Raw genomic sequence first — 57,671 nt, forward strand, 5'->3', positions numbered from 1 at the left:
GTGCCGACTGCACCGTACATGCCGGCGCAGATGTCTCCGATCGGCAGCCCGGAGCGCACCGACTTGCCGCTTTCCTCACCCGTGAGCGACATGCCGCCGGCGAGCGCCTGGACGACGATGTCGAACGCGGGCAATGCCCGGTAGGGGCCATCCGGTCCGAAGCCGGTGATCGAGCACAGCACCATCCGCGGATTGACCCGCAGAAGCGCGTCGAAGTCGATTCCGAGCTTGGCCAGCGTACCCGGGCGGAAGTTCTCGATGACGACGTCAGCACGCATGGCCAACGCAAGAAGCGCGTCGGCGCCGCCTGGCGCCTTTAGATCGAGGACGACGCTCTCCTTGTTGCGATTCGCGCTGAGGTAGTACGCGCTGTCACCGTCTTCGAAGTACGGACCGATGCGCCGTGTCGGGTCGCCTGTGGGCGGCTCGACCTTGATGACACGTGCGCCGAGATCGCTAAGGATCTGACTCCCGAATGGACCTGAGAGGTGCTGGGTGAGGTCAAGGATGGTGACGTGTTCCAGCGGCCCCTTGCGTGTCGAGCTCACCTGCCTCGCGTGGTCGGTCATGGCTGCTCCTCCAGCTGTACGGCAGCGAGGGCCGATTCTTCCTCGCTTGGAATCCATCGGACGAGAACGACGTCGTCTTCGGTGCGTTCAAACGCTGCTCGCACCTGGTCGCCGATCTTCACCTCGCCATCGGCATCGGCGTCACCGGTCGAGGTCACCACGGCTCCGTACATGCGGATGCCTTCGGGAAGTTCGAGGAGCGCGACCGTATAGGGCACAGCCGTGAATGCCGGGTGCATCGAGCGGTGATAGACGGCATAGCTCCACACCTCGGCGGTGCCCGCGAGCTGCGTCCACGTGGCGGCGGTACTGACGCACTCTGGGCACAACTCACTGGGCGGCCAGCGGAACACACTGCAGGAGCTGCATCGTTGCGCCGTCAGCCGTCTCTCGTGGGTCGCGGCCCAGAACGGGGCGGTGAGCACGTTGTGCGTGTCAGGAAGCAGTCCTTGGTACGTCATGATCTCGTCGTCAGAATTGACGCCGCCCCCTTAAGAAAGTCGTGAGATGAACAATCGAGGGTGACCTCGATCCCCTCTATCTGGCGCTCCCCTGCTTCACCGCGCAGCTGGCGGACGGCCTCACAAAGGTGGAGCCATCCCCACATGTAGCTCTCGGAGAGTTGGCCGCCGTTCGTGTTGACCGGCAGGGAACCGCCCGGTCGGGTGTGACCTTCGGCGAGGAAGCGGCCTCCCTCGCCGACCGGTGCGAAGCCGTACCACTCGAGCATCTGGAGCACCCATACGGATGTCGCATCCTGGATGTAGAGGGCATCGATGTCTTCGGGGCGGTACCCGCTGCTGGCCCAGAGATCACGAGCGAGTTCGCCGAGCCAGGGGCGCATCAGACTGTCGCGATCGTGGTCAGCCCGGAAGGCGGTGCGCTCGGCCATGCCGTCGATCATGACGGGCTGCTTTGGAAGATCCTTCGCGCGCTGCTTCGAGGTCACCACGAGAGCGGCCCCCCCATCCGAGATCATCGTGAGGTCGGCACGGCGCAGCGGCGCTACGAGCGGATCGCTCGAGAGATAGTCGTCAATCGTGAGCGGAGTACGGAAGATGGCCAACGGATTCTTCTGCGCCCACTCACGCTGGCCGACCGCCACCCAGCCCAACTGTTCCTCAGTTGTGCCATACAGCTCCTGGTGGCGCCGGAATGCGAGCGCCGCCGGTCCGGCGACATGCACAACTCCGGCGAGCGCCGCCATTTCGGCACCGCCCCCGACCGAGATGCCGAATCCCGAGCGCATCGAGCGCTGGTTCGTGCCGTATGCAAGCACGATTGTCTCGGCCATACCCGCCTCGATCGCCATCACCGCGAGATGAAGCGAGAAGTTGCCCGTGCCGTAATCGAGGGTCGCGCCAAACCTCGGGTTCACTCCGAGCAGGTGCCCGATTTGTTCGTCGATGCCGAAACGGTCATGCAGATTCCGGCAGGTTATGAGCCCATCGACATCTGCCTTCGTGAGTCCGGCGTCCACGAGCGCGAGTTCGATCGCCTCGATGGCGATTTCGTTCGCTGTCCGACCGGGAAGCTCGCCCTGTTTCGTCGTTCCTACGCCGACGATCGCGACCTGCGCTCGCATGCTAGGCCTCGGTGTGCGGCACGAAGTGCACGTCGGAAGCGCGGATGCCGATGGTGACCGTGTCGCCGACAACGATCGGCGTCGCCGACGGAAGCTCACCACGGACCTTCGAGTCGCCGACCGAGTACAGCACGTCGAGGTGACGACCGAGGTATGAGACTCGCTCGACCTTCGCCGGCCATACGTTCTCTGCCGACTCCGCCGCGCTCCCGGCGAGCAGGCTCTCGGCGCGGAAGACCGCGGAGGCGGACTCGTGAACATCGTTGGCGGCGGTCTCGGCGGCAAGGACGGGCGTGGCGATGCCCGGGACGGTCAACCGCTCACGGGCGCCATCGAGTCGGCCGGGAAGGATGTTCGCATGACCAACGAAGTTCGCGGCGAACTCAGTGCGCGGCCGGGAGTAGATCTCGCGCGGCGCATCGGATTGCTCAACCAGACCGTCGTTGAGCAGCACGACCCGGTCGGACATCGACATAGCTTCGGTCTGGTCGTGCGTGACGTAGACCGCGGTGATCCCGACGGCACGCTGCAGCGCGAGGATCTCGAACCTCATCTGCTCGCGTAGTCCCGCATCGAGGTTCGACAACGGCTCATCAAAGAGGAGGACCTTCGGACGGGTGACGATCGCGCGGGCGAGCGCAACACGCTGCTGCTGACCACCGGAGAGCTCAGTGCCGTACCGTTTCGCGAACTTGCCGAGCCCGATGAGGTCGAGAACCTCGTCGACGCGGGTCTTGATCTCGTCCTTTTGCAGGCCCTTGAGGCCGTAGCCGACATTCTTCTCGACAGTCATGTGCGGCCACACAGCGTACGACTGGAACACCATGTTGATGCCACGTTTCTCGGGCTGCACGTGCTTTCCGGGACCTGCCACAACCGTGTCGTCGATCGTGATCGTGCCTGCGGAGGCGGGTTCGAGGCCTGCGATACAGCGCAGGGTCGTTGACTTGCCGCATCCGGAAGGGCCGAGGAGCGTGAGGAACTCTCCCGGCAGGATGTCGAATGAGATGCCCTTCACCGCCTCGACGTTGCCGTAGTGGATGCGCAGATCTCGGACGCTCAGCGACGCACCGACGCGCTCCTGCGTCGCGGTCGTCGTCCTGTCAATCGTCATAGACATTGGGTTTCCATCTCTGCGTGGGTACTGATTCGGATGTTCACAGTTGGGAGGAGGTGAGTCGGACGCGGAAGACATATCTCGCCAGGATCAATCCGGCAAGCATCACGAGCGACATCAACAGGCCGACTACTGCGGCCTGATTGAGCGAGCCGTTCTCGACGTAGTTCCAGGCGAGCACGGACAGTGGCTGGGAGCGGGGACCGGCTACGATCACCGCCTCGTTCACCTCCCGCGACGAGAAGATGAACAGGAGCACCCATGCCGACATCAGTGACGGGGCAACGAGCGGCATGGTGACCGTGGTAATCGCGCGGAACTTGCTCGCGCCGGACATGCGCGCGGCTTCTTCCAGGGACCCATCGACTTGCATCAAGCCGGTGGCTGCGAATCGAGTCGCCTGCGGCATATACGTGGCGACCAGGGTAATTATCAGCAGCGCCAGCGTCGCATACAGCGGCGTGCGCACATAGAGCCAAATGATGCCTGTTGCGAACACGATTCCCGGAACCGCCATTGGGAAGTTCGAGATGTAGTCGATGATCGTGGCGATGCGTCCGCGTTCGCGCACGGTGATATAGGCGACACCAAGGCCGATCAGCACTGCCACAGTGGGTGCGAGCAGTGCGATCCACACGGTATTGAGCAAGGCGCTGGTCACATCCGGGGAGGTGACGACCGTCCAGAGACTGTCGAGCGAGAACTGCATCTTGCGGAAGTCTGTGATCGTGTAGGGCGACAACGAAATGAGGATGATCGCCGCGTACGGCAGCACCGCCGCCAGGAATCCGTAGAGCGCGACGAGGATCGTGACTGGCCAGCGTGCCCAGCCCAGCTTCACGACGCGCGGACGCGTGGCCTTTCCACCGACCGTGACGAACCGGGCGCTGTTGCGAATAGAGCGGCGATAGAAGTAGATGCCGGCCAGGGTGAACCAGAAGATAAGCGTACCGATCGCGGCTGCCGCGGGCGGATCAGATGGAAAGACCGTCATCTTGCGGTAGACCTGCACGGCGAGCGGTGAGAAGCCCGTGTCAAGGCCGAGGGCGGCGGGGATCGCGAAGATCCCGGTCGCGAAGACAGCGATCATGAAGAACGCGGCCGTCAGTGAGGGGCGGACGATCGGGAGTGTGACCTTCATCGCAGTCGCGACGATGCCGCGGCCGTTCATGTAAGACGCCTCTTCGAGACCCGGATCCATGTTCTTCAGCGACGCCGAGATGAGCATGTAGGTGTAGGGCAGGAAGTACAGCAGCATCACGAAGATCACGCCCGGCACTGTGCCGATGTCGATGAATGTCGCGTCGGTGCCGAAGATCCAGCGCAGGTTCACGTTGATGATGCCCGAGCGCGGCGCGCCGAGCATGTTCCAGGCGACTGCGCCGATGAAGGGCGAGATGAACAACGGAACGATCACGCCGAGTTCGAGAACTGCTCGAAGCCGCACGTCGGTGCGCGCGAGTATCCAGGCCGCCAACGCACCGAAGACCACCGCCAGTACTGCGACGCTGAGCGCCATCAGGAGTGTGCCGATGAGAGAGCCGAGGTACGCCGTGGTCCCGTAGACCTCCATGATCGCCCGAAGCGAGAACGTGGTGCCGGGAAGGCCGGGCGCCGCGCTTTGGAAGGCGCCGAAAAACACCATCGCTACGGGCACGAGGATCAGGCCGCCGAGCAGGATCAGGATGACGACCGCGAACGGGCTCGGCCCGCGCTTAGTCGCTTTCCGACGCGTCACCGCCTCCGCTGTAGTCTTCCTCGTCGGCGGGTCGGGATCCCCGTTTCGTCCGCTGCTGGTGGCCGGGGCGGGGGCATTGATGGTCGTCATCCGGTGTATCCAAACATTTCATTCCAGCGATCGAAGTAGTCGCCATCTGCACTGATCGCCGCGAGGAACTCGGGATCGGTGCCGAAGTCGAACCAGGTGTCGTCGCCCGCCGGCTGGTACCAGTCCAGGTCGGTGAACTCACGTCCGTCAGTCGCCTCGGCATTGATCGGGGCGGTTTGCGACAGCTTCGACCAGAGCGAGTTCGCGTCGGGCTCTGCGGCCCACTCGAGGAACAGCCGCGCGGCGTTCGGGTGCGGGGCGTCTGCGACGATTCCGGTGAGTGCGCTCGATCCGGTCGCTGGCGTCGCGTAGGCGAACTGCAGCGGAGCGCCGTTCTGGACGATCTGAGCTGCCGGGATCGAGTCGACGATCGGGAAGGCGAAGTCGATCTCGCCCTGGATGACGTTCTGCACCAGCGTGAGGTTGTCCGCGATCATCGCTGTGTTGTCGGCGATGTCCTCAAGGCCGTCCCAACCCACATCGGCGGCGGCGGCGCCGTCGCTGTAGAGGTACCAGAACGCCCCGACACCTTGGGACACCTGCGGCTGAACGACGCCAACCCGACCGGCGAACCGTGGGTCAGTCATGGCCTTGACGGGGTCCTTCAAGATCAACTCGACCTCGTCCTCAGTCACGTTGTCGGGATTGTAGGTGACGGTTTGCTGGGTAGAGCTCTGCAGGGCCCAGTAGTAGCCCGGGTCGCCGAGATCTTTCGACAGGAGGTCGCTGTTCTGGGGCGTGTACTGCGCGATCCAACCGTTCTCCCGCGCATCCGCCATCGTGGCTGCGTCAACCACGCCGAACACATCGGCGATCGCCTGCCCGGCCGACTGCTCTTGCGCGAACTGCTGATAGAGCGGTGCAGCGGTGTTACGCAGAATCGTCACCGGGATGCCGTACTCCTTGGTGAAGCCGTCACTCCAACCCCGCAGAACCGACTCGGTCGAGTCCGCGTACAAAGTAAGACTGCCCTCGGCCTGTGCTGCCGCCGTTAGCGCCTCGAGGTTGAAGGCGCTCCCACTCTCGGTAGGTGCTGTGACCGTTGTGGGCACGGCCGACGAACACGCAGCCAGGCCTGTCGCTGCGACTATGAGCAGCGTTGCGTACACGCCTTTCGTGCGCATCACAGCTCCGTTCCGATGTTCATCGCGTGTTCGCCGACCGTCACATTCATCCGGAGTATCCGAAGGTCTCGTTCCACTTCGGGAAGTAGGAGCCGTCGGCCTTCATCGCCGTCAGGAACGCTTCGTCGCTGCCGAAGTCGAACCACGTGTCATCTCCGGCCGGCGCATACCATGCCTCATTCACGATCTTGCGAGAATCAGTCGCTTTCACGTTGGTCGGAGCGGACTGCGAGATCGTCGAGTAGAACGCGTTCGTCTCGGGGAGAGCAGCCCACTCCAAGAACAGACGTGCTGCGTTCGGGTGGGGCGCATTCTGCACGACGGCCACACCATCGGTCTGACCGATGGTCGGTGTCGCATAGACGTACTCGAGCGGGGCACCGTTGTTGGCGATCTGCGACGAGATGAAGGAGTCGACCATCGGCACCGCGATATCGATCTCGCCCTGAATCATGTTCTGGCCCAGGGTCAGGGTGTCGGAGATCATGCCGACGTTCTTGGCGATGCCCTCCATACCATCCCAGCCGAAACCCTTCGCTGCACCGTCCGTGTACAGGTACCAGAACGCCTGGACGCCCGAGGAGATCTGCGGGTTGACGACACCGACGCGGCCCGCGAAGATCGGGTCGGTCAGCGCGTCAAGTCCCTTCTCCTGAATGAGTTCGATCTCATCGTCTGAAAGGCTGTCGGCGTTGTACGCGATCGTCTGGGCGTTGCCGTTCTGGACCGGATAGTAGTACCCCGCCCGGCTCTCGGACTCGGGATACTGATCCGCATACTGAGGTGTGTACTCCGCGATCCAGCCATTCTCGATGCCCTGGTCCAGTGCAACATGGTCGACGATACTGATGACGTCGGCCTGTTGCTGCCCAGCCGATGCTTCCTGGGCGAACTGCTGAAACAGCGGGCCTGGAGTGTTGCGCACGATGAACACCTGGATGCCGTACTCCTCGGTGAACTTGTCGGCCCACCCTCGGAGGCTGGCCTCGGAGGCATCACCGTAGATCGTGAGGCTGCCCTCGGCCTTGGCCGCTGCCGTCAGGGTCGCCAAATCGAACGCGTCGCCCGACGATGAGCTCACCGGTGTTGCAGGCCCCGACGAGCATGCCGCGAGGCCGATCGCGGCCGCGGTGAGGATCGCTGCGCATAGGACCCTACGTGTTCTGGTACTCATCAATGTTCCTTCGCTTCGGTCGTGGTCATGGTGTGGTCGCGTGTGCTCATCCTGAGTAGCCGAACGTCTCGTTCCACTTCGGGAAGTACCAGCCATCGGCTGTCATGGCCTCGAGGAATTCGGGATCCGAACCGAAGTCGCTCCAGACGTCGTCCGTCTTCGGCGAGAACCAGGGCTCGTCGAGGTAGGTACGAGGGTCCTCGACGTCGCTGCGCATCGGGGCGTTGTTCGCACCCACCGCCCACGCGCTGACACCGTCGGCGGAGGCGGCCCATTCAGAGAACAGCCGCGCGGCGTTCGGGTGGGGCGCGTTCTCGACGACCGCAAGAGCGGACATGACCGCGACAGTCGGGTCTGGGTAGACGAAGCCGAGCGGGGCGCCGCTGCCGGTAATCAGCGAGATCACGTAGCTGTCGGCGAGCGGCAGCCCGAAGTCGACTTCACCTTGGATGACGTTCTGCGCGATCGTCACGGTATCCGAGATGGCGCCAGTATTGGCCGCGATGCCGCCCAGACCATCCCAGCCGAAGTCTTCGGCCGCAGGACCATCCGAGTAGAGGTACCAGTACGCCTGCAGCTGCTGGCCAGCCTGAGGGGCGACCACGCCGACACGATCGGTGAGGCCCTTGCTCTCGAGGAAGCCCATCGGGTCGGCCTGGAGCTTTTCGACCTCTTCAGGCGTGACCTTGTCTGTGTTGTATGCGATGACCGGCGAGGTGACGCTCTGGACGGCGTAGTAGTAGCCCGCGCGTGCGTATTCCGCCGGAAGGGCGTCCGCCTCCTGGGGTGTGTACTCGGCGATCCAGCCATTGTCGACCGCCTGGTCGAGAGCCGAGTGATCGAGAATGCTGAGGACGTCAGCCTGGGCTTGCCCAGCCGATTCCTCCTGCGCGAACTGCTGGAAAAGCGGCCCGGTTGCGTTGCGAACGATCGTCACAGGGATGCCGTACTCCTGTGTGAAGGCATCCGTCCAGGCCTTCATACTCGCATCCGACGAATCGCCGTAAAGCATGAGCGAACCTTCAGCCTTCGCCGCCGTAACTAGCGCATCTAGATCGAACGCTCCGTTGGTCGCCGACGGCGTAACCGCTGGCGAGCTCGATGCGCAGCCGGCGAGGCCGAGGGCTGTTACGGCGAGGATCGCTCCGGAGAGGATCCCAAACTGCTTGACTCTCATCAAAGCTCCTTTGCTTGGGTGGCATGTAGTCGAGTAACGGTCGTGTGCATCGGTGCACGACCAAGCCGCTGCCAGGAATTGCGGGCGATTATGCAGATCCCGCAGCGACCATTATGTGTAATCGCATTTTGGCCGGGTCGCTGTTTTCCGCCTGACGGTAAACCTCGTGCGAGAATCGCGTTCGGCATGTGCGGCACGTTCACGCCACTTGATGTAAAACCGCAGGAATTCAGGGCTCGTAGTGATCGATGCTCCGCTCACGCGGCACAAACTCGACCGCTGCGAGCATGGATCGATGTGCGTTGGTGCACATAGAGTGGGATGCCATCAGCCACCACCGCTCCTTCGTTCGTCAGACGCTGTGCGAAATTCGATCGGCGACCACGCACGAAGACGTGTGACAAGGAGTGTCACCACACATGACCCGGAGCAATCCCGATCACACCGCGACCGCGCAACGATCCACCGGTGAGGTATCGACCGACGACCTGCGCATGCTGCTTGCGCTCGCCCGCACCGGGAAACTCGTCACCGCCGCGACGTTGCTTGGCATCGACCACACGACCGTGCGTCGCCGACTCAACCGCTTGGAGGCAGCGCTCGGCGCAACCATGGTCGAGCACGGCGCAGACGGATGGGCTTTAACCGACCTCGGCCGCGTCGTCGTGGAACGCTCGGCCTCGCTGGAGCAGATCGTCCAAAGCGTTCGGGATGCGGTAGCGGGCGAGGAAGGCACCGTCAGAGGGACCGTCCGGGTTTCTGCGCCGGATGGCTTCGGAGTCGTCTTCGCCACTGAAGCGATCACCGAAGTTGTCGCGCGATATCCCGGCATTTCGATCGAGCTGGTCACTTCCACTCGTCCGCTGACCTCGCGAGCGTCCGGCTTCGACCTCGCCGTGAGCATCGGGGAACCCCGCCAAGGTTGGCTCACGTCAGAGTTTCTCACCAGCTACGCGCTCGGACTTTACGCGAGCCGTCGATATCTGGCGCAGGCATCCGCCATTGAATCGATGGAGGATCTCGCCGATCATCGTCTCGTCTTCTATGTGGATTCGCATCTGAACGTCGCTGAGCTCGATCTCGCCCGCGGCTTCGCCGGCATGCGAGTGGGGATGGGTTGCACGAGCGTGTCGGCACAAGTGTCAGCCACACAGCACGGGGCAGGGATCGGCCTTCTCCCCTGCTACATGGCGGAAGGCGAGCCCGACCTCGTCCGCGTCCTGCCCGATCAAGTGCGGTTCCTTCTGGCCTACTCGCTAAGCATGCGCCGAGACAGCCCCGCGCCCGAGGCCGTCAACCTTATCCGGGCGGCGCTGCGGCGAGTGGTCGTCGCTCGTCAGGACTCTCTCGTCCCGTCGACCTGACCCGGTCGCGATACCTTTACGAACGATCGAATCTGCAATTTCGCAGATTCACCATGCATGACTAGTGCTTGACCGCACCTACATGTCTGTCGCAGGCTGACAACGGCTGACCGACAGGAGGGTGCTGACGTGCACATCGACAAGAAAACTGCTCTGCCTGAGACCATGAAGGCCGCGGTTCTGCGAGACGACCACCCGGGGCTCGAGATCATACGGATCGCTGTGCCGACACCCCGGGAAGGCGAGGCCCTCGTCAAGGTGCACGCGTGCGGTGTCTGCCACACGGACCTCCATGTCATCAAGGGCGAAGTCACCTTTCCCCGCCCAGCGGTGCTCGGACATGAGATAAGCGGCACCGTGGTGGCGTTCGGTGATGGAACCGTAGAAACTCACGGCCTACAGGCGGGCGATGACATCGTTGGAGCGTTCATCATGCCGTGCACGGAGTGCGATGCCTGCATTCGCGGTCGTGACGATCTCTGCGCGAACTTCTTCGGCCAGAATCGCCTGCGAGGAACGCTCTACGACGGCACAAGCCGGCTCACGCTACCCGACGGCTCGTTCCTGGCTATGTACTCGATGGGAGGCCTCGCCGAGTACTCGGTGGTACCGATCTCGGCACTGACGAAGCTTCCTGCCGGCCTTGACCCGGTGGCGTCCGCGATTCTCGGTTGCGCCGCCTTCACCTCCTACGGCGCCGTGCACCGCGCCGGACACGTCGAACGTGGCGAGTCCGTCGCTATCACAGCCGTCGGCGGCGTAGGTAGCGCAGTCCTGCAGATCGCCAAGGCCGCCGGCGCCGATCCGATTATCGCCATCGATGTCTCGGACGAGAAACTCCAGGCGGCCCTCCGGCTCGGCGCGACCCATACCGTGAACTCAAGCAGTGTCGATGTGAAGACGGAGGTCCGCGCACTGACCGGTGGACATGGGGTCGACGTCTCATTCGAGGCGCTCGGGCACCCGGCGACCTTCCGTCAGGCCATCGATATCCTCGCCGATGGCGGACGCATGGTCGCGATCGGCATCGCCGCGGGCACCGCTACGGCCGAAATCGAGATCACGCCGCTCGTGCGGCGCGGCTATACGGTGACCGGTTCGTTCGGCGCACGTACCCGGGTAGATCTGCCCGCCGTCGTGCAGCTGGCCGCCGATGGGCACTTCGACGCCGAGGGCGTCGTCACCCGGCATTACGCCCTTGACGACGCGGACGCCGCTTACCGGGCCCTCGCGCTCGGCGAGATCACAGGCCGCGCCGTTGTCGTCATGGACTGATCACAACATCACTCAGAAGAAGAGGTTTCGATGACCAAGCGCATTCCCCACTGGATCGACGGTGCACGCGTCGACCTGCCCGACCGCCGCCTGAGCGCGGTATTCGACCCTGCCACCGGCGCGCAGAGCGGATCGGTGACGCTAGCCGAGACAGCCGACGTCGCCGTCGCCGTCCGCGCCGCAGCATTGGCTTTCCCGGCGTGGCGCGACCTTTCGATCGCGAAGCGGCAGACGATCCTGTTCCGCTTCCGTGAGTTGCTAGATGCACGTAAGGGCGAGCTCGCCGAGATCATCACCGCCGAGCACGGCAAAGTGGTCTCGGATGCCCTCGGCGAGATCACGCGAGGCCAGGAGGTGGTGGAGTTCGCGCTGGGGTTCCCTGAGGTACTCAAGGGCGACTACTCGGTGAACGCCTCGACGGGCGTCGACGTCTACTCGTTCCCCCAGCCCATCGGGGTTGCAGCGATCATCAGCCCCTTCAACTTCCCCGCAATGGTGCCGATGTGGTTCTTCCCCATTGCTCTCGCGGCAGGTAATACCGTCATCCTCAAGCCGAGCGAGAAGGACCCGTCCGCCGCCCTGTGGCTCGCCGCGCTATTGCACGAGGCGGGCCTGCCGGCGGGCGTCTTCAACGTGGTGCAGGGCGACAAGGTGGCCGTAGATGCACTGCTCGAGCATCCTGATGTCGCTTCGATCTCATTCGTCGGCTCCACCCCGATCGCGCGCTATATCTATGAGACTGCAGCCCGCCACGGCAAGCGCGTGCAGGCGCTGGGCGGCGCGAAAAACCATATGCTCGTACTCCCCGACGCCGACCTCGACCTGGTCGCCGACGCGGCGGTCAATGCCGGCTTCGGTTCGGCGGGCGAGCGGTGCATGGCGATCTCGGTCGCCGTCGTCGTCGAGCCGGTCGCGGATGCCCTCATCGAGAAGGTGACCGCGCGGATGCGTGGCCTCCGCATCGGCGACGGTCGTCGCGGTTGTGACATGGGTCCGCTCGTGACACGCGAACATCGTGATCGGGTGGCCTCCTACATCGACATCGCCGCCGCAGACGGCGCCGTTGTGGTCGTGGACGGCCGCGAGGTCGAACCCGACGGAGACCCCGGCGGATTCTGGCTCGGGCCCACACTGCTAGACCGCGTGCCGACAACCTCCCGCGCGTACACGGATGAGATCTTCGGCCCGGTGCTCGCGATCGTTCGCGTCGACAGCTACGAGGCGGGCGTCGAGCTGATCAATGGCGGCGCGTTCGGCAATGGGACGGCCATCTTCACGAACGACGGCGGCGCCGCCCGCCGGTTCCAGTATGAGATAGAGGTCGGCATGATCGGGGTGAACGTACCCATCCCCGTTCCGGTCGCCTATCATTCCTTCGGCGGCTGGAAGGCCTCGGCCTTCGGCGACACGAAGGCGTATGGTCGCCAGGGCTTCCACTTCTTCACCCGCGAGAAGGCGGTTACCGCACGTTGGCTCGATCCGAGTCACGGCGGCATCAACCTTGGTTTCCCGCAGAACGCCTAACGGCCCGAATCGCCCCTGAGCTAGAGAGAACAACGTCATGGATCTGAAACTCGAGGGCCTACGCGTACTCGTGACCGCCGCCAGTCAGGGTCTCGGTCTTGCCTGCGCCCGCACCCTGATCGCAGAGGGCGCCCAGGTGATCGTCTCCTCCAGCAACGTCGAGCGGGCGCGGGCGGCAGCAGCTGAGATCGGTGCCGTCGACGGCATCGCGTGCGACCTCACCGATGCGCAGGAGATCGACGCGGCCATCGCCGGCGCAGTGCAGAAGCTCGGCGGTCTGGACGCCCTGATCGTCAATGCCGGGCCGCCGCCGGCACGAACGTTCATCGACTCGGATGAGGCCGTGTGGGATTCCGCGATCGACCTCGTGCTGCGCAGTGCCGTGCGGCTCATGCGAACGGCCATCCCGCACCTGACCGCTTCGGGACGGGGCCGGATCGTGACGATCACCGGCTACGGCATCCGTGAACCGCAGAGCGGGTTGGTTGCATCAGAGGCCACACGGGCTGGCGTCGCGATCGCTGCGAAGGCGCTCGCGAGTGACCTCGGTCCATCGGGAGTGACAGTGAACAACATCGCTCCCGGCCCAGTCCTCACCGACAGGCTCGTCACCCTTCAACAGCGGATCGCGGATCGCGACGGCCGGAGCCTGGCCGAACAGCTCGAGCTGAACGCGTCCACCGTGCCCGTGCGCCGGAACGGATTGCCCGAGGACGTCGGCGACCTGTGCGCGTTCCTCTGCTCCCCGCGAGCGGGATTCATAACCGGTCAGACGATCGTGATCGACGGCGGATTCAACCGCGCGGTCTAATTTCTGATGCAGATCGGCAGGGGTGCGGCTCTAGTGATGAGTGGCCGAGGGTGCCGCCGAGATCCTAGCGACTGCGAGAAAGACGATCTAGCCAGTCACGTACGAGACGTCTGCGGCGGGACATCTAGACAGAGTCAGACAGGTCGAGCCGTCGACAGATTGCCTCGCCCACTCAGGAGTTCAGCGGTCCATTCGGCGCTTGGTGGTCGAACGGACGGGTCTCCAGAGTTGGTCGCCGAGGTTGACTATCATTTGGCCAATGACGATGGCAGGGATGGCGTCGGTGCCACTCACAGCAAAGCGTGCCCGAGTGCGATGGAGTCCGGCGCCCGAGCCGAATCCGTTGCGGCCGTGGCGATCGTGATTGCGAACCAGCCGGTGCTAGTCGAGGACAAGTTTGGCGAACTGAAGATCGGGGCATGAACGCCAGCGCGCGTGTCCGGTGCTGCAACCGGACTGCTATTCGTCTACGCGAGACGCACTGAGCCGATACGGTCGCTCGCGATTCTGAAAGGGGTACTTGATTCGGAAGTCTTCGGCCATTGCCTCCAGCGTCAGCCATTCGACGCCGTGGTGTCCTGAGATGTAGTCGATGATCCGCTCAAGCATCAGCAACACCTGCGGGCGCCCGCTTACATCGGGGTGGATGGTGAAGGTGAAGGCGGCGTAGTCCATCTCACGGTGCACCCAGTCGAACTGGTCTCGCCACCACTCCTCAACGTCTCGAGGGTTAACCCACCCGTGACTGTTGGGCGACTCCTTGATGAACATGAGTGGTGGTAGATCGTCGGTGTACCAGTTCGCCGCAAATTCGACGATGTCGACCTCTCGACCGTGCTGGTATGGCTTCATCCACTCGTCGGCGGGCTTGCCGTAGTCGACGTTCGTCCACGAATCTCCGACTCGTGCGTAGAAGGGAAGGAAGTCGTGAAATCCCTGACTCTTGTCGTAACTGAACCCGTGCTTCGTCAAGAGCTCCGCCGTCGACGACGACATTTCCCACCACGGGGCGACATAGCCGCGTGGACGACGACCACTGATTTCCTCGATCAGCTCGATCGATTTCACAAGCACAGCCTCCTCCTGCTCCGGCGTCATACGCACAGGGTTCTCGTGCGAGTATCCGTGTGCCCCGATTTCGTGGCCTCGCTCGGCGATCTCACGCATCTGCGCGGGGAACGACTCGATCGTGTGACCAGGGATAAACCAACTCGCCGTGATCTCCTTGCGATCCAGCAGATCGAGAAGTCGGCGGGTGCCCACCTCCGCACTAAACACACCGCGCTGGATGTCCGCCGGCGAATCCTCTCCGCCGTATGAACCGAGCCAACCGGCAACAGCATCGACAGCGATTTCGAATCCGACCATGATGCGTTTCGACACCGGGACTCCATTCTGTTTTCACCGTGAGCAGACGCTCACCACTCGGCATTGTCTGACAACCCTGCCCGCATCACGCTAGTAGTTGAAGAATCGTCTCGTCAACGATGTTCGTGATTTCCGATTCCGGCTGGCTTTGCGCACCCATCCAACGCTCTATCCGCTACGGTAGTGTCTGACAATCCCGGAAGGACGACTAGTGGAAAGCGCCGACGCAGTCATCGACGATCCCAGCACGCCCACACAAGCGGTGATGACCGACAGCATCCGCGAGCGCGTGATCGACACCATTCGCGAACAAATCATGAGCCAACGTCTCGCGCCAGGTGAGCGGCTGATAGAACGCGAACTCTGCGAGCTGACGGGCGCGTCACGTGCGTCGGTCCGAGAAGCGTTGCGCCAGTTAGAATCCGACGGGCTCGTCACGGGCGTTCCTCAGCGCGGCGTCGTCGTGGCCCGCTTGAGCCTGGATGACGCGCTCAGCATCTACGAGGTGCGGAGCGCCCTAGAAGGCGTCGTAGCCTCGAGTTTTGTTCGCCTCGCTACGCTCGACGAGCGGGAGCGGTTGTTTGCCGCCTCAGAGAAATTGAAAGGCGTCACCGAATCGCGCGCCATTCTGCAAGCAAAGGCCGATTTTTACCACATCCTCTTCGAAGGCGCTCGCAATCCGGTCGCCGAGCAGTTCCTCAAGAGCTTGCAGGCTCGCGTGAACCTGATGCGGATCACCTCGTTGTCCGCGCCGGGCCGCATCGCCGACTCAGTGGAGGAGATCGCACAGATAGTCAGGGCCATCCGCGCCCGAGACCCGGAGGCTGCCGCTGCGGCGGCACAATTTCATGTCCGCCAAGCCGCGCGTGCTCTCGAACGGACACTCTTCGAGCGGGCAGCGCCTGAGAGTGACCACGCGCCGCTCACGACGGCTGAGGCGCGCGATGTGCGCTGACGTGCGCGTCACCCTCTTGGGAACCGGCGGCACCATCGCCTCAACCTCGCTCACCGACAAGGCAGTCGGCGTCACTCCGCGCCTTGACGCATTGTCGATAGCGCGATCCATAGGGGCTGTCCTGCCCGGAATCGTGGTAACGGCGCGTGACATCCTCCTCCGGCCATCTCCCAGCCTCACTCTCGAAGACGTCGTGGCCATGCGAGACGCAGCGCGTAGGGAGATCGATGCTGGATCGAACGGGGTCGTACTCACTCACGGCACGAGTTCACTCGAAGAGTCGGCATTCGCCCTCTCGCTGCTGTGGGATCGCGATGCGCCACTCGTGGTAACCGGCGCCATCCGCAATCCATCACTGGCCGGCAGCGATGGTCCGTCCAATGTCCGCTCAGCGATTGTGGCCGCTGCGAGCCCCCACGTGACCGGCGTCGTTGTCGCATTCGACGGTGAGCTCTGGCTCCCGCGTCATCTTAGGAAGATCCACACCAACAGCGCTTCGCCGTTCGACTCACGCCAGACCGGACGAATCGGCTGGATCAGCGAAGATACAGCATCGATCGCACTGCGGCCAGCGGGCGTGCAGCGCATCGCGCTGGACAAGGTCGGAGTCGTCCCGCAGGTCGCCTTGATCAGCGCGCCGATGGGGGATGACGGGTCCATTCCTCGCCTGCTGCTCGACTCCCCCGTGCACGGCGTCGTCGTCGAAGGTATGGGGGGCGGGCACGTCCCGGCGACATGGCTTGAGCCGCTCAGCCTCCTCGCCGCACGGGTTCCTGTTGTGATCGCCAGTCGCGTTGGGGCGGGCGTCGTGTTCCGCTCGTCCTACACCTTCCCCGGATCCGACATCGATCTGGCTGGGCGAGGGCTAGTCGGCAGTGGGTCCCTCGACGGCCGAAAGGCCCGAATTCTTTTGCAGATCCTCCTCGCGGCAGGCGCCGGAGACAATTGGGCCGCAGCGTTTGAGGCCCTGTCGGGTACGAGTGACGCTCAATTCCCTCCTAGAGAACGGAACAACTGATGGCAAAGCTCGTCTTCATTGGACTCGGCACCATGGGTGCCCCCATGACGACACGACTCGTCGCTGCCGGGCATGAGCTGAATGTCAGCGACGCATCGCCCGAGGTGGCCAGGACTGTGGCCGAGACCTCGGGGGCCAGTGTCGCGGATCCGCACGAGGCCGTGGGCGAGGCCGATGCCGTGTTCCTAATGCTGCCGAACAGCGATATCGTCGCCGCCGTCCTCGGGTTTCGGGATGATCCGCAATCACTGGCCTCGAAGATCCGTCGCGGCACCGTTGTGGTCGATATGGGGTCGTCACGACCCGACGCGACGCGGGTCCACGCCGACGATCTAGCGCACGGCGGGGTTGCGTTTGTGGATGCGCCCGTGTCCGGTGGGCCACGACGGGCGGAGACTGGTGAGTTGTCCATCATGGTCGGAATCAACGACGACGAAGTGTGGAACGCCATCGCACCCATCTTGGGCGCTCTTGGCACGAACGTTTCACGGACCGGGCTGGTGGGGAGCGCGCACGCGCTGAAGGCGTTGAACAACCTGCTCTCCGTCATAGGCATCGTCGGGGCACTCGAGGTGTTGACCGTGGGGACGAAGTTCGGGCTCGATCCAGCAGTAATGCTCGAGGTCATCAACCATTCGACAGGACGCAACCATGCCACCGAAGTCAAACTCGGACCGCATGTACTCGACAGGCAGTGGAATGTCGGGTTTTCGCTCGGCCTCACCGTAAAGGACGTGACGACTGCGCTACACCTCGCGGAGTCGCAGAGTGTGGCCACGCCCGTCTCGCATGCGGCGGTCGCCGTCGCCGTCGCCGCGCTCGACTCGTTCGCCGGCACACCCGCGGATCAATCCCAGATCGCTCAATATATCGAAGCTCTCAACGGCGTCACACTCGGGCGCCCCGACTCGGAGGAACACTCTTGAACAACGAACTTTTCGAACGTGGTCTGCGCACTAGACGCGAGGTCCTCGGTGACGCATACGTCGACGCATCACTCTCCAAAGCCGACGACTTCTCCATGGACATGCAGGAACTCGTAACCCAATATTGCTGGGGCGACGTGTGGAATCGTCCTGGACTTCCTCGCGCGACGCGCAGCCTCATCAACCTCTCCATGCTGACCGCGCTGAACCGCAGTCATGAACTCGCCACTCACGTCAGGGGTGCCGTCAACAACGGAGTCAGCAGAGACGAGATCAAGGAGGTCTTCCTCCAGGCTGCCATCTACTGCGGCGTTCCAGCGGCGCTCGAGAGCTTTCGGGTCGCACGCGAAGTCTTCGCACAGATGGATTCTGAAACCCGATCAGGCAATTGAACTGATTTAGGAGCGGGTGGCGTTCGACGCTATGCGGAGAATTCGCCGATCAGCCGTGGAAGGCGCGCAGGATACGCTCGCCGTCCAGGGCTGAGCCTGCGATCTCGTCGACCACGTCACCGTCGCGAACGACGAGAACCCGATCACACAGGTCTGCAAGGTCTTCATGCTCGGTACTTGCCACGATCACGGTCGCGCCATCGCGAGCGGCAGTTCGGATGCGATCGAAGATCGTGCGCTTCGCTCCTACGTCGACGCCTTGGACGGGTTCGATCAACAAGAGGAGCCTCGGTGCGAGCTGTAGCCATTTCGCAAGCAGTGCCTTCTGCTGGTTACCACCGCTGAGCGTACGGAGCGGCACGCCGGTATCGCGTGGTATGACGCCCAGCTCTTCTGCCCACCTCTCCGACCGGCGGCGCTCCCCCGCCAGGTCCAAACGGCCCCTCTTCACGAAGTCCTTCAGCACGGGAAGTGTGATGTTGTCAGAGACGCTGAAATCTATTGCTCCTGAACGACGCGGCCGATCGGCGGGGAGAAAGGCGAATCGAGACTGCACTGCCGCACTAATCTCCGGACTATAGGGGACCTTATCGAAGAAGATCTCGTCGTACTCGCTTCGCACGGATCCGAATAGCGCCTCGACGATATCGTCCTGGCCCATCCCTACCAACCCCGCAAGCCCAAGGATCTCACCTTTGAAGGCGTCGAACGACACCCCGTTGAGACGCTCGGTCCGCAGATTTCGGACCGTGAGGATTGGCGATCCGGCTGTTTGTCGCACCGGCTCGGGTGTCTCGGCCGCATTGACCGGCGAACCTGCGATCAACGCGACCAGTTCATCGCGATCCAGCGAGTCGAGGCTGCCATTGAAAATGATCCTGCCGTCGCGGAGAACGGTCAGCTTCTCAGCGAATCCGTAGAGCTCCTTTAGCCGATGAGTGATGTAGACAACCGCGATGCCCTCTGCCGCAAGCTCTCGCACCTTGGCATGCAGAAGTGCAGTATCTCGATCAGTCAGGTAGACCGTAGGCTCATCCAAGACGAGGACGCCAGTGCCGTATTGCGACTTCATCGTGCGCACAGCTCTGGCGAGGGCGATGAGGGCTCGCTGCCCTGGTGAAACAGTGCCGTCGATGGGACGGCTGGGGCGGATGTTCACTCCGTACGTCTCAAGCTCCTGCGCGGTATCGGAACTGAGACGACGCCAATTGATGACCGGGCCGCGAGTAGGGAACGCGCCGACGGCGAAGTTCTCCGCGATCGAGATGCCCTCGAGCAGGCCGAGGTCCTGATGCATGAAGGCGATCCCGACCGGGCCATGAGGAGGGAGCGGCAGCGTGGCCGGTTCACCGTTCACCTCCACGCGTGCACCGGGATCAGCCGAATGATAGCCCGAGAGGAGCTTGATTACGGTTGATTTCCCCGACCCGTTGTGTCCGAGGATGGCGTGGATCTCGCCAGGCTGGAGGGACAGCTCGAATTGGTGCAGGACCTTCGTCGTGCCGAAAGTCTTCGACAGCTCCGAGACGTGGAGCAGTGGGCTTGACGTCATCTCTTCTTTCCCCTCCAGACAAACCGCGACGCGATGAGGGCGATCAGCAGTGCGAGACCATTGAAGACGTCCTGCACCCAGCCGGTGAAGCCGAGCAGCGCGAGTCCCGTGATGCCGGTGAATAGGAGCAATGAGCCGACCACTGTCCCCCACACGTTGAACCGGCCAACATTGATCGCGGTCGCACCGAGGAACACGGCGGCGAAAGCCGGCAATGTGAACGACGCGCCGGCTGTGGGATCTGCTGAGCCGATTGTGCCCGCCAGGAGTAGGCCCGCAAAGCCGACGATGAGTGAGGAAGAGATGAACGCCATGGACTTCAGCCGCGCAGTCTTGACGCCGGCGAGTCGAGCTACCTCTTCGTTGGACCCGATGAAGTACAGGTGTCGTCCGGCCGGCCGGTAGCGGTAGAAGAACCACAAGGCGACGGCGATGATAAGGGCGTAGCCCACCGTGAGAGGTAGTCCAAGAACACGGGTTGCTGCGAACACCCGCAATTCCTCAGGCACGCGGGAAATGATCGTCGATCCCGCGGCCCACAGTGAAATGCCCGCTAGGAGCGTGCTCATCGCGAGGGTGGCAATGAACGAGTTGATCTTCAGCCGAACGACGAGCACTGCATTGATCACACCCACAAGTCCTGCGCCGAGCATGGCCAATACGACGGCCGCCGCCACAGGCCAACCCAGGTTGGTCGTAAGCGCCGCGACGAGAACGCTTGAGAAGATCAGGTTGGTGCCGACCGTCATGTCGAATTCCCCCACCACGAGGGGCAACGTGAGAGCCAGGGTGGCAATGAGCAGAGGCGCCTGACTAGAGAGAATAATATTCAGCGCACTGGGCGAGAGGAACAAGTCCGGCCTGAATACGGCGAACACCGCGTACTCGGCGATCAGCACGAATATCAGCATGTACGGCGACAGCTTTGCCCATATCGGGGTCGACTCTGCAGTCATTTCTTGGTTTCCTGTTCAACGATCCGATCCGATGCGGGATCTACCCGCGGCTGAGCCGCGAGTAGATCCCGCAGTGTGTTGCTGTCAGAGGCCCCACAGCTCGCGGTACGTGTCGAAGACGTGATCGTCCTCGTACAGGGACTGCTCGTCGCCGATGTCATCGATGTCTGCGAGGACTTCGGGGGTGAATAGGCGTACGGGGAGGTTCTCCGCGTCTGGCGCGACATCCTGCCCTGCGATGTAGCGCGCCAACATGTCGAAAGTCGCCCAACCCCACCAGCGCAGCGGCACGCCAAACACACCCGCCTGCTCGCCGTCCTGCACGAGTTCCATCGCAGCTGGGATTCCATTCCACGTCGAGACCTGAACACGGTCCTCGGCTTGTGCGCTCCGGATGCCTGGCAGAACATACGTTCCCAGCACGTCCCAGGTGGGAAGTACCCAGTTGACTCCGGGGTCGGCAGTGATAGCTGACTGCACGATGCCTGGGAGGGCAGTCTGGAAGGTGTTAAGGTTCACGTCATTCTTCACGAATGCGTCTTCGAGGCCGAGCTCGGCCATGCGCGCTTCTTGGCCCGCAAGCTGCGACACGTCCTGAGGAAGGGTATAACCGCCATACGCGACCACGTCTAGGCTTTCGCCAGACGAGAGGTATGCAAGGTCCACCTGCGCGGCACCGATGTCGGTTGTGTTGACCGTCACCTGGTTCACGATCCCCTCTCCCGGGTCTGAGCCGGCCGAGGTCTGAGCCATGGTGACGATCGGGATCCCGGCAGATGCCGCGTTCTGAATCGCCGAAGGTACTTGCTCGACGCCGATGGACAAAAGCGCGATCCCTGCGGCACCGTCTGCGACCGCTTGGTCGATGTAGCTCGCCGCGACACCGGAGTCGATCCCCGAGCTCAGGAGCACGGCCTCCGCGCCGACGAGCTTCGCGGCCTCCTCGAAACTATCCGCGAGACGGCGATTGAAGTCGTTGCTGAGGTCGAACGCGATCAGATACAGCTTTTTGCCCTTGACGAGCGACATATCAATCTGCTCTGTCGGACCGTTATAGCTCGGGACAGCCGTAAGCGCATCCACGTTCTTCTGAGCCTCAGATCGTGCCGTCTCGTCGAACTCGACGTTCGCACTGCCCCCCTCGGTTCCTCCCGAGTCGGGTGGCGTGCAACCTGCCAGCATGAGGGTCCCCGTAAGCGCCATGGCGAGTACTGAGACTCGAACCGTCAGGCGCCCTCTCTTACCAAAGTTCATTCCATCCTCCTTGATTTGCTCGCTACGCGAGCGTGGAATCTGCTTCAAGCGAAGCGTGTTGGTTTCATTCTGTGAGGAACGTTTTTACATGGCGAAGCTACACCGACTGATGCGAGAAAGTCCAGCACTCGCACCTTTCTTTATTTTTGGCGGGATCGATGTGACCACATAACCACGATATGGTGCTAGTTTCCATAATGTGACTACAACGGAGAGCACCTCGGGCACCGCAGCACCAGCTGCAGTCCTCGTCATGACCAAGGCGTATACGATCCTTGGGCTGTTCACGCCCGACGCGCCAACGCATGAGCTGACGTCGATACAGAAGGCGACGGGGCTTCCGTTCTCAACGTGCAGTCGTATCGTGCATAGCCTCGTGGCAGGCGGCCTTCTCGCACCCAGCCCCTCAGGATTCCGAGTTGGAGGCGCCATCCTTCGCCTCGCGCGAGCCGCCGTCGAAGGCATCGAACCGGTCGACCTCATCGCACCGTTCGTGGCAGAACTGCGCGATATAACCGGCGAGACAACTGGGTTCTTCGTGGCGGAGGGCGCGAATCGTGTCTGTGTCTACGTCGCGGAAGCGACGCACTCGCTCATGCGACGACTGTCGATCGGCCACGTGCTCCCGCTCTACGTCGGCTCGCCCGGCCGAGTAATACTCGCGTTCTCGGAGGAGGCGCGGCGAGCGGTGGAGTCTGTACCGCGTCCGACGTTTACCGGCTCCACCAAAACCGATTGGGCGGACATCGAGCGGGCCTTGACCAGAGTGGCGTACGACGGCGTGGCCGTTAGCGACGGTGAATGGGAAACAGGTCTCAGCGGTGTCGCGGCTCCGGTGTTCTCCGCCGACGGAACTCTTGTCGGCGCGATCGCCGTCTCGGCTCCCACGTCCCGCGTCAACGGGCAGGATCTGGATCGCCTGTGCGATACCGTCCGCGCCGCCGCGCGACAGGCATCGTTGCGGCTCGGCTACACCGGATAGACCGGCCAAGGACTCCTGGCGTTCATCAGAAGGCTTGAGTACATGAGAACCACCGAGAAAGGACGAATCAAATGTGTGAGTTCGATGCGCGCTCGTCGCACGATGCGATCGCGGCCCTGATCGCGACGGCCGGACAGCCGACCAAGAGCCCATTCGGCAAGGATGATCAGATTGGCATGCTCAATGCGATGACGCCTGCCTCCCAACGATTGGTCGCGGCCGAGGCAGACTTCGGACGCCCCTTTGACATGGCAGTGAGCTACTTTCCCACGATGCCGTCGTGGACGGCCGCGGGCGATCCTTCGTTCCAGATCTGGATGGGTCACACACCGAACGGAAATTTGGTGGATGACGGAAGCCATCAGGGCCGCGCCGTAAACGAGCTCGTGAGCTACTCCGGCGACAGCTTCATGATGTACACCCACACCGGTACACACATTGACACACTCAACCACTACGGTTACGGCGGGGTGCTGTGGAACGGATTCACCGAACGTGAGCACCTGGGTAGCAGAGGCTGGACCGTGTCCGGGCCGGAACTATATCCGCCAATCGTAGCCCGCGGTGTCCTCGTCGACGTCGCCGCCACCCATGGCGTGGACGTGCTTCCGGACTCCTATGCCATCGGGGCGGACGACCTGAAGGACGCCCTACGCAGGCAGGGAAGTGAGATCCGCCGCGGCGATGTCGTGATGGTCCGCACCGGCCGAATGAGCACGTGGCCCGATCCGGAACGCTTCATGGCGCCGTCGCCAGGTATCAACCTGGACGGCGCGCGATATCTCGCAGAGGCGGGCGCGATGATAGTCGGCGCGGACAACCTCGTGCTCGAGCACATGCCGAGCGAGGTGGAGGGCAACTGGGTACCCGTCCACACCTACCTGCTTGTCGAAGCGGGCGTCCCGATCATGGAGGTCGTCGACACCGAGGAACTCTCCCATGAATCCGTCTACGAGTTCGCCTTCATCGGCGCGGCTATGCCCCTGACGGGCGCAACTGCAGCCCCAATGAGGCCAGTTGCCTACCCACTCGCGCGACGGTGACGTCCCAACATACTCTCGCGCGACGGATGTCTAGTCCGGCCGCGAGCTTCGACCCGAGGAGACCAGAATGACATGGCGTGAGGATGTTGAGGCGCTCCCTCGACTTGCCCCCGAGCAATTCGATCTATCGATCGACGACACGGCCCTCGTGATCATCGACATGCAGTACGTCGACGCATCACGGGACCACGGGTGGGGACCCAGCCTCCGCCAGACCCATCCCGACAACTGGTCGTACTACTTCGACCGCGTCGAAGGTGTCGTGGTGCCCCGCATCCGGACGCTGCTCGGGGCGTTCCGAAACGCAGGCGCCCGCGTCATCCACGTGACGTTAGGCCCCGTCCTACCTGATGGCAGCGACCTCATCCCCGATCGCAAGAACATGTCCGGCGCGATCGCGGCGCTCACCAATCATGTTGGAACCGCCGCGCACAGGATCCTTGACGCGGTCGCCCCTATTCCGGGCGAACTGGTCATCAACAAGACCTCGCGCGGCGCCTTCAACAGCACTGCGATCGATCAGATGCTCAGGAACATGGGTTGCCGAGGTGTCATCTTCGTGGGTGTCACGACGAGCTCCTGTGTCGAAACCACAGCACGGGATGCAGCCGACCGCGGCTATCGGACCGTGATCGTCGAAGACGCGACGGCGGAGATCGACCAGGCTTCTCACGATGCAACGCTGCGGCAGTTCGCCGTACGCTGGGGACGCGTCTGGACGGTCGATGAGACGCTAGAGCAACTTCGGCTCACCGCCCCGGAAGTATCGAACACATGACCGTCGCACCCCTCACGCTCGGCTCTGGAGCAGGCTTCGCGGGTGACCGGTACGAGCCCGCAGTCGAGCTAGCCATGGATCCTCGGATCGATGTGCTTGTCTTTGAATGCCTCGCCGAGCGCACCATCGCACTCGCGCAGCAATCCCGCGATCGCGAGGCCGGATCGGGATTCGACTCGCGAATTCTTCGCCGCTTCCGCGACACTCTTTCACCGCTCATCGACCGGGGCGGCCGAGTCATCACGAATGCCGGCGCAGCCAACCCGCGGGCAGCCGGCGTCGCGACGCTTGATCTTCTCCGACAGCTCGACCGTTCGGCGGCAGTCGCGGTGGTCACCGGCGACGACGTCCGGGACGTACTCGACCCCTGCACGGTCACGATCGAGACCGGCGAGACCGTGGCGGAACTGGGAGATCGTGTCATCTCGGCGAATGCCTACATCGGTGCCGAGGGGATCATCACCGCGCTTGACCGCGGAGCCGACGTCGTCATCACAGGCCGCGTGGGCGACGCAGCTCTCTTCTCAGCGCCGATACTCCATCACTTCGCCCAGGACCTCACTCCCAGCGAGTTTCTCGCCGAGTCGATCCTCGTCGGCCACATGCTCGAATGCGCCGGCCAGCTCACGGGGGGCTACTTCGCCGATGGTGCAAGCAAGATCGTCCCCGGCCTGGCGCATCTCGGTTTTCCCTTTGCAACCGTCCAGGCGTCGGGAGCTGCCCAGTACGGCAAGATCGATGGCACCGGCGGTTTGCTCAACCGTCAGACGGCGCTGGAGCAGCTCTACTACGAGATCGCGGACCCCAGACGATACATCACACCCGATCTCATCGTCGACTTCTCCGCTGTGACGGTTGACGAACCTGGCCCCGAGACGGTGAGGTTGTCGGGCGCGCGAGCCAACGGGATACCTGACCAACTCAAAGTCAGCATCGGCGTCCGGGATGGGCATATGGCCGTCGCAGAAATCTCCTATTCGGGGTACGGATGCGTCGCGCGAGCCGAACTCGCTGGCAAGATCATCGCCGAGCGGTGGGTCGACATCCACCATCAACCGATCGCACGACTGCGCATCGACCGCGTCGGCCTCAACTCCACGCGTCCCTGGCATCCCGCCGGGCACGCGGAGGAGGTCCGTGTCCGATTCTCGTACATCGGTTTCGACCGCTCCGTGGCCGTCGCATTATGCGAAGACGTCGAAGCGCTCTATACCAATGGTCCGGCCGGTGGTGGGGGGGCAACCTCGGCGATTCGCGAGACGGTCGGAATCGTGTCGGCGTTAATTCCACGAGATACGGTGTCGATCGACGTGGAGCTACTCTCATGACGACCTCGACGCGTCTCCTCCACGAAGTAGCGACCGCCCGTGCTGGCGACAAGGGCGACACCTCGATCATCGCCGTACACCCCAAAAGCGGTGTCGACAGCTTTTGGCTTTGGCGACAGCTCAGTGTGCAGTCCCTCGCGGCTCACTTCGGACTGCCCGTCGCATCGGTGAATATCCACGAGCCCACCGCTTCCGGCACGTTGATCATTGTCCTCGAAGGGCGCCTCTACGGGGGCGTGACTCGTTCCACCTCAACTGATCCACACGGGAAGACGCTGTCGTTCCATCTTCTGGAGATGCCGGTAGGGGACGTCGAAGGTACTTCAGGAGGATAGTCTCACGGCATCGCCGGCCGACCCACTTCGAAAACGCGCAGCAGCGCGGCGAGGGTGAAGTAGTACCCGGCGACGGTTGTCAACTCGAATAGTCCGGCATCTCCAAGTAACGCGTGCGCTGTCTGGAACTCGGAGTCGCTCACATGGTCACCCGCGAGGACATGCCGCGTGAAGTCGTGACAGATCTGCTCTCTCGCGTTCTGCGTGACGAACCGGCCGATCAGAAGTCCATCGATCTCGTCTGATGAGAGCCCGACGGTTTCCGCCACCCGACGATGCGCCCAGACCTCGAACTGACTCTGAGTCTGCGCGCCAACTGTAAGGATCGCCACCTCTCGCTCGCGCGGACTCAGGGATCCTTCGAATCGGAGACCTGAACCGAGTCGTTGGAGCAGCGCTCCCAGCGTCGGGTTGAGCAGCATGAGCCCGAACGGACCGTTTAGACGGCCGTCGCCTCCCGCCAGCGGAAACGCCTGCGCGCCTTGGGCTCGCGGGCCGCCCGCGATCGCCTCGTACAATTCACGCTGCTGCGGATCCAGTTGATCCGGGAGCGGAGAGGTAAATCGAGTCCCCATGCGTCGCCTAGCTCGAGAGCGGCATCGCGAGCGGCCGGATAGGTGCTCCCGTCGCGCCGCGGATCTTTAGGCATGCGGCCACGAAGGCGAACTCATAGACGTGCTCCTCCGACAATGCTTCGCAGTCGACAATCTCCATTATCGGCACCCCTGCCTCCGCCAGGAGATACGTGTGGACGACCTGCCAGTTCTCGGGATCCGCCGCCGGCATCTGCTCCAGTGCGGAGTTGTCTCCACCGATCAATGCGGCGCCCGCCCGGGCGAGCCATTGAGCTCCGTCGAGATTGAGGCCGGGTGAGTCGTCGATATATGCGTTCACATCAGGCCAGTGCTGCATACGCCCAGTTCGGATGAGCGCGATGTCTCCGGGCCGGAACTCGACCTTCTGACGCTCGAGCGCCCCCCTCAAGTCGTCCGACCCGATCCCGTAGTTGTCCGGCAGAACATCGACGCCGTGCAGCGCGGCGACGTCGAAGAGCACTCCCCTACCGATGATCGGCGGGAGCTTGTCTGCTCCGCATTTCATCCAGTGCCGTGAGCTCAGCTGCGCGTCGGCAGTGAAGCCGTTCCATATCTCATTGCCGTAGCCGAAATGATTGAGGGTGTCGATATGCGTCCCGGTGTGCGTGTACATGGACACCGCATCACCCGAATACCCAACGAGACGGTTTTGTGCTTCGCCGAAGCCACTCGCGTCGTCGCGGACCGTTCCACTGGGGGAGTGAGTCATCCACTGCTGGAACGGGGGATCCCCCGCCTTGGTCCAAGACGGCATGCCCATGAAGAGATCCACGGCGAGGTCAAACGTCCTACCGGCATCCGCGCGGGACATCACGCGTCGAGCGGATTCCTTCGAAATCAGATTGAGCATCCCAATCTCATCGTCGTCGCCAAAAGGGCTCCTTGACACCCGGCGCGGTTTGGCTGTCAGACTCGCAATCCGCTCGCGGGCCTGCTCAGTGTAAAACTCAGGTGCGCACATTATCTGTTCCTTCCTCATTGCGCTCTATTAGGGTGACCGGCTCCACGAGCGCTCCGTACAGTTCAGGATGCCTGTCCGCGAAGAGGTCGAGTTCATACTCGCCGTGTCGGACGACGCGTCGCTTGGATCTCGCCGTATCAAGGTCAATGTCGACGGTGACGATGCCCTCGGCCGTTCCGGCATCCGCGAGTATCTCGCCGCGCGGTCCGGCCACTTGACTACGGCCGATGAATGCATAGCCCGCCTCCTGGTCCGGCCTATTCGCGACCGCTACGAAGACGCCGTTCTCGAGTGCGCGTACACGTACAACATGCTCGGCGAGAAGGTCCGCGTACGTCGGCCAGTTCGTCGGCATAGCGATGATGTCGGCTCCGCGCAACGCGAGGGACCGGGCAGCCTCGGGGAACCGGAGATCGTAACAGACCATCATCCCGATGCGGCCGATCTTCGTGTCGAAGACCGGACCGGCCACGTCACCTGCGTCAACAAACCGATCGGCCCCCAGCACGAGGAGATGCTGCTTGCGATAAACCCCAACGAGCCCCCCCGGAGAAAAGAGTGCAGAGCTGTTGTATACCTTCGCGCCTTCACGCTCGAGATACCCGACCACAATATGTGCGCGGTGTCGTGCGGCAAGTTCCCTCATGCACGCGAAACTCGGATGGTCTGTGGAGATTGCACGCTGCAGCGTCGCCCCCTCGCTGTCGGTTACATACCCCGTCAGGTAGCACTCGGGCAGAACTATTAGGCGATCTACTCCGCCTGGAAGCGTCGATATGAAGACCGCGAACCGGTCGACGTTCCTCTGAGGATTCCCCGGAGTGACGCTGAGTTGCGCTACCGTCACCGACACCATGCGAGCCACCTTCGTCACTCGATCTCCCCTGAGCCGGTCGCCGCTATACCAACGTACGTCCGCCGTCGACGTACAGGACGTGTCCCGTCACAAAGGCGGCGAGGTCTGATGCGAGGAAGAGGACGGGGCCCACGACCTCTTCAGGTGTGCCGAGCCGTCCGGCCGGAACCAGTGATGAGAGCGATTCCCGGACGTTGCCCTGCTCGAGGTGGTGGCGCGTGAGCGGAGTTTCAATGTACCCGGGTGCGATCGCGTTGACGGTGACGCCCTGCGATGCCCATTCTCTCGCCATTACCCGCATCATCTGATTGATCGCGCCTTTCGACGCTGCGTACGGCCCGTGATTCGCATGGGCCAAAAGCCCCGACACCGAAGAAAAGAACACGATGCGGCCCTGGCCATGCGACGTCATCCAGCGCCCGGCGGCCTGCCCGAACGAGAACGCCGTCTGGAGGTTGACATCGAGCACGCGACGCCATTCTGCCTCGCTGAACTCGAGAACTGGTCGGCGGTCATTTGTCCCGATAGCGTGCACAGCCACATCGATGCCGCCAAGTAGGTCGACTGCGCTCGCGATCAACTCCTCGCCCGCTCCGGTTCGACTGAGGTCGACGATGACCGTGTGAAGTCGGTCAGAATCCCCCATCTCGGTAGCCAGTGCGTCGAGGGCCTCCGAACTGACGTCGGCAACCACAACTGTTGCACCTGCTCGAAGGAAGCCCTGCACGCAGGCGGCGCCGAGGCCGCCCGCGCCCACCACCACAACGCGTCGATCGTCAAGATTCAACATTCTTCCACTTTCATCTAGTAATGTTCTGATTCACTATACGAACATAGACCGTATCTGGGCTCGTGTCCACGGATTGGGTAAGGCCGTCGATATCAGGTGCGGATTGCGCCCCTCCTAGGCATGTACGGTGTTGTGATGGTCGAACGGTCTGATTTGGAGCGATATAGAATCGCGTCGCTGGGCAAGGGGCTTCAGGTCCTTCGTCGTGTCGCGGCGGCACCAAGCGGGGTCACTATGGCAGACCTCGTGGCGGATACCGATATCCCGTCCGCGACGCTTTTTCGGATTGTCGCAACTCTCGAGCTGGAGGGGTATCTGACACGAACGGACAGCGGCCTGTTCCGTCCTGCACTCTCCAACCTCGAGCTCGGTTTCGCGAGTCTTCGCGCGTCCGGACTCGTTGGTGTGGCTGGGGACGCAGTGAGCGAGCTCTCTCGGCGTACGGGCGAGACGGCGAATCTTGGAGTCTTGCAAAGGGACCGAGTGCTGTACCTCGTTCGGGTACGCAACACCGACCTCGTCACGGCCCACATCACCGTCGGCTCGACCCTGCCAGCGACCTCGACATCGATGGGTAAGCTCCTCCTCGCTCAGCTCACTGATCCGGAGCTAGAAGAACTACTCGACGCGAACTCGTTCGCCACGAACGGACCGAACGCGGTCACAGGACTCGCGGCGCTCATGCCGCAACTGAACCTAATTCGCGAGCGGGGATGGGCACTACAGAACGAAGAGGTTGCGCGCGGACTCCGGTCAGTCGCGGCCCCCGTCCGCGACGCATCCGGTGACGTCGTCGCCGCGGTCAACGTGGCGGTCCCCGCGGCAGATCACTCCATCGAGTGGGTGACGACCGACCTGCTCACGGAAGTACTCAGGACCGCAGGGCGTATCAGCTCATTGCTCGGCTACTCAGAGGACTAAAGCTTGCTACTCCGTAGGACCCATCGCGTTATTTCAGGGAAAGGCGACTTCGCCTTAATGACGTGGAGGTCCGTATGGCTGACACCACACACGTGCACGTTGCACCGCGCCAGACACGTTGAGCTTGGCGAGTCGGTCGCTATCAAGGAGCGGGATTCATAACAGGTCAGAAGATCGTGATTGATGGAGGATTTCAACCGCGCGGTTAAGTCGCCTCGCGGGCCGGTCAGCGGCTCAATTCGTCTAACGCCCTCATCCCGGGAACAGTCCCGCGTACATGCGCCCATCGAGCATCTCAGCCGTCGAGACGCCGTAGACTATGGCTTTCACGGCCGCGCAGCATCCCACCACGGCCACGGCGTCGACGTTCGCTACGCCAAACGGGCCGAACCTTGTTCGGCATCCGGAGCGATCTCGCAAGCGATGGCGTTGGGCTCGTTGCGCGGCCGAACGCAGCCACCACAGAGCATGGCTACTTGCGGATTCTCCGGTAGATCCGATGAAGGATCGGCATCAGAAGGTAGACAACTAACGCCACGGTGATCGTCGCGACGAGCACGGTGCGCAGAACCATCGGGATCTGCTCTAGTACGGGTGCGAAAAGCAGGTTAATCACGATTAGCGTGGGCGTGACGCACAGCCAGATCATGATCGCCGTATGGTGCTTCGTCGGAGCGTCGTCTCGTGGCGTTGCCTCCGTCATGCGACCATGCTCCTCACGAGAGCGAGCACCACAAAACTTGTTCGGTCAGATACCGACTGATTCCGTGTCGATCTCACTGTGCCTGCTCCTCAGCCGTCCTCGCGAGCAGTTCTTCGACCGCTGCCCTGCAGGGGTAGGAAGTCTGCGCGCCACGGCTTTGTACAGACAGCGCGGACATCGCGGTGGCGAAACGCACCGCGTCGCGAAGTGCAACGTCACGTGAGAGCTCGGCCGCGCACGCTCCGACGAATGCATCACCGGCACCGGTGGTATCGACTACAGGAACGGTATGGGCGGGAATGTGCTCGGTGCCTCCCTCATCACAGACGACGGCACCCTGCGCCCCCAGTGTGATGACCACGGATCGTGCCCCGGCCTCGCGTAACGCCCGGGCACATTTCTCGAAGCCCTCGTTGTCGTCCGCGCCAAGGATCATGCGCGCCTCGTGTTCATTGACGATAAGCGGATCGCAATGAGAGAGAATCACCCGGTCGAGTTCCTGTGCCGGCGCAGCGTTGAGCAGGATACGCGCCCCACCCGATGCCTTCTCGATTGCAGCCGTGACCGAGTCCAGGGGTATTTCCAGGCTGAGCACGAGCACGCCGGCAGGTTCCAGAATGTCCGCCCACCCTTCGACCATTGCCGGAACGATCTGGTGATTGGCACCCGGCGAAACGACGATTGAGTTCTCCCCGTCCGGAGTGAGGAGTATCATCGCCGTTCCCGTCGCGCGATCCGACGAGATCCGCAACGCCGTGGTCTCTACGCCAGTGGCAGCGAGCTGCTCCCGAAGAAACACTCCATGCCCGTCGTCACCCACACATCCCAGGAAACGAGTGGTTGCACCAGCACAGCTTGCTGCAGCCGCCTGATTAGCTCCCTTGCCGCCTGGGCTCACGGAAAGGTCACTCCCCAACAGCGTTTCCCCTCCGCGAGGACGATAGGGGACATCGACGGTTAGGTCAGCGTTTGCGCTTCCGAGCACGATAACGGTCATGAATCGTGATCCTCACCGGCGCCGGCAGCGGCGCGGATCGCGTGCACGTCATAGGTTCGAATCGAGTCGATGAGGAGGTCAAAGAAGGCATCCACGTCCACATCGACGGCGACCTGGCAGTTGGCCGCGCGCATAGGCGCCACAGCGCGATTTAGCGATGGAGAATCTGTGGAACCCGTAAGTGAACGCGCGTCCACGACGGTCATCCCCCGGGTGTGATTACCGTGCAGTTCGATGTCCACCCGCATATCCCGAAGTGTGAAGATGCCGGGATCGATGAAAGTCGCCACTGCCAGGGGATCGTGCAGCGGAGCGTCGTCGACCGCGAAGACCTGACGTCGCGCGATACGAACGTGCTGCAGAATATCGGCGACGACGATGGCGAGGTCGGAGCCAATCTCTCGAATCCGTTGGATATGGGATGACGTGACACCGGCCCGTTCGGTGACGTTGAGCCCGAACATACGCAACGGAATGCCGCTGGCGAAGACGACGGCGGCAGCTTCGGGATCGGCCCAGATATTGAATTCGGCCGCCGCTGTCGAGTTCCCACCGGCGAGAGAACCGCCCATAAGCGAGATCTCCTGGATCCGTTCACCGAGCGACGGATCAGCGAGCAGAGCGCTGGCGATGTTGGTCAGCGGGCCTGTAGCGATAATGGCGAGATCCGAATGATAGCGGTGGCTCGCTCCCAACAGGAAGGCGATGGCGTCCGACATGTAAGTCTCGGTGGTGGCCTCAGGGAGGACGGCTCCCGCCGCTCCGGAGGAACCGTTGCCCACGGACGAATCCACGGGAGAGTTCAGCAGCGGGTGCGCGCGTCCGCGCGCGACGCGAATGTCCGGCCTGCCCAGGAAGTCCACCCATTGCAGGGCGTTTCTTGTGGCGTTGTCCACGGAGGTGTTCCCGTGCGTCGTTGTCACGCCGACAACTTCAAGGTGTCGGACCGCAAGCAGAATCGCCAGCATGTCGTCGTGGCCGGGATCGCCATCGAGCAAGTACTTCACTGTGTCTCCGTGAGATCGAGGGACAAAAGTCATATTGACTTGTGCTCCAAATATGCCATAACATCGCCAAAGTTCATAGCTCAGGAATATATTTCAGGAATATATGGTGAGTCATGAACCCCATCCAACCAAGGGTGGGAGAGGACCACGCTCAGCGATGATCGTCGCTCTGAACAATCGAGGAAATCAATGAAGAAACTCGGCACACGGCTCGCGCTCGTCGCGAGTGCCGCTCTCCTCCTCGGAGGACTGACCGCATGCGCCGACACTGCACCCGGCGCACAACCGAGCTCCGAACCACACAACACCGGACTCATCGATGCTGCCAAAGAGGCTGCCACCGCCGCTATGGAGGCGGCTGGCGCCGACAGTGGCGGGAGTATCCGGATGGTAGGCGTGCTCACCGGTGGCGAAGAGGAAGCGCTCGAGGCGGCAATCAAGCCATTCGAGCAGGCCACCGGTATCGAGGTGGACTACGAAGGATCGTTCGATGCCCCCTCGCTCACCGAGACCGCCATTCAGGCCGGTAACCCGCCGGACATCGTGGACGGGGTGAGCGTGTCCACCCTGCAGCGTTACATCGACATGGGCATCGTCCAGCCACTGAACGACCTAATCTCCGAAGACGACGCCGCCGAATACGGCACAGGCCTCACGGACTCGGTCTCCAAGGACGGCAAGCTCTACGCCGTCTGGAGCGAGGTCGACAACTTCATGGTCTGGTATAACGCCGACAATTACTCCGGAGACACACCCCCTGCGGACTGGGCGGCGCTGGAGAAGTGGTCCGAGGAGCAGGCCGACGACGGCACCGTGCCCTGGTGTAACGGTCTCGAACTCGGCCCCGCCAGCGGTTCGCCCGGCTCTTCCTTCATCGAATCGCTCCTGGTCGGGGCGAACGGCGACGAGATCATCCAGGGCCTCGTCGACGGCAGCGTTCCCTTCACCGATCCGCGAGTGAAGGCCGCCTTCGAGACCTGGGGAAAGATCAACGCCGATCCCGCGATGGTTTACGGGGGCCCAGAGAATGTCGTTGCCACCAGCATGTACGACAGCGGCCTGCCGATGTTCGCCGATCCCGCCAGCTGTGAGCTCCTCTTCGGTGGCGTCTTCATGGGAGCTGCCACCGTCGCTGGAACCCCTGAGGCCGTCGCCGGCGAGAACCTCAAGTTCTTCCCCGTTCCTGCCAGCGACCCGGCCAACGCTGGCATCGAACAGGTGCAGGGCCATGTGGTTTACAGCCTCAGCGATAACCCGCAGGCACTTGCATTCGTGAAGTACTGGTCTTCGGCGGAGGCGCAGTCGGTGATCGCCTCCAAGAACCGGTGGGTCGTCGGGAACCTGAGCGTTCCTCACGACATGTACAGCGACCCCAACCTGCAGCAAGCGGCGGCTCGGCTTCAGGATGCGGACGAGATCGTCGTCAGCGGCAAGATGCTGCTTCCCGCCCCCGTGCTGAGCGCATTCCGGGCGGCGACGGTTAAGTACGTGCAGAACCCCGCCGCGCTGGATGACATCCTCGCGGAGATCGAAGCAAGCCGGTAGCCGGCTGAGCGGATTCGAGGACAGACAAAATGGCGCAAAACATTCTCATCGCGGTGGTTACCATCATCGCACTGGTCGGCGTCGTGCTGGCAGGGCTCCGCCTCTGGGATACCGCGAGTTCTCGAATCCGCTCTCCCCGCACTCGGGAACGAGCCACGGGCTGGGTGTGGCTCGTTCCTGGATTGATCCTGCTTTTCATCGCCCTTATCTATCCGATCCTGACGTCGATCGTGACGAGCTTCACGGAACGCGGCGGGGACGAGAACATCTGGGCAAACTATGCCTGGGTCTTCAGCCCGGAGATGCTGGGAACGCTGCGTAACAACCTCATCTGGATCTTCCTGCTGCCCCCGGTGACGATCATCGTCGGGCTCATCGTCGCGGTGCTCGCCGACCGCACCTCCTATGAGCGCGTCGTCAAGATCATCGTGCTCATCCCGGTCGCCGTATCCTTCGTTGCAGCGGCCTCCATTTGGCGTTATATGTACACCTATTCGCCCGCAGGAACCCCGCAGCGCGGAACGGTGAACGGCATCTGGACGCTGTTCGGCGCAGACCCGGTAGCATGGCTGACCAACCCAGGCACAGCCACCTTCGCCCTGATCGTCGTCTCCTTCTGGCTGCACCTTGGGTATGCGGTGGTGTTGCTCTCGAATGCGATCAAGTACGTGCCGGTCGATCTACTCGAGGCAGCCCGACTCGACGGAGCGGGCGAGCTCCGCATCCTGTTCAGCATCATCATCCCGCAGATCACGATGACCATCGTGCTACTGGCGTCGATGTTCATGGTCGGCTCACTCAAGGCCTTCGACATCGTTTACGCGATGACTGGAGGCAACTACGGGACAGACGTCTACGCGACGGCCATGTACGAGGAGCTCTTCATGTCGGGCAACTCGGGCCGCGCCGCAGCAATCGCCGTGGTGCTCTTCCTGATCGCCGTTCCCATCATGGGTATGAACGTGATCCGTACCCGAAAGGAGAAGACCGTATGAGCTCCTTAGCTGTAGGAACCCGCCGCGTCGTCAGCCGCACCGCATTGCACGTCACCCTCCTCATCGTCTGCGTGGCTTGGCTCGTACCGACGATCAGCATGATCGTGAGTTCGTTCCGCACCGATGCCGATGTGAAGTCCTCGGGTTGGTGGACGATGTTCACCAACCCCTCGTTCACGCGCATGAATTACGTCGGCGCGTTTGAGGTGTTCGATCTCGCACCGAGCCTCGCCAACAGCGTCCTCATCGCCCTTCCTGTGGCGATCATCACCGTTGTTGTCGCGGCGACAACAGCCTATGTGTTCACTTTTGTGGAGTTCCGCGGCCGGGATACGCTTTTCGTACTGGTGATTGCGCTGGTGGCCGTCCCCCCACAGGTCATGCTTGTCCCTCTGCTCCAGGTCCTCAATGCGCTAGGGCTGGGCGGCGAGGTCGCGCCGCTCTGGCTCATCGAGGCAGGATTCGGACTGCCGTTCGGTGTCCTGCTCCTGCGCGCAGGATTCTCCGGGATTCCTATGTCTCTGATGGATGCCGCTGCCGTAGACGGCGCTTCCCGATTGACCACGTTCCTGCGCATCATCCTCCCCCTCTCGCTCCCCTCACTGATCGCGCTGGCGGTGTTCCAGTTTCTCTGGTCTTGGAACGATCTGCTGTTCCCACTGGTGTTTCTTGGTCCGCAGAACGACGGGGCCCCGATCACGGTGAACATCGCGGGCCTCGTGCAATCCAACGGACAGGGTGAGAACCTCGTCGCCGCGGCCACGACCGTATCGATCATCCTCCCGCTGGTGATCTTCTTCGCGTTGCAGCGATACTTCGTACGAGGAATCACCGCGGGGGCGGTCAAGGACTGAGGCACGACCGGTGAGACCGCCAATGATTGACGCCGGAACGGAAATGATCGAGAGCCGATGCGCGAAGACGAAGGAATCGACAAAGATATGCTGAAAGACATGGACCGCGGCGAGATCATCTCCACGATTGTGCTCTCTGCGCAAGCCCTGGCACGGATCGTCGCTCAGGAGGCACGGAATGATACTCCTGTCGCGCAATGGCGGGCCCTTGGCATTCTCGAACGAGACGGTGCAAGACGGATTGGCGAGCTCTCGACCATTTCGCGCACCACGCAGCCCTGGATGACGCGACTGGTCGGCGAGATGGATCGCGCGGGGCTGGTCACGCGCACCAGAGATCCGCTGGACTCTCGTGTCACCGTGGTCACGATCACCCCTACGGGGAGCGCCGCACTCCAGGAATGGCAACGAGGATTCCGTGAGGTACTGGAACCTCGATTCGTAGACCTCTCCGACAAAGACTGGCGGATGCTCCTCGGCACCGCCCGCATTCTGCAGGGCCATGCCCAGGAGCCACTGCCCTCCGAGGATGTCGACGCTTCGACGCGGTGAGCTTGAACTCCCGCGATGGGGCCCGGCAGCACCACATGCAATCCCTGACGCCAATTGTGCTTGTCCGGCAGAACGGGCTCCGGTCGCGTGCGGGGAGCGCTCCGTTCCTTGCAACGGACTCCTGAGCACTGTCAGTGATCCTGGTTTACCCTGCCACTTTCGCCGGCTTCATCTACCTGCACCTACTCACGACCGATCAAACAACACTGGATAGACGCGTGGTTCGGGTCGTTCTCGCCGCCTCGGCGTAGGGGCCTTCCTCGAGGCGACACCGGCCCAAGACCCGCCGACCGTCATTAGCGTCGGACCCTGACTATTGGCAGCATCGCCGTACTCAAACGTGGGTAGTCAGCACTAGAGAAGACGGCCGTGTGATCGGAATGCCAACTAAACGACTCACTACAGTTCGTCCTGTGGTTCTGCCTCCTGAATGCGGCAAGTTTGAAGGTCGTCCGGATCCAGGGAGCCATCCGCGCTGTTTCGATGTCCGCACTCCAACGCGCAGACTTCGAGAACGCTCTCACCATATGTGTTGACCCTGTGCGTGGGACGCGATTGCTCATGGACTCGCTACACACGAGTCTGGACTGCTCCGTGTCAGACTCGACGGTGACTGCAGCGCCGTAATTCATGGTCTGCCAAGGGCAACAACCACGTCCTGCCCTGCAGGTTACCCACGGCGTGAACTTCCCGTTCAGCTCAAGCCTCGTGCCACCGCCTTCGGCATCGCGCGACCATAGGGCGTGCATCTCGCCGATCAGTTCCGGCGCACGACCAGTCATTATCCTCGGCATGAAGCGCCCTCTTCAAACCATTGAGAGACGCCTGCCCAGGGGCGCGGGTGATATTCCCAGGGGAGCGCCCCTTAATATCTTGCGGTTCGCTTGGCGCGATTAGCGAGCAGCGTGCGCCGCCGCCGGAGCGACCGGCGGAAAACTACAGGCCGTGTCCGATCCTGTCGGCGACCGGACGCATGCTCGCCAACACGCTCGCGACCTTGTGCTCAGGCAGACGCTCCACTGGAGCGGCGAGAGCGAGGGCGGCGACTACGTCGCCGGTTCGCGTGCGGATCGGGACTGCGAGACCGCTCACGCCCTCTTGGTGCTCCTGACGGCAGGTGGCATAACCGTCGCGGCGCACCGACTCGAGCTCTTGCAGCAGGATGTGACCGTCGGTGATCGTCCTCGGCGTGTAGGCGTCGAGGGGGTGGGCCGCCAAGGACCGCTGAAACGCCTCACTCCGCCACGCCGCGAGCACCTTGCCCGTGGCCGTCGCGTGCAGCGGTTCCGTCTGTCCCGTGCGGACCATGAGCTGCACCGCCCGCTGAGACTCCGCCCGCGCGGCAAAGAGAACCCTGTCGCCGTCGAGCACCCCAACGAGCGCCTGCTCGCCGGTTTCTTCGGCGAGGGTCCGCAAATACAGTCCCGCAACCTCGGAGAGCGTCTCCGTCGCATTGACGGCGGAGGCGAGATAGGCGAGCCGCGGACCAAGCCGATACTTCTTGTCGTCGTCACGGGTGACGAGGCCGTACTCGCGCAGGGTCGTGAGGAGGTTGTACACGGAGGCCTTGGTCAAACCCACGTCCGCGGCCAGATCCGTCACACGGGAAGTGTTTGATCGTGCGAGCAACTCCAGGATGTCGCACGCGTTCGCAACCGATCGAACGATGCGCTCTGGCTTCTCGGTGACCATTTCCCCTGCTTCGGCGGGATGACCACTGCGGTCTCCGGATGATCCTTGCACTCTATCCACACTCGACCTCTCATCTTAGAAAAACTCCCAGAACGATTCCCGCTCTGCGGCGACCGCACTGATCTCGTCGTGCACGACTGCGCCCATCCGCAGGTAGTACACGCGGTGAGCGACCCTCAGCGCGGAACGCACGTTCTGCTCGACGACGAGAATCGACATCCCCAGCGTCTCGCATCGCTCCGCGAGCGTGGACAGGATGTCCTGGACCACAGCGGGCGCGAGCCCCACGGACGGCTCGTCGAGGAGCATCAGCTTGGGGCGAGACACGAGGGCGATGCCGAGGGCGAGCATACGCTGTTCGCCGCCGCTCAAGGATCCGGCGAGCTGCCCAGAGCGTTCCCTCAGCCGGGGGAACGTCGAAAACACGTCCTCCACCCTGTCCTCGAGATCCGCCTTAGAGAGGCCTTTCGCGCCGTAGGCCCCGAGACGGAGGTTGCTGACGACGGTGAGCTCCCGGAAGACGGGCCGCTCAGCAGCGGTGAGCGACATACCTGTGAGCACATTCGCACGCACGCTCCTGGAAGTGACGGGTGCACCGTCGAACTCGATACTCCCGGACGTTGGCTTGTTGATGCCAAGCACGGTGTTCAAGAGGGTCGTCTTGCCGGCGCCGTTGTGCCCAAGGACCGCCACGATCTCTCCGGGCCTCACGTCCAGGGTCACTCCGTGAAGAACTTCGCGCTTCGCGTACCGCACACTGATGTCGCGCACGGAGAGGAGCGGCGTCTGCACGACGCTGGATTCGATCATGATCCGAAATACCTTTCCACGAGATCGGCTTGAGCCATCAACTCGTCGATCGTGCCCGTGGCTATCACCGACCCCTGCTCGAGGAAGACGACCTGATCTGACAGGCTCGAGACCACGTGCGCGCTGTGCTCGACAAGACAGATGGCCTTTCCTGCGTTGGCGACGTTGCGGACGAGTTTGATCAATCGTTCCGTGGATTTTGGATCCACCCCGGAGGTGGGCTCGTCCAGAAGTAGCACTTCGCAGTCCGTGGCGAGGAGCCTGGCCAGCGCGACGACCTTCTGATCCCCGTACGACATCGACGTGACCGGCTGGCTGAGAAGCTCCTCGACACCGACGTCGCGCAACAGCTCCCGGGCACGGCGCTGTCTTGCCTTCTCGGTCCTGCGGGTGCGGAGCGGGCGCAGGACGACCTGCGTTGCGGATTCCCCCACGGAGACCGGCAGGCCGAGGGCCACATTCTCGTAGGCCGTGAGCGACGGAAAGAGTCGAACAGATTGGAAATACCGACCGACGCCCAGGTCTACGATTCGCTGCGGGGCCAGTCCAGTGATCGGTGCACCTCTCAGCGTCACCTCGCCTTCATCGGCCTTCAGCACTCCTGTCAGCATGTTGAAGATGGTCGTCTTGCCGGCACCGTTGGGGCCGATCAGGGCGACAACCTGCCCCGCGTGCAGATCGAAGCTGACGTCAGACACAGCCTTCAGCCCGGCGAAGCGCTTCGACAGGCCTCGCACGGTGAGGATGGGATCCGGCGCTGAACCATCTCGCGAGCGTTTCAAGGTGTCGTCGATCCTCGAGTCTAGTTCGCTCGCGTCGGGGCGGACCCGCGGCATCCGCTCTGGGAATAGCCCCCGGGGACGGAATCGGATCCCCACGATGAGGAGCGCCCCGTAGATCACACCGCGCCACGGCGCCGCCGCGTCGCTGGTCATGCCTGCGACGTTCTGCAGGAGCGGCGTGATGGACGAGATGGCGATGGCAGCGACGGTGCCGCCGAGGATGTTGCCTGGTCCTCCGAGGGCAACCGCCGCGGCGACGAGAACCGAGAGGTCGAACGTGTACGAAGTCGGCGCGACGAACTGGAAGTATGAGGCGGAGATCGCGCCGACGACGCCCATGATCGCGGAGGTCAACGCGAACGTGACGATCTTTTTGCGACCGGTGTAGCGGCCGAGGCTCTCGAGTACCCCGTCGTCGTCGCGCATGCCTCGCAGCACCCGGCCAAACGGCGACCGCGCCAGAACCGAGCACAGAAGGATGACCAGGCCAACTATGACCAGGACCGGGATGAAGGCGATTTCGGGATCCGAACCGTTTAAGTCCCCGATCTCGATCGGGGGAACCACGGTGCCGGTAGTTCCGCCCGTGATGGCCGGGAACGAACCGATCGAGCTCAACACGAGGTAGAAGAAGGCGAGTGTCAGCAGGACGATGTAGTCGCCCTTAATACGACGGATCACCGGCAGCGAGATGAGCGCGCCAGCGAGTCCCGTAACGACTCCGGCTATGAGCACCGCGACCAGGGGCGGCCAGCTGAGGCCGACGATCGGCGTACCCAGGAGGGATTCACCCGAACCGGCTGTCATCGAGTACGCGTAGGCGCCGAATGCGTAGAAGCCGGCCGTCGCCATCGACATCTGGCCCGCCGTGCCCATGAGCAGATTGAGCGCCGCCGTGAGGGCGACGATGAAGAGCATCTGAATGCCGAGGTCGGCGAGATACGAGAGGTCCATGTCAGCCCTTTCTCGGGGTCACGAGCCCGCTGGGGCGCCAGATCAGAACGACGATGAGAATCGCGAAGACCGCGATTTGCCCGATCGCCTGGGTGAAGAAATAGCCGACGCCGACGGAGACGAGCGCGAGGATGAACCCACCCGTGAGCCACCCCGCGAGCCGCTCGATCCCGCCGAGGAACATTCCGATGAAAGCGAAGAGTAGCGGCTGGATTCCCATCACGGGATTCGCCGCGAACTGCGCGGCGTTCATGTAGGCGATCAGGCCGACAATGGCGCTGCCGAGAGCGAACACCACTAGATGGACGAGCCGGACCGGCACGCCGACGGCCGTGGCGAGCGCGTGATCGCTCTTCGTGGCGAGCACCGCCTGACCGAGTCGCGTCCATCTGAGCAGGGCTGCCACGGCGAGCACCATCAGGAGGCAGATGATGCCGAGTGCCACTTGGGCCGTAGTGAATGACACCGGACCAATCGTGACCGTCGAGTCGGGCAGTCCCGCGATCTTTTGCTGTTGCGGGCCGAAGATGATCTGGATCGCATTCGGTCCGATGGTGGCGAGACCGAGCGACGCCAGGAAGATGCCCAGGCTGGCGACGCCCCGCTTTCGCAGCGGGCGGTATAGCGCGACTTCGGTGCCCATCCCGAACAACGCGGCCGTGAGCATCGCGCCCAGTGCGGCGACGACGGGTGCGCCGGGAATGACCGCCGCGATCAGCAGCGCCGAATACGCGCCCACGGTGTAGGTCACGGAGTGCGCGAAGTGGAACGTGCGCGTGGTGGAGTAGATGATGCCGATGCTGACTGCGAGAGCTGCGTACTGGAGTCCGGTCAGGACCCCCGTGGTCAACAGTTGCGCCGCGAGGCCGGCGAAGTCCGGAGCATTGTCGGTCACAGGGGTCCCTTCCAGTGGGGTGGTGCGGGCGGGCGGCGCTTAAGGCGCGCCGAGCTCCGTGGAGCCGGCAGTCAACGTGGCCAGCTTCTCGCCGATTCCGTCGATCGAGACCTTGAAGATGCCCATGGGCTTCGACACGAGGTGCGACTCGGGGTCGAAGATGAGTTCACCGTTCGTGTCGGCGGACCCGCCGTAGACGCTCGGGAAGTTTGGCTGCGCCTTGAGCTGTTCCTGCAACACCGCCCCTGTCGGGTCCTCGCCGTCCGCGACGGCCTTGACGATGAGTTGCCAGACGACGAGCGTAGCCTCGAACATGTTCGCGGCGAAGAAGTTGGGCTCCTTACCGTACTTCTCCTGGTAGGCCTCCACGAAGATCTTGTTGAGGGGGCTCGGGCCCGCGGGGACGTAGGCGTCCAGAGCGAGGAACACCTCGTCATTCAGCGCGTCGCCGGCGATTTCCTGCACTGTGGGCTGCACGAAGTCGGTCAACATGATCGGGATATCGATGCCTGCGTCACGCACCTGCTTCACGAAGTAGCCCAGGTCGGCTCCGTAAAGGGTGGTGAGGATGGCCTGCGCATTCTGCGACTTGAGTCGCGCGATGATCGACGAGAAGTCGGTCGTGCCGATGTCAGCGAAATCCGTGCCTGTGATCGTCCCGCCGTCGGAGACTTCGGGCCAGATCTCAGGGGCGACCTCCGTGAGAGCTGAGAGACCGTTCTCCTGCTGACCAACAAGCGCGAGACGTGAGGTGTCGGGGTAGTTCTCGACGATGTAGTTGAGCGCACCGGGGGTGACGTCAACGGCGAACAGCGCCATCGATGTCCAGATGAAGTCCTGACCCTCACCCTGCGCTCCGGCGCCGCCGCTCCAGAAGGTGAGCACTTCATCCTGCTGGACGAGCGGGAAGATCGCGGTCGTCGCCGCACCGTAGGACGTGATCAGGGCCTGGATCTTGTCCTGAGAGATGAGCTTGCGCACGCCGCTGATCGATGCCGGCACTGATCCGTTGTCGTGATCACTCACGCCGACTGAGAGGTTCGGGCCGCCAGAGGCAAGAATGAGTTCGGACGCGAGTTCGGCACCGCTGAGCATGTCCTGCCCGATGGAGGCTCCGATTCCGCTCACCGCTGCGTTCACGCCGAGATTGAACTCGATGCCCTGCCCGGAATCTGGGCCGCCTTCGCCGAAGATAGGCGTGAGCGGGCCGGTCGTCTGGCCGTCACCGGCCTCGCCGCTGCTGTCTCCGCCGTCCCCTGCGGAGCAGCCGGCGAGAGCCGACGCTGCGAGGACGATCGAGGCTGTCGCGGCGATGGCTCCACGCCACCCCCGCCACTTCTGGGTTGATGAATTGTTCACACTGTTTCCTTTCGGTGGTCACTGCGCTGTGATGAGGTGAAACTGGAGCTAGAGACTGACGGAGGCAAGCGCGGCCGCGGCGATCGCGACGTCTTGGTCGACCGACCCTCCCGAGACTCCGAGGCCGCCGATGACTGTGTCACCGCTCTTGAGCACGAGCCCGCCGGGAATGGCGGTGAGCACGTGGGAGTGGCTCACCGGGGCGGTGTAGAGGGGGTTACCCGGCTGCACGGCCTCGACGATGCCTGCGGTGTCGACCTGCATCGCTGCCGAGGTGAACGCCTTGTTCTGTGAGATCTCGACGCTGACGAGAGGCGAGCCCTGTACGCGTACGAACCTTGCAAGCACACCACTGGCATCGACGACCGCGATACTAACCGGGATGCCGAGTTCGAGAGCGTGCAATTCAGCGGCGGCGGCGAGTCTCGCCGCGAGGTCTTGAGTCAGAGCGTGCATGGCGCGCCCCTACTCCGCCCGTAGCCATGCCGCGAGCCGCTCGCCGATGGCGTAGCACGACAGATTGGTGAGAGCGTTCGTGATCGTGGGCATGATCGATGCATCGGCTACATAGACCCCATCGACTCCGCGGAGGCGCAGTCGATCGTCGACAACTGCCAGGGGATCGGACTCCGGCCCCATCCGGCAGGTGCCGGCGGCGTGATAGCCGGTGGCTACGTTGGCCTTTATCCACACATCCGACTCCGGCGTCTCGAGCCACGCCAGCAGGTCCCCGCCAGTGATCGCGGGCGCAGGATAGACGATCTCGTTCAGGAGCTCGGCGGCCGCGCCTGTGGTCGCGAGATCCACGAGCGCGTGGTAAGACTCCTTGATACGGGCGACATCATGTGGATCCCCGAGGAAGTTCACGTGAATGTCGGGCTCAGCGTGCGGATCGGCGGAGGTGAGCTCGAGCCATCCGCGCGATTCGGGCTTGCCCAGCAGCGCCTGCAGCATGACCACGTCAACAGTGTCGGAGTCGATGGTGAAGTTCAGCGCCGCCCTGCCGACCTGACCCGTGATGAAAGTGAGATCGTTCTTACCAGTCGATGACGAGAACCGCGTCATCATGCGGAATCCGTGCCGCGCGGGATCGGACGCCGCCGCAGCGGCGACCAGTGCCACGAACGGGTGGTCCTGGAGATTGCGACCGACGCCGGGCAGATCGACGACGGGTTCGATGCCGTGCGAGCGGAGGTGCTCAGCGGGACCGATGCCTGACAGCATGAGCAGCTGGGGCGATTTGACGCCTCCAGCCGAGAGCACCACGCGGTCGGCACGCACGATCTCGCGGCCGTCGGGGCCTTCGACCTCGACACCCACCGCCCGCCCGTTCTCGATCACGATCCGGAGTGCCGTCGTGGACGATCGGATCTCAAGGTTTTCGCGCGAGCGTGCCGCGTTGATATAGCGGACGAGCGTGCTTCCGCGGAGGCTTCCCGTCTGGTTGCGGGGAATTGATCCCCATCCTGCGGCCCCCGGCGCATTGATGTCGGGCGACGCTTGGATGCCGCGGCTCTCCATTCCTGAGGCCAGGGCGCGGAGAGCGTCCGGCCAATCCTCGGGCGACAGCCGGAAGATGTCGACCGGTCCGGAATCGCCGTGGTAGGGATCGCTTCCGAAGTCCTTGTCGGTCTCCATCGCGACGAACACCGGGAGCATGTCGTCCCACCCCCAGCCTTCGTTCCCGGCCGCGAGCCACTCATTGAAGTCGTCCGGCGTCCCCCGGACGCCGACGCTGGCGTTCGTGGCCGACGAACCCCCGACGACCTTGCCGCGAGGATAGAACGTCTTCGGGCGCAGGTCGGTCGGCTCTACGAAGTAGGCATCGATTGCCCAGTTGTGATCGATGAGATTCGGGTTAAACGCATCCAGCAGCGTAGGTGTCATCACATCGGGCGACACATAGTCCGGGCCCGCTTCGATGAGAATCACGCGCTGACCGGGGTCTTCGCTCAAGCGGGAGGAGATCACGCCTCCCGCGCTGCCGGCTCCGATAACCACCGTCGTCGTACGGCCGTCACTACTGGCCATGAGAACTCCTTTGTTCGCTAGAAATTTCGCTAACTTGGATTGCCACTGGCTAACAACCCGATCCGCGTCCATTCTGCATGGAGTGCTCGTTCGTGTCAACGATTCCAGTGATCGTTCCTCAAGTATCCCGGAAGTACGGGGTGGCCTTCGACTATCTCGCCGTCAATGACTGGTTGACAACGCGAACATATGTATGTTGATAATTGCTCGTGTTAGCTGATAGCAGACAAGGAAGTCATATGCACACCTGGAAATTGGATGACCACGGTTCGGACGCCGGATACGCAGAGGGACCAGTGCTCCTGGAGGATGGCGGCCTGTTGACCGTGGCAATCGACCGCGGCGAGATCCTCGAGTGGCGTGATGGCACCGCGACGGTCATCGCGGTGCCTGCGGGCGGGCCCAACGGTCTCGCCCGCGATCGCAGCGGTCGCCTGTTCGTCGCGCAGAACGGCGGCCAGCATCCCGGCGTCCCGACGCCTGGCGTGACCGGGGGTGTGCAGACGGTCGTGAATGGCAGCGTCGATTGGCTGAGCACCGAGCCCACCTCGCCCAACGATCTGGCGTTCGGCCCGGACGGACTGCTGTACGTCACAGATCCCACACGCAAGCCCGAACGTGACGAGGGGCGAATCTGGCGCATCCAACCAGATTCCGGTGAGGCCGAACTACTGCTCACCGTCGACTGGTACCCGAACGGCATCGGGTTCTCGGATCGAGACGACCTGCTCTGGCTCGCGGACACCAGACACGGACGCATCGTCACATTCCGCCTCGACGAGCACGGACTCGGCGACGAGCGCACCTGGGCCATGACGGGCGACGCGCTCCCCGATGGATTCGCCTTCGACACCGACGGCAACCTGCACGTGTGCTGCGTCGGGCTCGGTCAGGTCGAGTCCGCCGTCATCGTATTCAACGCGGATGGAACGCAGATCGCCAGGGCCGAGCTGCCCGCATCGTCCCGTTTCATCACCAACCTCGCGATCGACCAAGCCGGCAGGACGTGGGTGACCGACTCCGACCGACAGCGAATCCTCGTCGGCCACTGGGGCGTCTCCGGCCTTCCCCTGCACCCCTTCCGCTGAGACCCTCGCATCAAAAAAGGAGAAAGGCACATCATGACTGTTCGAATCGGTTGCGCCACGGGCTGGTCCCGTGACCAATTCCACCCGGGCCGCGAGCTGCTCGACAAGGGAGACCTCGATTATCTCTTTTTCGACTCTATGTCGGAGCTGACCATGAGTGCGGCTCAGGTCGCACGCGCGGCCGACTCATCGCTCCCCGAGTACGACCCGTATCTCGTCCCACGGCTCGGCCCTCTTCTGAAGATGAGCCTCGAGCGAGGCACACGTCTGCTCACCAACTCGGGCTGGCTCGATCCGGAGGGTGCGGCCGAGGCGCTCGCCGCCGAAGCGCGGCGCCAGGGCCTCATCGGGTTCACGATCGCTTACATCACTGGCGGTGACCTTCGCGAACGCTTGGCGGAGACGGATCTGACGTCCTTCGAGACCGGTCAGCGGTTCGCGGAGATCGCCGACCGCGTGGTCTCCGCCGAGGCCTACCTCGGCGCACAGCTCATCGCCGAAGCGCTGCGGGAGGGCGCACACGTGGTGCTGACGCCCCGCGTCACCGACGCCAGCCTTGTGCTCGGGCCGCTCCTCAACGAGTACGGGTGGGCGGAGGACGATTGGGAGCATCTCGGATGGGGCATCGGCATCGGCCACCTTATCGAGTGCGGCGGTCAGGTGTGCGGCGGTTACTACGCCGATCCCGGATACAAGGAGGTCCCCGACCTCGCCGATCTCGGGTATCCCATCGCTGAGATCGACGAGGACTCGGCGATCATCACCAAGCTCAAGGGGACCGGAGGTCTCGTCTCCGTGGGAACGGCTCGCGAACAGCTGCTTTACGAGGTCAACGACCCCTCGAACTACTTCAATCCCGATGTGACATGTGACCTCAGCCAGCTCACGTTCCAGCAGGTGGGACGCGACAGGGTCAAGGTGGCGGGCGGGACCGGGCGAGCCAAGCCCGAACAGCTCAAGGTGCTCGTGGGAGTGCAGGAGGGCTATATGGCAGAGGAGATGATGTCCTTCGCGGGACCGGGGGCCTATGAGCGCGCCGAACTAGCCAAGGACATCGTGCGTACGCGGCTTGCCCGCGAAGGGGTCGATCTGGCCCGGGTGCGCTTCGACTACATTGGCCTCAACTCAGTCCACCGCGAGGCGACCCCCGAGGTGCAGCCCGACCTGTACGAGTACATCGTTCGAATCGCGATCAGCTCGCCCGATCGATCCGAAGTCGACAAGCTTCGCTACGAAGTCGACCCGATGGCGACGTCGGGCCCGGCGGCGACCGGCAAATGGGGACCCATGGGCACCCGGGTTCGCCCAGTCGTCGGACTGCACTCGGCTTACATCGACCGCGACCTCGTCCCCTCCACCCTCCACACGATCACCGTCTAGGAGACCATAATGAAGACCGTCACACTCCGTGAAGTCGCACAATCTCGTGCAGGCGAGAAGGGCGACGACGTCCAACTCTCGGTGATTGCCTACCGGGACGAGGACTACGCGCTCATCCGTGACCAGATCACCGCAGACGTCGTCGCGAGGCGATTCGGGAAGATCCTCATCGGCGGGATCGACCGTTACGAAGTACCCGGGATCGCCGCGATCAATTTCGTCCTTCACAACGTCCTCGGCGGGGGGCGGTCCCGGACGATCGCCTTCGAGGAGTCAGGGAAATCGCTCTCCTCCGTCGCCCTGCAGATTCCGATCGAGGTCCCTGACGACTACATCGGGCGTGCGGAGCGCGTGCGTCAGGGAGAGCCAGCCATATAGACGTCGCCTGCGTGCTCCGCGGATCGGGTGGCTTCGCGGAGCATGCAGAGCGTGGAATCATCCGGTCGGCGGGTGCCGCAAGGATCCGGGGGCGAGAGCGCAGCGACGCACCCCACACCACTCCCCTCTGTGTTGCGTTGGCCGGATGAGTCCATCGTGACTGCCCCTATCAAGTGGCAAAAGTCGTCACGCTCTTCGACAGTTCTTGCGCGCGCCCCGGGATCTCTACTTGTGCGTTGCGGTGCTCGATGCTTTAACGATCGAACTAAAGCCGCCGGTCAAGTCCTGGGACGTGGTGTATCGGTGATCGTGTGATCCCTCGTGTCGAGGTCAGGCTGTGAGGGCCCGAAGGTCGGGTTCGATCACCTCCTCTGTGGTGGGTTCGCCGACGCGGCGTGCGGCGGCGAGGGCGTCGAGGCCGAGGTAGCGGCGTTGCTCGGCCCACTCGTCGTGTTGCTCGGCGAGGACGGCGCCGACGAGCCGGATGATCGCGTCGCGGTTCGGGAAGATGCCCACGACGTCGGTGCGGCGGCGGATCTCCCGGTTGAGGCGTTCGTTCGGATTGTTGGACCAGATCTGCCGCCAGATGCTCTTCGGGAACGCGGTGAACGCGAGGATCTCCTCACGTGCGGCCTCGAGGTGCTCGAACGACCTGGGGAGCTTGTGCTCGAGCGCGTCCAGGACGCGGTCGAACTGGGCGTGCACGGACTCCGCGTCGGGCTGGTCGAAAACCGTGCCCAGCAGGGTCTTCACCCATGGCCACGAGGACTTTGGGGTCACGCTCATCAGGTTCGCCGCGTAGTGGGTTCTGCACCTCTGCCAGGACCCGCCGACGGTCGCGCCGATCGCTGCGACCAGACCTGCGTGTGCGTCGGACGTGACGAGCTTCACGCCGGTCAGGCCTCTCGCGACGAGGTCGCGCCAGAACGTCAGCCAGCCGGCGCCGTCTTCGGTCGAGTTGACTTGCAGACCGAGGATCTCGCGGTAGCCGTCGGCGTTCACGCCGGTCGCGACCAGCACCGCGACCTTCACGACCCGGCCGCCCTCGCGGACCTTCATGGTGAGCGCGTCGGCGGCGACGAACGAGTACGGGCCGGCGTCCAACGGCCGGGTGCGGAACGCGGTCACCTGCTCGTCAAGGTCGCGCGCCATCTCCGACACCTGCGACTTCGACAGCCCGGTGATCCCGAGGGTCTTCACCAGGTCATCCATCCGACGGGTGGACACGCCGAGGAGGTAGCTGGTCGCGACCACGGTGGTCAGTGCGGCCTCCGCGCGGCGGCGGCGTTCCAGCAGCCACTCCGGGAAGTAGGTGCCCTGCCGGAGCTTGGGGATCTTCACGTCGATGGTCCCGGCGCGGGTGTCGAAGTCGCGGTGGCGGTAACCGTTGCGACGGTTCACCCTGTCGTCGCTGATCGTGCCGTAAGCGGCGCCGCAGATCTGGTCCGCGTCCGCGGATAGCAGCTGGTTGATGAACGTGCCGAGCATCTCCCGCAGCAGATCGGGAGACGCCTGCGCGAGGTGGTCTTCGAGGAAGCGGGCAGGGTCGATATCGTGGGGTGAGACGGTCATCGTCGGGGTCCTTTCGAGATGGATGTGAAGAGTTCTCTCGAAGGATCACGCGGTGACCGTCGCTACGTCCGCAGCGACACGGTCACCCGATCCGTACACCACCTTGCCGGACGCCACCAAGCCGCCGCACGACCGATCGAGAGCTGGGGATACGGTCCCAGTCTCAGCTTGCGCCTAGTGCACCTCGAAGATGGATCGTGCGAACGCGTCTACAGATCTGTTGAACTCATCAGGCTTCTCCCAATAACTGGAGTGTCCGGTCTGCGGGATGACGGTGAGCTGGGATCCCGGCACGTGGCTTGCGAGAATACCCATTATCTGCGGGGGTGACAGTAGATCCTCGTCTCCGGCGATGAACAGAGTCGGAATGCCGATCTGCGCGAGCCCTGCTGCCGTGTTCCGATGCTCGAAGGTGTAACTGCTGGGCGGCGTCTGGCGGGCTGCAAGGTGGACTTGCAACCAATCTTGAACCCCCAGAGGTGTTGTCGCTCGGTAGGTAGCCGATAGTTCAAGGACATGCCCTGGCAGTTCCAATATTTCCGGGGACCAAGTCGTACCCAGCAACGCCTGATACCTCGGGTCGGCGAGCCCCCCCATGCTGTTCGCGACAACGAGGCCGGCTAGCTCCTGCGGGTTCCGCGTGGCGTGTTCAAGCGCTACGAAGCCCCCCATCGCGGCGGCAACGATGATGTGCTTCCCAACCCCCAGTTCGAGAGTGAGTGAAGCAAGGTCCGACACCAGATCCGCTGCGTCAACGATGTGGGATGCAGCGGGGGAGTTGCGGCTACCGCGCTGGTCGTACACCACGCAACGGTACCCGGCCTCGGTGAAGTACGGCAGCTGGCCACGCCACCCTTCTGATGAGCCAGTAGCTGCGTGGACGAACACGAGCGCACCGCGCTGCTTTCCACGAGCGAGGTGGTCTTCGAACCAGAGGCTTGCGTTGTGAACGTCAAGGTACATAGTTATTCGCTGATTTCAGGAATGGCGGTACTAGAGTTTGCTCGCCCGTGCGGGTATCGGATCCGAACCAATCCGGCGAACAAGGCTGAGGCGATCACCAGCCCGGCCCCGACAAGAAGTGCCGTCTGGTATCCGTCCCCGAGCGTAGGGGCAACGATCAATGGTCCGAGCATCTGACCCACCCCATAGATTGCGGTGAGTATTGCGACGGCTCGAGGGCTGCCCAGATGTCGCCCTGCTGCGAGCACGAGGGTGGTGATCCCGACGAACGTGCCCCCAAACGTCACGGCAGAGATCAGGGCAGCGACGACATTGTCGGTGAACGCGAGCAACGCGATGCCAACTGCTTGGATGACCAACGCCACGGTAATGAGGGTAGGTCTGGAGGTTCGAGTACTGAGGGACATCCAGATCGCACAGGATGGGACCGCGGCGATTCCGACGATGGTCCATACTCCGCTTGCGAGCCAGTTCGGTTGCGTCGCGGCGATCGCGGCGACCAGGAAAGTGCCCGACACAATGTATCCGGCACCTGAATCGGCCTGACTTTCGTTCCTATCGGGAGCCTTGTCCAGCAGGTGCCGGATTGGCTGATTCCAGGTCAGCGTAGTACGCGTCTTCGACCTCGATCGGGGTGCGCATGTCGAGCTCGCCGTGGAGGCGCTGATTGTTCCACCACCACACGTACTCAAGGGTTGCTAGCTCGACCTGCTCGACGGTTCGCCAGGGGCCGCGCTGACGGATCAGCTCGGTCTTGTAGAGACCGTTGACCGCCTCCGCGAGGGCGTTGTCGAACGAGTCGCCGACGGTCCCGGTGGAGGGTTTCGCGCCGAGTTCCTCGATCCGATCGGTGTAGACCACGGCGAGGTAGTTCGATCCGTGATCGGCGTGATGAACCAGGCCGTCGAGGCGTCCGCCGGCGTCCCAGGCGGCCATATCGAGCGCCCGTAGTGGCAGGATGTCGGACTTGAGCGTGGCTGCGACGTTCCAGCCCACGATGCGACGCGAATAGACATCGGTGACGAACGCGACATACGCGAACCCGGACCATGTTGCGACGTATGTCACGTCAGCGACCCAGAGGCGGCGCGGGCCGGGGGCAGTGAACCGGCGTTGCACGAGATCCTTCGGCTTCTCCGCTGCCGGGTCGGACTTCGTCGTGAACATCCGCTTGGACCGCTTCACGCCCTCCACCCCGGCGAGCCGCATGAGCCGTTCGGTCTGATCGCGACCGATCTCCCACCCTTGCCGCCGCATGAGTGCGTGCATCTTCCGGCGTCCGTAGACGCCGTAGTTCTCCGCATGTAGGCGAGCGACCTCCGGCACCAGCAGGTCGTCGCGCAGCTGCCTCGCTGACGCCGCACGGCTGACAGCGGCGCGGTAGCCGCGCGCGGTGAGGAAGCCCTGGACTGCCGGTTTGAGGACCCGGCAGATGAGCTCGACCCCGAAACGATCCCTGTGTTCATCGATGAACCGGACCATCTCGGTCAGGGGCGGTCGAGCTCCTTCGCGAAAAACACGCTCGCAGCCTTGAGGATCTCGTTGGCCTTGCGCAGTTCGGCGTTCTCCTTCTGCAGCCGCTTGATCTCCACCGCCGCGTCCGTCGTCAGCCCGGGCTTGACACCGGCGTCGACCTCGGCCCGGCGCTGCCACAGTCGCAACGTCTCCGGGCTCATCCCCAGCAGCCCAGCCACATGCCTAACCGCGCTCATCATCGTCGGGTGCGACGGCCGCGTCTCCGCGAGCATCCGCAACGCCCGCTCACGCATCTCCGGCGAATACTTCCTGTTCATCGTGTTCCATCCTTGCTTGAAGAACGGAACGAAAGTCAGGCCGATTCACTCCTTTGAGTTAATTAATGTTTGATTAAGGAATACCACGCACACTTTAGTTTGTCGAGCGCGATTTGACAACCGGCTCACATGAAACGTTTATCTTGTTCGAATCACGTTGCCCAGCGCGCATAGACCCGGGCTGACTTCTGGGCTGGCGCCGCAGATCGAACCGGCGGGCTTCCTTCGCGTGTCGCTGAACGACACACCCGACAGCGAATCACTGGTGGCGCTGGCGGCTCCAGGTTCGGCGGCTCAATCGATGAATTTTGTGGCCGGCATTATCCCGACGGACGGACATTTCCGTGACCGGCGGCGATGTGAAACTTGATGGCCTGTCGGTCGAGCGGGCAGTTCTCGTGGTCGACTCAGGGGCTGAGGCCAAAGCGGGGCTGCGTTTCGTGACTCGATTGTCGAGTTGCGCAGGCGCGCCGATCTCCGTGTCGTCTGGGCGCGCTAGGTCCGAGGTGGCGAGCGCGCAGTGGAATCCTTCGCGAAGTTGCTCGGCTGGCTTGACCGTACGTGACGGCGGCGCCGCTGTGTGAGCCGCAAAGAGAGCGTTGGGATGGGTCGGTTCTGATGGCGGTCTACCGTGAGGCGTCGTTGACGCTTCGGCGGGATAGTCGGGTCGCCGGTACCTTTCTGCCAGTGGTCTTGCTCCTAGATTCATTCAACCGAATGCGGTGTCCTGGGGGTGCTTGTAGCCTTCGACTGATCGCTCTGCGAACACAGCCAGAGAGTCCCTCCGGGTCGTCCGTGATGCTGCGACTGTTGGGGGCTTCCAGCGCCGGGCGACTATCACAGTGATCGGCGCGATCCGGAGATGTAGGTCGGTTCCGTGAAAGACTTCACGCATGTCAAGACCGCGTAGACAGGAAGCCCGCCGTGCAGAGCTTGTGGAGATCGTCGCCAAGCTGCTTGTTTCGGAAGGGTCGACCGGCGCCCGGATCGTCGACGTAGCTCGCGCCGCGAGTATTACGCCAGCAAGCGTCTTGTACTACTATCCGTCGATTTTCGATCTTTATTCGGCTGCGTACTCGGTGGTGACTGAGCAGTTCGTGAAGGACCGACGCCTTCTGGTAAAACGGAAGGACTCAGCGACTGCTCAGCTGGTTAAGTGCATTCAGCTCGGCGTGCCGACCCCCGGAACTGCGTCGTATTCTGCTGCGGTTCTGCTTGGTGAGTTGTCGAGTCTCGCGAACCATCGGGCTGAAGTACGCGAGTCCGCGCAACAGTTCGAAACCGATCAAGTCGAGCTCTTCGCTGAAATACTCGAGAGCGGCGTCGTCTCCGGGGACTTCTCTCCAGCGCTCGAGTTGCAAAGCTGTGCGCGACTGTTGCTCGCAGCCGAGGACGGGTTGGCAACTTCGGTGTTGGCGGGCCGGACAACCGCCGAGACCTCGACAGACCTGCTGGTTCGCAATGCCAGCCTCCTCGTCGGACAACAGTTGGATGTGAGGGAGTAACTTAGCGGCTCCTGGAACCATCCGGCGACGGCCTCGGCCCGGCGGAGGACCGAACATCGCAGGCACGATCGGTGAGGCCCACCAATCATCACTCTGGTTGGAAACCGATGCAGCTTTGTAGCCAATGGGCTGCACGGTCATGGCTAATTTGGCTTTTGTGAGTAAGAGCGACGCAGCAGGGTAGCGATCCCGATCACGACCTCCAGACCGCCACGAGGGGAAACCCGACCTGCGGCAGGAACGTCGTCGAAAGGCCGCCTTCGGGGACATCCGTCGTCTGGAGGAATTCACTGAGGAACTCCTTCTTCTGACCCGGCCCCACGCGAGCTGTGCCGAGAACCAGGTGTACATGCCCGCCCAGGCGATGATGACCGCGTAATAGCCGGCGATCACCAGGTAGATCAGCGCCTGCCACCATCCGAGCGGCTCGGCCGTCGGCGCACGCGGCCCGACGCGAGGAGCGCGGATCCGCGGAAGCGATGCCCGATCGCCTAGTCCATGAACAACAGTGGGATGCCCGCCGTCAGCAGCGCGCAAAGATGGGCGATGAGGAATGCACCACCGCCTCCCCCATACGCGACGTACGGGACCCGCCAGATGATCCCGGGGCCTACGGCGGAACCGATCACCGAAAGGATGAACACGTTCCGCGGTCTTGCGCTTGTGGGCCTGCGTCGTTGCGGTCGCCACCCCGCGACCCTACCCGGGCCCGAAGGAGATGTCAGCGAGCGCGATGCCGATGAGGTGCGGCACTCTGGGCTTCCTCCCCGTGGCTCCGTTCCACTCCGGCGCACCTAGGTGAGCATGGTGAGCGGGTTCTCGACGCGGCGTTGGAATGCCGCGAGCAACTCAGCGGCCACGGCCCCGTCGAGCACCCGATGATCGGCGGACAACGTGACCGTCATCACCGGAGCGATGATGACGTCCCCGTTCGCATCGACGACCGGCATCTTGCGGGATGCTCCGACGGCGAGGATGCCGGACTGGGGCGGGTTGAGAATGGCTGTGAACTGCGATGTGCCGTACATTCCGAGGTTCGAAACAGAGAAGCTTCCACCTTCGAGCTCGTGCTGTTTGAGCCGTCCGGTACGCGCCCGTTCGGCCAGGTCGGCCACGCTCGCGCTGACGGCGGAGAGCGACATGCGCTCGACGCCGCGCAGCACCGGCGTCGTCAGACCACCATCAGTGGCGACGGCGACCGAGATCTCGGCCGAGGAGAACTGGCGGATGCCCTCCTCATTCCAGATGGCGTTGGCGGACGGCACGTCCATGAGTGCACCGGCCACGGCCTTCAGCACGAAGTCGTTGACCGAGATCCTCCGCGGCGAGGTCGCGTTGATCTCGGCCCGCAGGGCGAGCAGCGCCTCGACACGGCAGTCTGCGACGAGGTAGAAGTGCGGCACCGTCGCCTTGCTCTCGGTGAGCCGACGGGCGATCGCCTTGCGCATTCGATCGAGCGGAACGAGGACGTAGTCCGCGGATTCCGTTTTCGAGTTGGCCGTGCGCGGCGGAGTACTCGAGGGGGCGGCCGGCGGCGCAACGGCCACAGCGGCACTCAGGTGCCTTTCGAGGTCGCGACGCACAATACGGCCGTTCGGTCCGGTGCCTGAGACTTCCGCGATCTCGATGCCCTGCTGAGCGGCCAGCCGGCGAACGAGTGGGCTCGCGAACAACCGGCCGCCGTCTGCCTGGACGGGACTCGCCGCAGCGCCCGCGGCTGGCACCGCGGGAGCGGGTGCAGGCGTAGCCACAGGTTCGGGAGCCGCCGGCGCGGCGACCTCCGCGCCGGCGGCGGCGAGGGCCCGCTCGATGGCGTCTACACCTTCGCCCAGGGCCGTCATGACCATGATCGGCTCGCCGACTGCGACGTTGTCGCCTTGGCGAACGAGCAGCCGGCCGATCGTGCCTTCGATCTCCGCGGAAAGTTCAACGGTCGCTTTGTCGGTCTCGATCTCGGCGAGCGCCTGGCCGACACCAACGGCGTCGCCCACAGCCACGAGCCAGGTCTGGATGGCTGCTTCTGTCGCGCCCGCCAGGACTTCGGGCATCCGAATGATCTCAGCCATGTCAGCGCCCGAATCCCGCGCGCACGGCCTCGAGGCCGGCGACCACTTCTTCTGTGCGGGCGATGGCGGCACGCTCCAGGACGCGGGAGATGCTCGGCGATGCCTCCTCGCCGGTGACCCGCGCAACGGGCTGGTCGAGCCAGTCGAAGTAGCGGCGCTGGATCTCGTCCGACAGCCATGCTCCGTACGAAGTACCTTGTGAGCCCTGTTCGACGATGAGGACGGCGTTGGTCTTCTTGATGCTCTCGCCGATCGTGGTCCAGTCGATCGACGCGCGATCGAGCCAGCGCAAATCGATCAGGTCCGCATCCACACCCGTCTGCTCGATCGCCTGCTTTGCATGAGCGACCATCGAGAGGTAGCTGATGACGGTGACTTCCGTGCCCTCGCGCAACAGGGCGGCCGTGCCCGGCGGGATCACGTAGTCGAGGTCGCCGGTCGGCACTTCATCGGCCGTTCCGTACAGGTCGACGTGCTCGATCACGAGCACGGGATCCTGTAGGGCGAGGGCGGCGTTCATCAGCCCGACGTAGTCCGCTGCGTTCGAGGGGGCGACGATACGCCACCCCGGGCTGGTCGCGAAGATTCCTGCAGGATCCATCAGGTGTTGCGAGCCGTAGCCGGAGCCCATGGCCACCTTCGTGCGCAGCACGAGCGGCACCGGATTGTCGCCGCCGAACATGTGGCGCGCCTTTCCGATCTGGTTGAACACCTGGTCCGCTGCGACCCACATGAAGTCGGGGTACATGAATTCGACAACCGGGCGGAAGCGGCCGTCGAGTGCGAGGCCACCGGCCAGGCCGATGAAGGCATTCTCGCTGATCGGCGTACCCAGTACGCGCTCGTCACCGTACTTCTTCGCGAGACCCTTGGTGGCGCCGTTGGTGCCGCCGTTGAGCCTGTGGACGTCTTCGCCCATGATCACTATGCGCGGGTCGACCTCCATGCGGCGATCCATGACCTGCGAGACGGCGTCGACGAGCTTGACCGCTCGCCGCGCCGGATCGTCGTCTAGCCCGGGGAGGCCGTCGAGCTCGCTGGCGTCTCCACGGACGCCGACGTTGACGAAGCTGGTCTCCGGCCACAGCTCTGGGCGGATGCGGCGTTTGCCGGGGGTGTCCGGGTCGGATTCAAGCAGACGATCGACTGATTCCGTCATCGCTTGCTGCACGCGGGCGCGCAGCGCGGCCA

Annotated in this window: 56 protein-coding genes (2 of these 56 cut by a window edge); 22 read left to right on the forward strand and 34 right to left on the reverse strand. The window is 63.3% G+C overall.

Annotated features, from left to right (window positions below):
* From CGU35_RS14740 to CGU35_RS14775, 8 genes are all read right to left on the reverse strand, one after another.
* Positions 1-569: the 5' end (the start) of a CaiB/BaiF CoA transferase family protein gene (locus CGU35_RS14740; protein ID WP_198517664.1), read on the reverse strand. Its footprint begins 691 nt before the window's first position; only the first 569 of its 1,260 coding nucleotides appear in the window; the start codon lies at positions 567-569; its stop codon lies beyond the left edge, outside the window.
* Positions 566-1,030, reverse strand: coding sequence for a Zn-ribbon domain-containing OB-fold protein (locus tag CGU35_RS14745; protein WP_051513868.1), 465 nt, complete (start codon positions 1,028-1,030; stop codon positions 566-568). The genes CGU35_RS14740 and CGU35_RS14745 overlap by 4 nt, the downstream gene beginning before the upstream one ends.
* The gene (locus CGU35_RS14750; RefSeq protein WP_036300524.1) at positions 1,027-2,154 is read right to left on the reverse strand and encodes a thiolase C-terminal domain-containing protein; all 1,128 of its coding nucleotides are present in this window, start codon (positions 2,152-2,154) and stop codon (positions 1,027-1,029) included. Before CGU35_RS14750 ends, CGU35_RS14745 begins: the two co-directional genes overlap by 4 nt.
* Position 2,155: 1 nt before the next feature.
* Positions 2,156-3,268, reverse strand: coding sequence for an ABC transporter ATP-binding protein (locus CGU35_RS14755; protein ID WP_051513871.1), 1,113 nt, complete (start codon positions 3,266-3,268; stop codon positions 2,156-2,158).
* A 43-nt stretch (positions 3,269-3,311) separates the two neighbouring features.
* Positions 3,312-5,009: an ABC transporter permease gene (locus tag CGU35_RS14760; protein WP_157814004.1), complete on the reverse strand. Its 1,698-nt coding sequence runs from the start codon at positions 5,007-5,009 to the stop codon at positions 3,312-3,314.
* An 86-nt stretch (positions 5,010-5,095) separates the two neighbouring features.
* Positions 5,096-6,223: an ABC transporter substrate-binding protein gene (locus CGU35_RS14765; protein ID WP_081766413.1), complete on the reverse strand. Its 1,128-nt coding sequence runs from the start codon at positions 6,221-6,223 to the stop codon at positions 5,096-5,098.
* Positions 6,224-6,269: 46 nt separating this feature from the next.
* Entirely contained in the window at positions 6,270-7,397 is a 1,128-nt protein-coding gene (locus tag CGU35_RS14770; protein WP_157811199.1) for an ABC transporter substrate-binding protein, read from the reverse strand.
* Positions 7,398-7,443: 46 nt separating this feature from the next.
* Positions 7,444-8,409, reverse strand: a complete 966-nt coding sequence (locus tag CGU35_RS14775) for an ABC transporter substrate-binding protein (protein ID WP_157814005.1) — start codon at positions 8,407-8,409, stop codon at positions 7,444-7,446.
* Between the two features lie 584 nt (positions 8,410-8,993).
* Between CGU35_RS14775 and CGU35_RS14780 the strand changes: the two genes are divergently transcribed.
* A complete protein-coding gene (locus CGU35_RS14780) occupies positions 8,994-9,938 on the forward strand; it encodes a LysR family transcriptional regulator (RefSeq protein WP_100812284.1) in 945 nt (314 codons plus the stop codon).
* A 78-nt stretch (positions 9,939-10,016) separates the two neighbouring features.
* On the opposite strand, the gene CGU35_RS18640 is transcribed toward CGU35_RS14780, so the two are convergent.
* On the reverse strand, positions 10,017-10,331 hold the full coding sequence (locus tag CGU35_RS18640; RefSeq protein WP_232711355.1) for a hypothetical protein: 315 nt from the start codon (positions 10,329-10,331) through the stop codon (positions 10,017-10,019).
* On the opposite strand from CGU35_RS18640, the gene CGU35_RS14785 reads away from it, so the two are divergent.
* Genes CGU35_RS14785 through CGU35_RS14795 form a run of 3 tightly spaced genes read left to right on the forward strand, consistent with a single transcriptional unit; the run spans position 10,236 to position 13,548 of the window.
* Entirely contained in the window at positions 10,236-11,213 is a 978-nt protein-coding gene (locus CGU35_RS14785) for a zinc-binding dehydrogenase (RefSeq protein ID WP_232711351.1), read from the forward strand. The genes CGU35_RS18640 and CGU35_RS14785 overlap by 96 nt on opposite strands.
* 30 nt (positions 11,214-11,243) lie before the next feature.
* Positions 11,244-12,737, forward strand: a complete 1,494-nt coding sequence (locus CGU35_RS14790) for a CoA-acylating methylmalonate-semialdehyde dehydrogenase (protein WP_100812285.1) — start codon at positions 11,244-11,246, stop codon at positions 12,735-12,737.
* A gap of 37 nt (positions 12,738-12,774) precedes the next feature.
* A complete protein-coding gene (locus tag CGU35_RS14795) occupies positions 12,775-13,548 on the forward strand; it encodes an SDR family oxidoreductase (protein ID WP_100812286.1) in 774 nt (257 codons plus the stop codon).
* 459 nt (positions 13,549-14,007) lie between these two features.
* Here CGU35_RS14795 and CGU35_RS14800 read toward each other — a convergent pair whose 3' ends face one another.
* Complete coding sequence (locus tag CGU35_RS14800; RefSeq protein WP_100812287.1) at positions 14,008-14,931, reverse strand: polysaccharide deacetylase family protein; 924 nt, start codon at positions 14,929-14,931, stop codon at positions 14,008-14,010.
* A gap of 196 nt (positions 14,932-15,127) precedes the next feature.
* Here CGU35_RS14800 and CGU35_RS14805 point away from each other — a divergent pair, with 196 nt between their 5' ends.
* The 4 genes from CGU35_RS14805 to pcaC are packed head-to-tail and all read left to right on the forward strand — an operon-like array spanning position 15,128 to position 18,207.
* Complete coding sequence (locus CGU35_RS14805) at positions 15,128-15,871, forward strand: GntR family transcriptional regulator (RefSeq protein ID WP_100812288.1); 744 nt, start codon at positions 15,128-15,130, stop codon at positions 15,869-15,871.
* A 1-nt stretch (position 15,872) separates the two neighbouring features.
* Positions 15,873-16,889: an asparaginase domain-containing protein gene (locus CGU35_RS14810; RefSeq protein ID WP_157814006.1), complete on the forward strand. Its 1,017-nt coding sequence runs from the start codon at positions 15,873-15,875 to the stop codon at positions 16,887-16,889.
* Complete coding sequence (locus tag CGU35_RS14815) at positions 16,889-17,815, forward strand: NAD(P)-dependent oxidoreductase (RefSeq protein WP_100812290.1); 927 nt, start codon at positions 16,889-16,891, stop codon at positions 17,813-17,815. The genes CGU35_RS14810 and CGU35_RS14815 overlap by 1 nt, the downstream gene beginning before the upstream one ends.
* Entirely contained in the window at positions 17,812-18,207 is a 396-nt protein-coding gene (gene pcaC / locus CGU35_RS14820; RefSeq protein ID WP_100812291.1) for a 4-carboxymuconolactone decarboxylase, read from the forward strand. Before CGU35_RS14815 ends, pcaC begins: the two co-directional genes overlap by 4 nt.
* A 49-nt stretch (positions 18,208-18,256) precedes the next feature.
* Here the strand turns inward: pcaC and CGU35_RS14825 are convergent, their stop codons facing one another.
* From CGU35_RS14825 to CGU35_RS14835, 3 genes are all read right to left on the reverse strand, one after another.
* On the reverse strand, positions 18,257-19,759 hold the full coding sequence (locus tag CGU35_RS14825; RefSeq protein WP_100812292.1) for a sugar ABC transporter ATP-binding protein: 1,503 nt from the start codon (positions 19,757-19,759) through the stop codon (positions 18,257-18,259).
* Complete coding sequence (locus tag CGU35_RS14830; protein ID WP_100812293.1) at positions 19,756-20,715, reverse strand: ABC transporter permease; 960 nt, start codon at positions 20,713-20,715, stop codon at positions 19,756-19,758. Before CGU35_RS14830 ends, CGU35_RS14825 begins: the two co-directional genes overlap by 4 nt.
* 84 nt (positions 20,716-20,799) lie before the next feature.
* Positions 20,800-22,017, reverse strand: coding sequence for a sugar ABC transporter substrate-binding protein (locus tag CGU35_RS14835; RefSeq protein WP_157814007.1), 1,218 nt, complete (start codon positions 22,015-22,017; stop codon positions 20,800-20,802).
* Between the two features lie 205 nt (positions 22,018-22,222).
* Between CGU35_RS14835 and CGU35_RS14840 the strand changes: the two genes are divergently transcribed.
* The 5 genes from CGU35_RS14840 (at position 22,223) to CGU35_RS14860 (ending at position 26,435) form a co-directional block, all read left to right on the forward strand.
* A complete protein-coding gene (locus CGU35_RS14840; RefSeq protein WP_100812295.1) occupies positions 22,223-22,951 on the forward strand; it encodes an IclR family transcriptional regulator in 729 nt (242 codons plus the stop codon).
* A gap of 71 nt (positions 22,952-23,022) precedes the next feature.
* Positions 23,023-23,994 carry a cyclase family protein gene (locus tag CGU35_RS14845; protein ID WP_100812296.1) on the forward strand — a complete coding sequence of 324 codons (972 nt, stop codon included), beginning with the start codon at positions 23,023-23,025 and terminating at the stop codon, positions 23,992-23,994.
* Between the two features lie 67 nt (positions 23,995-24,061).
* Positions 24,062-24,772: a cysteine hydrolase family protein gene (locus tag CGU35_RS14850; protein WP_100812297.1), complete on the forward strand. Its 711-nt coding sequence runs from the start codon at positions 24,062-24,064 to the stop codon at positions 24,770-24,772.
* On the forward strand, positions 24,769-26,100 hold the full coding sequence (locus CGU35_RS14855) for an acyclic terpene utilization AtuA family protein (protein ID WP_100812298.1): 1,332 nt from the start codon (positions 24,769-24,771) through the stop codon (positions 26,098-26,100). Before CGU35_RS14850 ends, CGU35_RS14855 begins: the two co-directional genes overlap by 4 nt.
* Entirely contained in the window at positions 26,097-26,435 is a 339-nt protein-coding gene (locus tag CGU35_RS14860; protein WP_100812299.1) for an AtuA-related protein, read from the forward strand. The genes CGU35_RS14855 and CGU35_RS14860 overlap by 4 nt, the downstream gene beginning before the upstream one ends.
* A gap of 2 nt (positions 26,436-26,437) precedes the next feature.
* Here CGU35_RS14860 and CGU35_RS18745 read toward each other — a convergent pair whose 3' ends face one another.
* The 4 genes from CGU35_RS18745 to CGU35_RS14880 are packed head-to-tail and all read right to left on the reverse strand — an operon-like array spanning position 26,438 to position 29,638.
* Positions 26,438-27,010 carry a carboxymuconolactone decarboxylase family protein gene (locus CGU35_RS18745; RefSeq protein WP_100812300.1) on the reverse strand — a complete coding sequence of 191 codons (573 nt, stop codon included), beginning with the start codon at positions 27,008-27,010 and terminating at the stop codon, positions 26,438-26,440.
* 7 nt (positions 27,011-27,017) lie between these two features.
* Complete coding sequence (locus CGU35_RS14870; RefSeq protein ID WP_232711334.1) at positions 27,018-28,010, reverse strand: cyclase family protein; 993 nt, start codon at positions 28,008-28,010, stop codon at positions 27,018-27,020.
* Positions 27,979-28,848: a carbon-nitrogen hydrolase family protein gene (locus tag CGU35_RS14875; RefSeq protein WP_100812302.1), complete on the reverse strand. Its 870-nt coding sequence runs from the start codon at positions 28,846-28,848 to the stop codon at positions 27,979-27,981. Before CGU35_RS14875 ends, CGU35_RS14870 begins: the two co-directional genes overlap by 32 nt.
* A 43-nt stretch (positions 28,849-28,891) precedes the next feature.
* A complete protein-coding gene (locus CGU35_RS14880; protein ID WP_100812303.1) occupies positions 28,892-29,638 on the reverse strand; it encodes an SDR family NAD(P)-dependent oxidoreductase in 747 nt (248 codons plus the stop codon).
* 96 nt (positions 29,639-29,734) lie between these two features.
* Between CGU35_RS14880 and CGU35_RS14885 the strand changes: the two genes are divergently transcribed.
* Positions 29,735-30,559: an IclR family transcriptional regulator gene (locus tag CGU35_RS14885; RefSeq protein WP_100812304.1), complete on the forward strand. Its 825-nt coding sequence runs from the start codon at positions 29,735-29,737 to the stop codon at positions 30,557-30,559.
* Between the two features lie 472 nt (positions 30,560-31,031).
* Here the strand turns inward: CGU35_RS14885 and CGU35_RS14890 are convergent, their stop codons facing one another.
* The 3 genes from CGU35_RS14890 to CGU35_RS14900 form a co-directional block, all read right to left on the reverse strand.
* Entirely contained in the window at positions 31,032-31,262 is a 231-nt protein-coding gene (locus CGU35_RS14890; protein WP_100812305.1) for a hypothetical protein, read from the reverse strand.
* 73 nt (positions 31,263-31,335) lie between these two features.
* Entirely contained in the window at positions 31,336-32,259 is a 924-nt protein-coding gene (locus CGU35_RS14895) for a ribokinase (RefSeq protein ID WP_100812306.1), read from the reverse strand.
* The gene (locus CGU35_RS14900; RefSeq protein WP_157814008.1) at positions 32,256-33,266 is read right to left on the reverse strand and encodes a nucleoside hydrolase; all 1,011 of its coding nucleotides are present in this window, start codon (positions 33,264-33,266) and stop codon (positions 32,256-32,258) included. Before CGU35_RS14900 ends, CGU35_RS14895 begins: the two co-directional genes overlap by 4 nt.
* Positions 33,267-33,455: 189 nt before the next feature.
* On the opposite strand from CGU35_RS14900, the gene CGU35_RS14905 reads away from it, so the two are divergent.
* The 4 genes from CGU35_RS14905 (at position 33,456) to CGU35_RS14920 (ending at position 37,212) form a co-directional block, all read left to right on the forward strand.
* Positions 33,456-34,811, forward strand: a complete 1,356-nt coding sequence (locus CGU35_RS14905; RefSeq protein ID WP_100812308.1) for an ABC transporter substrate-binding protein — start codon at positions 33,456-33,458, stop codon at positions 34,809-34,811.
* Positions 34,812-34,864: 53 nt separating this feature from the next.
* Positions 34,865-35,806: a carbohydrate ABC transporter permease gene (locus CGU35_RS14910; protein WP_157814009.1), complete on the forward strand. Its 942-nt coding sequence runs from the start codon at positions 34,865-34,867 to the stop codon at positions 35,804-35,806.
* 104 nt (positions 35,807-35,910) lie between these two features.
* Positions 35,911-36,660 (forward strand): carbohydrate ABC transporter permease, encoded by a 750-nt coding sequence (locus tag CGU35_RS14915; protein ID WP_157814010.1) that lies wholly within the window; start codon positions 35,911-35,913, stop codon positions 36,658-36,660.
* Positions 36,661-36,717: 57 nt separating this feature from the next.
* Entirely contained in the window at positions 36,718-37,212 is a 495-nt protein-coding gene (locus CGU35_RS14920) for a MarR family winged helix-turn-helix transcriptional regulator (RefSeq protein WP_232711335.1), read from the forward strand.
* 936 nt (positions 37,213-38,148) lie between these two features.
* Here the strand turns inward: CGU35_RS14920 and CGU35_RS14925 are convergent.
* The 7 genes from CGU35_RS14925 to CGU35_RS14955 form a co-directional block, all read right to left on the reverse strand.
* The gene (locus CGU35_RS14925; protein ID WP_100812311.1) at positions 38,149-38,904 is read right to left on the reverse strand and encodes an IclR family transcriptional regulator; all 756 of its coding nucleotides are present in this window, start codon (positions 38,902-38,904) and stop codon (positions 38,149-38,151) included.
* Between the two features lie 75 nt (positions 38,905-38,979).
* Positions 38,980-39,696 carry an ABC transporter ATP-binding protein gene (locus CGU35_RS14930; protein WP_157814011.1) on the reverse strand — a complete coding sequence of 239 codons (717 nt, stop codon included), beginning with the start codon at positions 39,694-39,696 and terminating at the stop codon, positions 38,980-38,982.
* A 14-nt stretch (positions 39,697-39,710) separates the two neighbouring features.
* Positions 39,711-41,450, reverse strand: a complete 1,740-nt coding sequence (locus tag CGU35_RS14935) for a branched-chain amino acid ABC transporter ATP-binding protein/permease (protein WP_100812313.1) — start codon at positions 41,448-41,450, stop codon at positions 39,711-39,713.
* Between the two features lies 1 nt (position 41,451).
* Complete coding sequence (locus tag CGU35_RS14940) at positions 41,452-42,345, reverse strand: branched-chain amino acid ABC transporter permease (RefSeq protein ID WP_157814012.1); 894 nt, start codon at positions 42,343-42,345, stop codon at positions 41,452-41,454.
* Between the two features lie 39 nt (positions 42,346-42,384).
* Positions 42,385-43,704, reverse strand: a complete 1,320-nt coding sequence (locus CGU35_RS14945; protein WP_100812315.1) for an ABC transporter substrate-binding protein — start codon at positions 43,702-43,704, stop codon at positions 42,385-42,387.
* Positions 43,705-43,752: 48 nt separating this feature from the next.
* On the reverse strand, positions 43,753-44,160 hold the full coding sequence (locus CGU35_RS14950) for a GlcG/HbpS family heme-binding protein (RefSeq protein ID WP_100812316.1): 408 nt from the start codon (positions 44,158-44,160) through the stop codon (positions 43,753-43,755).
* Positions 44,161-44,169: 9 nt separating this feature from the next.
* A complete protein-coding gene (locus CGU35_RS14955; RefSeq protein ID WP_198519611.1) occupies positions 44,170-45,735 on the reverse strand; it encodes a GMC family oxidoreductase in 1,566 nt (521 codons plus the stop codon).
* A gap of 239 nt (positions 45,736-45,974) precedes the next feature.
* On the opposite strand from CGU35_RS14955, the gene CGU35_RS14960 reads away from it, so the two are divergent.
* The 3 genes from CGU35_RS14960 to CGU35_RS14970 are packed head-to-tail and all read left to right on the forward strand — an operon-like array spanning position 45,975 to position 48,581.
* Positions 45,975-46,823, forward strand: coding sequence for an SMP-30/gluconolactonase/LRE family protein (locus CGU35_RS14960; protein WP_100812318.1), 849 nt, complete (start codon positions 45,975-45,977; stop codon positions 46,821-46,823).
* A gap of 33 nt (positions 46,824-46,856) precedes the next feature.
* Positions 46,857-48,203, forward strand: coding sequence for an acyclic terpene utilization AtuA family protein (locus tag CGU35_RS14965; RefSeq protein ID WP_100812319.1), 1,347 nt, complete (start codon positions 46,857-46,859; stop codon positions 48,201-48,203).
* Positions 48,204-48,212: 9 nt separating this feature from the next.
* Complete coding sequence (locus CGU35_RS14970; protein WP_100812320.1) at positions 48,213-48,581, forward strand: AtuA-related protein; 369 nt, start codon at positions 48,213-48,215, stop codon at positions 48,579-48,581.
* A gap of 330 nt (positions 48,582-48,911) precedes the next feature.
* On the opposite strand, the gene CGU35_RS14975 is transcribed toward CGU35_RS14970, so the two are convergent.
* The 4 genes from CGU35_RS14975 to CGU35_RS14990 all read right to left on the reverse strand — a co-directional run bounded on the left by CGU35_RS14975 (position 48,912) and on the right by CGU35_RS14990 (position 52,909).
* Positions 48,912-50,153, reverse strand: coding sequence for an IS256 family transposase (locus tag CGU35_RS14975; RefSeq protein ID WP_100809640.1), 1,242 nt, complete (start codon positions 50,151-50,153; stop codon positions 48,912-48,914).
* Positions 50,154-50,327: 174 nt separating this feature from the next.
* On the reverse strand, positions 50,328-51,116 hold the full coding sequence (locus CGU35_RS14980) for an alpha/beta fold hydrolase (protein ID WP_100812321.1): 789 nt from the start codon (positions 51,114-51,116) through the stop codon (positions 50,328-50,330).
* Between the two features lie 2 nt (positions 51,117-51,118).
* Entirely contained in the window at positions 51,119-51,784 is a 666-nt protein-coding gene (locus CGU35_RS14985) for a YbfB/YjiJ family MFS transporter (protein WP_269800334.1), read from the reverse strand.
* A protein-coding gene (locus CGU35_RS14990; protein ID WP_100809984.1) for an IS3 family transposase occupies positions 51,672-52,909 on the reverse strand; the annotation gives its coding sequence in 2 pieces (ribosomal slippage) (positions 51,672-52,624 and positions 52,624-52,909; 1,239 coding nt in all). The genes CGU35_RS14985 and CGU35_RS14990 overlap by 113 nt, the downstream gene beginning before the upstream one ends.
* Positions 52,910-53,802: 893 nt before the next feature.
* Between CGU35_RS14990 and CGU35_RS18255 the strand changes: the two genes are divergently transcribed.
* Entirely contained in the window at positions 53,803-54,414 is a 612-nt protein-coding gene (locus tag CGU35_RS18255; protein WP_157814013.1) for a TetR/AcrR family transcriptional regulator, read from the forward strand.
* A gap of 491 nt (positions 54,415-54,905) precedes the next feature.
* On the opposite strand, the gene CGU35_RS18860 is transcribed toward CGU35_RS18255, so the two are convergent.
* The 3 genes in view from CGU35_RS18860 to CGU35_RS15005 are tightly spaced (at most 1 nt apart) and all read right to left on the reverse strand, a layout consistent with a single transcriptional unit that may run on beyond the window.
* On the reverse strand, positions 54,906-55,208 hold the full coding sequence (locus tag CGU35_RS18860; protein WP_442923070.1) for a hypothetical protein: 303 nt from the start codon (positions 55,206-55,208) through the stop codon (positions 54,906-54,908).
* Positions 55,209-56,480, reverse strand: coding sequence for a dihydrolipoamide acetyltransferase family protein (locus CGU35_RS15000; protein ID WP_100812323.1), 1,272 nt, complete (start codon positions 56,478-56,480; stop codon positions 55,209-55,211).
* A 1-nt stretch (position 56,481) separates the two neighbouring features.
* Positions 56,482-57,671: the 3' portion of an alpha-ketoacid dehydrogenase subunit alpha/beta gene (locus tag CGU35_RS15005; RefSeq protein WP_100812324.1), read on the reverse strand. The gene runs 988 nt beyond the window's last position; the window shows 1,190 of its 2,178 coding nt (coding positions 989-2,178); its start codon lies beyond the right edge, outside the window; it ends in the stop codon at positions 56,482-56,484.

It is taken from the genome of Microbacterium sp. BR1 (assembly GCF_002812725.1).
GTDB lineage: Bacteria > Actinomycetota > Actinomycetes > Actinomycetales > Microbacteriaceae > Microbacterium.

Coding starts and splice junctions, on each gene's coding strand:
- CGU35_RS14745 (WP_051513868.1), bottom strand. CDS start 1,030: ATGACGTACCAAGGACTGCTTCCTGACACGCACAACGTGCTCACCGCC.
- CGU35_RS14750 (WP_036300524.1), bottom strand. CDS start 2,154: ATGCGAGCGCAGGTCGCGATCGTCGGCGTAGGAACGACGAAACAGGGC.
- CGU35_RS14755 (WP_051513871.1), bottom strand. CDS start 3,268: ATGACGATTGACAGGACGACGACCGCGACGCAGGAGCGCGTCGGTGCG.
- CGU35_RS14765 (WP_081766413.1), bottom strand. CDS start 6,223: ATGCGCACGAAAGGCGTGTACGCAACGCTGCTCATAGTCGCAGCGACA.
- CGU35_RS14770 (WP_157811199.1), bottom strand. CDS start 7,397: ATGAGTACCAGAACACGTAGGGTCCTATGCGCAGCGATCCTCACCGCG.
- CGU35_RS14775 (WP_157814005.1), bottom strand. CDS start 8,409: ATGCTTTACGGCGATTCGTCGGATGCGAGTATGAAGGCCTGGACGGAT.
- CGU35_RS14780 (WP_100812284.1), top strand. CDS start 8,994: ATGACCCGGAGCAATCCCGATCACACCGCGACCGCGCAACGATCCACC.
- CGU35_RS14790 (WP_100812285.1), top strand. CDS start 11,244: ATGACCAAGCGCATTCCCCACTGGATCGACGGTGCACGCGTCGACCTG.
- CGU35_RS14795 (WP_100812286.1), top strand. CDS start 12,775: ATGGATCTGAAACTCGAGGGCCTACGCGTACTCGTGACCGCCGCCAGT.
- CGU35_RS14815 (WP_100812290.1), top strand. CDS start 16,889: ATGGCAAAGCTCGTCTTCATTGGACTCGGCACCATGGGTGCCCCCATG.
- CGU35_RS14825 (WP_100812292.1), bottom strand. CDS start 19,759: ATGACGTCAAGCCCACTGCTCCACGTCTCGGAGCTGTCGAAGACTTTC.
- CGU35_RS14830 (WP_100812293.1), bottom strand. CDS start 20,715: ATGACTGCAGAGTCGACCCCGATATGGGCAAAGCTGTCGCCGTACATG.
- CGU35_RS14840 (WP_100812295.1), top strand. CDS start 22,223: ATGACCAAGGCGTATACGATCCTTGGGCTGTTCACGCCCGACGCGCCA.
- CGU35_RS14845 (WP_100812296.1), top strand. CDS start 23,023: ATGTGTGAGTTCGATGCGCGCTCGTCGCACGATGCGATCGCGGCCCTG.
- CGU35_RS14850 (WP_100812297.1), top strand. CDS start 24,062: ATGACATGGCGTGAGGATGTTGAGGCGCTCCCTCGACTTGCCCCCGAG.
- CGU35_RS14855 (WP_100812298.1), top strand. CDS start 24,769: ATGACCGTCGCACCCCTCACGCTCGGCTCTGGAGCAGGCTTCGCGGGT.
- CGU35_RS14860 (WP_100812299.1), top strand. CDS start 26,097: ATGACGACCTCGACGCGTCTCCTCCACGAAGTAGCGACCGCCCGTGCT.
- CGU35_RS18745 (WP_100812300.1), bottom strand. CDS start 27,010: ATGGGGACTCGATTTACCTCTCCGCTCCCGGATCAACTGGATCCGCAG.
- CGU35_RS14870 (WP_232711334.1), bottom strand. CDS start 28,010: ATGAGGAAGGAACAGATAATGTGCGCACCTGAGTTTTACACTGAGCAG.
- CGU35_RS14875 (WP_100812302.1), bottom strand. CDS start 28,848: ATGGTGTCGGTGACGGTAGCGCAACTCAGCGTCACTCCGGGGAATCCT.
- CGU35_RS14880 (WP_100812303.1), bottom strand. CDS start 29,638: ATGTTGAATCTTGACGATCGACGCGTTGTGGTGGTGGGCGCGGGCGGC.
- CGU35_RS14890 (WP_100812305.1), bottom strand. CDS start 31,262: ATGACGGAGGCAACGCCACGAGACGACGCTCCGACGAAGCACCATACG.
- CGU35_RS14895 (WP_100812306.1), bottom strand. CDS start 32,259: ATGACCGTTATCGTGCTCGGAAGCGCAAACGCTGACCTAACCGTCGAT.
- CGU35_RS14905 (WP_100812308.1), top strand. CDS start 33,456: ATGAAGAAACTCGGCACACGGCTCGCGCTCGTCGCGAGTGCCGCTCTC.
- CGU35_RS14920 (WP_232711335.1), top strand. CDS start 36,718: ATGCGCGAAGACGAAGGAATCGACAAAGATATGCTGAAAGACATGGAC.
- CGU35_RS14925 (WP_100812311.1), bottom strand. CDS start 38,904: ATGGTCACCGAGAAGCCAGAGCGCATCGTTCGATCGGTTGCGAACGCG.
- CGU35_RS14935 (WP_100812313.1), bottom strand. CDS start 41,450: ATGGACCTCTCGTATCTCGCCGACCTCGGCATTCAGATGCTCTTCATC.
- CGU35_RS14950 (WP_100812316.1), bottom strand. CDS start 44,160: ATGCACGCTCTGACTCAAGACCTCGCGGCGAGACTCGCCGCCGCCGCT.
- CGU35_RS14955 (WP_198519611.1), bottom strand. CDS start 45,735: ATGGCCAGTAGTGACGGCCGTACGACGACGGTGGTTATCGGAGCCGGC.
- CGU35_RS14960 (WP_100812318.1), top strand. CDS start 45,975: ATGCACACCTGGAAATTGGATGACCACGGTTCGGACGCCGGATACGCA.
- CGU35_RS14965 (WP_100812319.1), top strand. CDS start 46,857: ATGACTGTTCGAATCGGTTGCGCCACGGGCTGGTCCCGTGACCAATTC.
- CGU35_RS14970 (WP_100812320.1), top strand. CDS start 48,213: ATGAAGACCGTCACACTCCGTGAAGTCGCACAATCTCGTGCAGGCGAG.
- CGU35_RS14975 (WP_100809640.1), bottom strand. CDS start 50,153: ATGACCGTCTCACCCCACGATATCGACCCTGCCCGCTTCCTCGAAGAC.
- CGU35_RS14980 (WP_100812321.1), bottom strand. CDS start 51,116: ATGTACCTTGACGTTCACAACGCAAGCCTCTGGTTCGAAGACCACCTC.
- CGU35_RS18255 (WP_157814013.1), top strand. CDS start 53,803: ATGTCAAGACCGCGTAGACAGGAAGCCCGCCGTGCAGAGCTTGTGGAG.
- CGU35_RS15000 (WP_100812323.1), bottom strand. CDS start 56,480: ATGGCTGAGATCATTCGGATGCCCGAAGTCCTGGCGGGCGCGACAGAA.